This window comes from Pantoea sp. MT58, assembly GCF_014495885.1.
Taxonomy (GTDB): domain Bacteria; phylum Pseudomonadota; class Gammaproteobacteria; order Enterobacterales; family Enterobacteriaceae; genus Pantoea; species Pantoea eucalypti.
The window spans coordinates 1-56791 of record NZ_CP061084.1 but is presented as its reverse complement, the minus strand read 5'-3'; the positions used below and the strand labels follow the sequence as shown (position 1 = coordinate 56791).

At 51.7% G+C, this 56791-nt stretch carries 58 protein-coding genes and 2 pseudogenes (1 of these 60 cut by a window edge); 25 read left to right on the top strand and 35 right to left on the bottom strand.

Going from position 1 to position 56791, the window contains the following annotated elements:
- From IAI47_RS19155 to IAI47_RS19145, 3 genes and pseudogenes are all read right to left on the bottom strand, one after another.
- On the bottom strand, positions 1-136 hold the beginning of the coding sequence (locus tag IAI47_RS19155; protein WP_008924511.1) for an O-methyltransferase. The gene continues 548 nt to the left of window position 1, outside the view; the window shows 136 of its 684 coding nt (coding positions 1-136); its start codon is at positions 134-136; its stop codon lies off the left edge, out of view.
- 24 nt (positions 137-160) lie between these two features.
- Positions 161-901: pseudogene (locus IAI47_RS19150) on the bottom strand (SDR family oxidoreductase).
- Between the two features lie 290 nt (positions 902-1191).
- Positions 1192-1941, bottom strand: a complete 750-nt coding sequence (locus IAI47_RS19145) for an SDR family NAD(P)-dependent oxidoreductase (RefSeq protein WP_008924508.1) — start codon at positions 1939-1941, stop codon at positions 1192-1194.
- A 93-nt stretch (positions 1942-2034) separates the two neighbouring features.
- Between IAI47_RS19145 and IAI47_RS19140 the strand changes: the two genes are divergently transcribed.
- Complete coding sequence (locus tag IAI47_RS19140) at positions 2035-2361, top strand: helix-turn-helix domain-containing protein (RefSeq protein ID WP_003854309.1); 327 nt, start codon at positions 2035-2037, stop codon at positions 2359-2361.
- A gap of 307 nt (positions 2362-2668) precedes the next feature.
- On the opposite strand, the gene IAI47_RS19135 is transcribed toward IAI47_RS19140, so the two are convergent.
- Positions 2669-3610 (bottom strand): DMT family transporter, encoded by a 942-nt coding sequence (locus IAI47_RS19135; RefSeq protein ID WP_187961297.1) that lies wholly within the window; start codon positions 3608-3610, stop codon positions 2669-2671.
- Positions 3611-3684: 74 nt separating this feature from the next.
- On the opposite strand from IAI47_RS19135, the gene IAI47_RS19130 reads away from it, so the two are divergent.
- Positions 3685-4539, top strand: a complete 855-nt coding sequence (locus IAI47_RS19130; protein ID WP_003854313.1) for a LysR family transcriptional regulator — start codon at positions 3685-3687, stop codon at positions 4537-4539.
- Between the two features lie 274 nt (positions 4540-4813).
- On the opposite strand, the gene IAI47_RS19125 is transcribed toward IAI47_RS19130, so the two are convergent.
- Both IAI47_RS19125 and IAI47_RS19120 read right to left on the bottom strand, forming a co-directional pair.
- Positions 4814-5077, bottom strand: a complete 264-nt coding sequence (locus IAI47_RS19125; protein WP_008924505.1) for a hypothetical protein — start codon at positions 5075-5077, stop codon at positions 4814-4816.
- Positions 5077-5601, bottom strand: coding sequence for a GNAT family N-acetyltransferase (locus tag IAI47_RS19120; protein ID WP_008924504.1), 525 nt, complete (start codon positions 5599-5601; stop codon positions 5077-5079). The genes IAI47_RS19125 and IAI47_RS19120 overlap by 1 nt, the downstream gene beginning before the upstream one ends.
- 98 nt (positions 5602-5699) lie before the next feature.
- On the opposite strand from IAI47_RS19120, the gene IAI47_RS19115 reads away from it, so the two are divergent.
- Both IAI47_RS19115 and IAI47_RS19110 read left to right on the top strand, forming a co-directional pair.
- A complete protein-coding gene (locus IAI47_RS19115) occupies positions 5700-6605 on the top strand; it encodes a LysR family transcriptional regulator (protein ID WP_008924503.1) in 906 nt (301 codons plus the stop codon).
- A 401-nt stretch (positions 6606-7006) separates the two neighbouring features.
- The gene (locus tag IAI47_RS19110) at positions 7007-7303 is read left to right on the top strand and encodes a hypothetical protein (protein ID WP_008924502.1); all 297 of its coding nucleotides are present in this window, start codon (positions 7007-7009) and stop codon (positions 7301-7303) included.
- Positions 7304-7512: 209 nt separating this feature from the next.
- Here IAI47_RS19110 and IAI47_RS19105 read toward each other — a convergent pair whose 3' ends face one another.
- Positions 7513-8094 carry a DUF6886 family protein gene (locus IAI47_RS19105; RefSeq protein WP_008924501.1) on the bottom strand — a complete coding sequence of 194 codons (582 nt, stop codon included), beginning with the start codon at positions 8092-8094 and terminating at the stop codon, positions 7513-7515.
- A 371-nt stretch (positions 8095-8465) separates the two neighbouring features.
- Positions 8466-9380 (bottom strand): alpha/beta hydrolase, encoded by a 915-nt coding sequence (locus tag IAI47_RS19100; RefSeq protein ID WP_008924500.1) that lies wholly within the window; start codon positions 9378-9380, stop codon positions 8466-8468.
- Positions 9381-9647: 267 nt separating this feature from the next.
- Between IAI47_RS19100 and IAI47_RS19095 the strand changes: the two genes are divergently transcribed.
- Positions 9648-10136 (top strand): DinB family protein, encoded by a 489-nt coding sequence (locus tag IAI47_RS19095; protein WP_003854327.1) that lies wholly within the window; start codon positions 9648-9650, stop codon positions 10134-10136.
- A gap of 294 nt (positions 10137-10430) precedes the next feature.
- Here the strand turns inward: IAI47_RS19095 and IAI47_RS19090 are convergent, their stop codons facing one another.
- Complete coding sequence (locus tag IAI47_RS19090; RefSeq protein WP_003854328.1) at positions 10431-11339, bottom strand: LysR substrate-binding domain-containing protein; 909 nt, start codon at positions 11337-11339, stop codon at positions 10431-10433.
- A 152-nt stretch (positions 11340-11491) separates the two neighbouring features.
- Between IAI47_RS19090 and IAI47_RS19085 the strand changes: the two genes are divergently transcribed.
- From IAI47_RS19085 to IAI47_RS19075, 3 genes are read left to right on the top strand one after another with little or no spacing between them, the layout of a single operon-like run.
- A complete protein-coding gene (locus tag IAI47_RS19085) occupies positions 11492-12025 on the top strand; it encodes a hypothetical protein (RefSeq protein ID WP_008924499.1) in 534 nt (177 codons plus the stop codon).
- Positions 12026-12029: 4 nt separating this feature from the next.
- Entirely contained in the window at positions 12030-12356 is a 327-nt protein-coding gene (locus tag IAI47_RS19080; protein ID WP_008924498.1) for a hypothetical protein, read from the top strand.
- A gap of 13 nt (positions 12357-12369) precedes the next feature.
- Positions 12370-13197 carry an MBL fold metallo-hydrolase gene (locus IAI47_RS19075; protein ID WP_008924497.1) on the top strand — a complete coding sequence of 276 codons (828 nt, stop codon included), beginning with the start codon at positions 12370-12372 and terminating at the stop codon, positions 13195-13197.
- A gap of 210 nt (positions 13198-13407) precedes the next feature.
- Here the strand turns inward: IAI47_RS19075 and IAI47_RS19070 are convergent, their stop codons facing one another.
- The 4 genes from IAI47_RS19070 to IAI47_RS19055 are packed head-to-tail and all read right to left on the bottom strand — an operon-like array spanning position 13408 to position 16848.
- Positions 13408-14259 (bottom strand): metal ABC transporter permease, encoded by an 852-nt coding sequence (locus IAI47_RS19070; protein WP_008924496.1) that lies wholly within the window; start codon positions 14257-14259, stop codon positions 13408-13410.
- Complete coding sequence (gene sitC / locus IAI47_RS19065) at positions 14259-15119, bottom strand: iron/manganese ABC transporter permease subunit SitC (RefSeq protein ID WP_008924495.1); 861 nt, start codon at positions 15117-15119, stop codon at positions 14259-14261. Before sitC ends, IAI47_RS19070 begins: the two co-directional genes overlap by 1 nt.
- A gap of 2 nt (positions 15120-15121) precedes the next feature.
- Positions 15122-15937, bottom strand: a complete 816-nt coding sequence (locus IAI47_RS19060) for a manganese/iron ABC transporter ATP-binding protein (RefSeq protein WP_008924494.1) — start codon at positions 15935-15937, stop codon at positions 15122-15124.
- Entirely contained in the window at positions 15934-16848 is a 915-nt protein-coding gene (locus IAI47_RS19055) for a metal ABC transporter substrate-binding protein (RefSeq protein ID WP_008924493.1), read from the bottom strand. Before IAI47_RS19055 ends, IAI47_RS19060 begins: the two co-directional genes overlap by 4 nt.
- 399 nt (positions 16849-17247) lie before the next feature.
- Here IAI47_RS19055 and IAI47_RS19050 point away from each other — a divergent pair, with 399 nt between their 5' ends.
- From IAI47_RS19050 to IAI47_RS19035, 4 genes are all read left to right on the top strand, one after another.
- Positions 17248-17586: a hypothetical protein gene (locus IAI47_RS19050; protein WP_223296426.1), complete on the top strand. Its 339-nt coding sequence runs from the start codon at positions 17248-17250 to the stop codon at positions 17584-17586.
- A gap of 246 nt (positions 17587-17832) precedes the next feature.
- Positions 17833-18078, top strand: a complete 246-nt coding sequence (ycgZ, locus tag IAI47_RS19045; protein WP_003848277.1) for a regulatory protein YcgZ — start codon at positions 17833-17835, stop codon at positions 18076-18078.
- Positions 18079-18273: 195 nt separating this feature from the next.
- Positions 18274-18567: a hypothetical protein gene (locus tag IAI47_RS19040; protein ID WP_003848275.1), complete on the top strand. Its 294-nt coding sequence runs from the start codon at positions 18274-18276 to the stop codon at positions 18565-18567.
- A gap of 160 nt (positions 18568-18727) precedes the next feature.
- Positions 18728-18982, top strand: coding sequence for a biofilm/acid-resistance regulator YmgB/AriR (locus IAI47_RS19035; protein WP_003848273.1), 255 nt, complete (start codon positions 18728-18730; stop codon positions 18980-18982).
- A gap of 472 nt (positions 18983-19454) precedes the next feature.
- Here the strand turns inward: IAI47_RS19035 and IAI47_RS19030 are convergent, their stop codons facing one another.
- Entirely contained in the window at positions 19455-19649 is a 195-nt protein-coding gene (locus tag IAI47_RS19030; protein ID WP_003848268.1) for a hypothetical protein, read from the bottom strand.
- Between the two features lie 403 nt (positions 19650-20052).
- Here IAI47_RS19030 and IAI47_RS19025 point away from each other — a divergent pair, with 403 nt between their 5' ends.
- Positions 20053-21069, top strand: coding sequence for a LacI family DNA-binding transcriptional regulator (locus IAI47_RS19025; protein WP_008924491.1), 1017 nt, complete (start codon positions 20053-20055; stop codon positions 21067-21069).
- Positions 21070-21184: 115 nt separating this feature from the next.
- Positions 21185-21583 (top strand): cupin domain-containing protein, encoded by a 399-nt coding sequence (locus IAI47_RS19020; protein ID WP_008924490.1) that lies wholly within the window; start codon positions 21185-21187, stop codon positions 21581-21583.
- Positions 21584-21602: 19 nt separating this feature from the next.
- On the opposite strand, the gene IAI47_RS19015 is transcribed toward IAI47_RS19020, so the two are convergent.
- Entirely contained in the window at positions 21603-22487 is an 885-nt protein-coding gene (locus IAI47_RS19015) for a LysR family transcriptional regulator (protein WP_008924489.1), read from the bottom strand.
- A 99-nt stretch (positions 22488-22586) separates the two neighbouring features.
- Between IAI47_RS19015 and IAI47_RS19010 the strand changes: the two genes are divergently transcribed.
- Positions 22587-23312, top strand: coding sequence for an SDR family oxidoreductase (locus IAI47_RS19010; RefSeq protein WP_008924488.1), 726 nt, complete (start codon positions 22587-22589; stop codon positions 23310-23312).
- 39 nt (positions 23313-23351) lie between these two features.
- Here the strand turns inward: IAI47_RS19010 and IAI47_RS19005 are convergent, their stop codons facing one another.
- The 4 genes from IAI47_RS19005 to IAI47_RS18990 form a co-directional block, all read right to left on the bottom strand.
- Entirely contained in the window at positions 23352-24146 is a 795-nt protein-coding gene (locus IAI47_RS19005; RefSeq protein ID WP_008924487.1) for a YoaK family protein, read from the bottom strand.
- 159 nt (positions 24147-24305) lie between these two features.
- Positions 24306-24635 carry a DHCW motif cupin fold protein gene (locus IAI47_RS19000; protein WP_003848256.1) on the bottom strand — a complete coding sequence of 110 codons (330 nt, stop codon included), beginning with the start codon at positions 24633-24635 and terminating at the stop codon, positions 24306-24308.
- A gap of 33 nt (positions 24636-24668) precedes the next feature.
- Positions 24669-25361, bottom strand: coding sequence for an aspartate/glutamate racemase family protein (locus tag IAI47_RS18995; RefSeq protein ID WP_008924486.1), 693 nt, complete (start codon positions 25359-25361; stop codon positions 24669-24671).
- Positions 25362-25428: 67 nt separating this feature from the next.
- Positions 25429-26583 (bottom strand): MFS transporter, encoded by a 1155-nt coding sequence (locus tag IAI47_RS18990; protein WP_008924485.1) that lies wholly within the window; start codon positions 26581-26583, stop codon positions 25429-25431.
- A 137-nt stretch (positions 26584-26720) separates the two neighbouring features.
- Here IAI47_RS18990 and IAI47_RS18985 point away from each other — a divergent pair, with 137 nt between their 5' ends.
- On the top strand, positions 26721-27236 hold the full coding sequence (locus IAI47_RS18985; RefSeq protein WP_008924484.1) for a MarR family winged helix-turn-helix transcriptional regulator: 516 nt from the start codon (positions 26721-26723) through the stop codon (positions 27234-27236).
- Here the strand turns inward: IAI47_RS18985 and IAI47_RS18980 are convergent.
- Positions 27233-27835: a helix-turn-helix transcriptional regulator gene (locus tag IAI47_RS18980; protein ID WP_008924483.1), complete on the bottom strand. Its 603-nt coding sequence runs from the start codon at positions 27833-27835 to the stop codon at positions 27233-27235. The genes IAI47_RS18985 and IAI47_RS18980 overlap by 4 nt on opposite strands.
- A gap of 43 nt (positions 27836-27878) precedes the next feature.
- Here IAI47_RS18980 and IAI47_RS18975 point away from each other — a divergent pair, with 43 nt between their 5' ends.
- The 3 genes and pseudogenes from IAI47_RS18975 to IAI47_RS18965 all read left to right on the top strand — a co-directional run bounded on the left by IAI47_RS18975 (position 27879) and on the right by IAI47_RS18965 (position 30413).
- Complete coding sequence (locus IAI47_RS18975) at positions 27879-28574, top strand: B3/4 domain-containing protein (RefSeq protein WP_008924482.1); 696 nt, start codon at positions 27879-27881, stop codon at positions 28572-28574.
- Positions 28575-28689: 115 nt separating this feature from the next.
- Positions 28690-29010, top strand: a complete 321-nt coding sequence (locus IAI47_RS18970; protein WP_008924481.1) for a hypothetical protein — start codon at positions 28690-28692, stop codon at positions 29008-29010.
- Positions 29011-29453: 443 nt separating this feature from the next.
- Positions 29454-30413, top strand: a pseudogene (locus IAI47_RS18965) (DUF1173 family protein).
- 58 nt (positions 30414-30471) lie between these two features.
- Here IAI47_RS18965 and IAI47_RS18960 read toward each other — a convergent pair.
- Together IAI47_RS18960 and IAI47_RS22100 are read right to left on the bottom strand one after the other, a co-directional pair.
- Positions 30472-30699, bottom strand: a complete 228-nt coding sequence (locus tag IAI47_RS18960; RefSeq protein WP_008924478.1) for an Imm74 family immunity protein — start codon at positions 30697-30699, stop codon at positions 30472-30474.
- A 1-nt stretch (position 30700) separates the two neighbouring features.
- A complete protein-coding gene (locus IAI47_RS22100) occupies positions 30701-31762 on the bottom strand; it encodes a PAAR domain-containing protein (protein WP_008924477.1) in 1062 nt (353 codons plus the stop codon).
- A gap of 173 nt (positions 31763-31935) precedes the next feature.
- Here IAI47_RS22100 and IAI47_RS18945 point away from each other — a divergent pair, with 173 nt between their 5' ends.
- Positions 31936-32313, top strand: a complete 378-nt coding sequence (locus IAI47_RS18945; protein ID WP_008924475.1) for a RidA family protein — start codon at positions 31936-31938, stop codon at positions 32311-32313.
- Positions 32314-32338: 25 nt separating this feature from the next.
- Here IAI47_RS18945 and IAI47_RS18940 read toward each other — a convergent pair whose 3' ends face one another.
- From IAI47_RS18940 to IAI47_RS18930, 3 genes are read right to left on the bottom strand one after another with little or no spacing between them, the layout of a single operon-like run.
- Positions 32339-32866: a DUF4865 family protein gene (locus IAI47_RS18940; protein WP_008924474.1), complete on the bottom strand. Its 528-nt coding sequence runs from the start codon at positions 32864-32866 to the stop codon at positions 32339-32341.
- Positions 32863-33252 (bottom strand): tautomerase family protein, encoded by a 390-nt coding sequence (locus IAI47_RS18935; protein ID WP_003848242.1) that lies wholly within the window; start codon positions 33250-33252, stop codon positions 32863-32865. Before IAI47_RS18935 ends, IAI47_RS18940 begins: the two co-directional genes overlap by 4 nt.
- Positions 33252-33557, bottom strand: a complete 306-nt coding sequence (locus IAI47_RS18930; protein WP_008924473.1) for a carboxymuconolactone decarboxylase family protein — start codon at positions 33555-33557, stop codon at positions 33252-33254. The genes IAI47_RS18935 and IAI47_RS18930 overlap by 1 nt, the downstream gene beginning before the upstream one ends.
- A gap of 96 nt (positions 33558-33653) precedes the next feature.
- On the opposite strand from IAI47_RS18930, the gene IAI47_RS18925 reads away from it, so the two are divergent.
- Positions 33654-34547: a LysR substrate-binding domain-containing protein gene (locus IAI47_RS18925; RefSeq protein WP_008924472.1), complete on the top strand. Its 894-nt coding sequence runs from the start codon at positions 33654-33656 to the stop codon at positions 34545-34547.
- On the opposite strand, the gene IAI47_RS18920 is transcribed toward IAI47_RS18925, so the two are convergent.
- From IAI47_RS18920 to IAI47_RS18910, 3 genes are all read right to left on the bottom strand, one after another.
- Positions 34501-35088: a TetR/AcrR family transcriptional regulator gene (locus tag IAI47_RS18920; protein WP_008924471.1), complete on the bottom strand. Its 588-nt coding sequence runs from the start codon at positions 35086-35088 to the stop codon at positions 34501-34503. The two genes, IAI47_RS18925 and IAI47_RS18920, sit on opposite strands and share 47 nt — an antisense overlap.
- A gap of 391 nt (positions 35089-35479) precedes the next feature.
- A complete protein-coding gene (locus IAI47_RS18915; protein ID WP_008924469.1) occupies positions 35480-36034 on the bottom strand; it encodes a GNAT family N-acetyltransferase in 555 nt (184 codons plus the stop codon).
- A 203-nt stretch (positions 36035-36237) separates the two neighbouring features.
- Positions 36238-37791 carry a methyl-accepting chemotaxis protein gene (locus tag IAI47_RS18910; protein ID WP_008924468.1) on the bottom strand — a complete coding sequence of 518 codons (1554 nt, stop codon included), beginning with the start codon at positions 37789-37791 and terminating at the stop codon, positions 36238-36240.
- Positions 37792-38036: 245 nt separating this feature from the next.
- Here IAI47_RS18910 and IAI47_RS18905 point away from each other — a divergent pair, with 245 nt between their 5' ends.
- Positions 38037-38654 (top strand): pyridoxamine 5'-phosphate oxidase family protein, encoded by a 618-nt coding sequence (locus IAI47_RS18905; RefSeq protein WP_008924467.1) that lies wholly within the window; start codon positions 38037-38039, stop codon positions 38652-38654.
- Between the two features lie 50 nt (positions 38655-38704).
- Here the strand turns inward: IAI47_RS18905 and IAI47_RS18900 are convergent, their stop codons facing one another.
- Positions 38705-39097 carry a VOC family protein gene (locus IAI47_RS18900; protein ID WP_008924466.1) on the bottom strand — a complete coding sequence of 131 codons (393 nt, stop codon included), beginning with the start codon at positions 39095-39097 and terminating at the stop codon, positions 38705-38707.
- A 288-nt stretch (positions 39098-39385) separates the two neighbouring features.
- On the opposite strand from IAI47_RS18900, the gene IAI47_RS18895 reads away from it, so the two are divergent.
- Positions 39386-40579, top strand: a complete 1194-nt coding sequence (locus IAI47_RS18895; RefSeq protein ID WP_008924465.1) for an MFS transporter — start codon at positions 39386-39388, stop codon at positions 40577-40579.
- A 103-nt stretch (positions 40580-40682) separates the two neighbouring features.
- Positions 40683-45215 carry an ATP-dependent helicase gene (locus IAI47_RS18890; protein WP_033742818.1) on the top strand — a complete coding sequence of 1511 codons (4533 nt, stop codon included), beginning with the start codon at positions 40683-40685 and terminating at the stop codon, positions 45213-45215.
- Here IAI47_RS18890 and IAI47_RS18885 read toward each other — a convergent pair.
- Positions 45167-46126 (bottom strand): LysR family transcriptional regulator, encoded by a 960-nt coding sequence (locus IAI47_RS18885; protein ID WP_008924463.1) that lies wholly within the window; start codon positions 46124-46126, stop codon positions 45167-45169. The genes IAI47_RS18890 and IAI47_RS18885 overlap by 49 nt on opposite strands.
- 95 nt (positions 46127-46221) lie before the next feature.
- Between IAI47_RS18885 and IAI47_RS18880 the strand changes: the two genes are divergently transcribed.
- Positions 46222-47076: an aldo/keto reductase family oxidoreductase gene (locus IAI47_RS18880; RefSeq protein ID WP_008924462.1), complete on the top strand. Its 855-nt coding sequence runs from the start codon at positions 46222-46224 to the stop codon at positions 47074-47076.
- A gap of 39 nt (positions 47077-47115) precedes the next feature.
- On the opposite strand, the gene IAI47_RS18875 is transcribed toward IAI47_RS18880, so the two are convergent.
- The 5 genes from IAI47_RS18875 to IAI47_RS18855 all read right to left on the bottom strand — a co-directional run bounded on the left by IAI47_RS18875 (position 47116) and on the right by IAI47_RS18855 (position 56791).
- Positions 47116-48615, bottom strand: a complete 1500-nt coding sequence (locus IAI47_RS18875; protein ID WP_008924461.1) for a carboxylesterase — start codon at positions 48613-48615, stop codon at positions 47116-47118.
- Between the two features lie 328 nt (positions 48616-48943).
- A complete protein-coding gene (locus IAI47_RS18870; RefSeq protein ID WP_003848221.1) occupies positions 48944-50395 on the bottom strand; it encodes a sugar porter family MFS transporter in 1452 nt (483 codons plus the stop codon).
- A 1672-nt stretch (positions 50396-52067) separates the two neighbouring features.
- Positions 52068-53039 (bottom strand): ParB family protein, encoded by a 972-nt coding sequence (locus IAI47_RS18865; protein WP_003855842.1) that lies wholly within the window; start codon positions 53037-53039, stop codon positions 52068-52070.
- A gap of 7 nt (positions 53040-53046) precedes the next feature.
- On the bottom strand, positions 53047-54246 hold the full coding sequence (locus IAI47_RS18860) for an AAA family ATPase (RefSeq protein WP_003855844.1): 1200 nt from the start codon (positions 54244-54246) through the stop codon (positions 53047-53049).
- Positions 54247-55861: 1615 nt separating this feature from the next.
- The gene (locus IAI47_RS18855; RefSeq protein WP_003855845.1) at positions 55862-56791 is read right to left on the bottom strand and encodes a RepB family plasmid replication initiator protein; all 930 of its coding nucleotides are present in this window, start codon (positions 56789-56791) and stop codon (positions 55862-55864) included.

Genomic DNA, 56791 nt, shown 5'->3' with positions numbered 1-56791 from the left:
TAGGCAAACCTTGATCTGAGTTATTAGCGAGAGTGTATTTTAAATCTGAATCTTCAGGGGCTAGCTTTTCAGAAAACCAGGCATCTACCTGAGCCCATTTATCAGAATCTTGTGAAGGGTAATCCGGAATGCGCATATGAATTTAAGCTCTCAAAAAACTTCAGTAATGAACCAGCCCGCCATCTACAGCATACTGGCTGCCGGTAACATAGGATGCGTCATCGGACAGGAGGAAAAGTGCAACTGCAGCGGCCTCTTCTGCTGTTCCTGCATGGCCTAAAGGAACATGGCTTACCACAAAATCTTCAAACTGCTGACGTGACTGTTCCGGCATGAAGTGCCTGAAGTTGGTTTCAATCGGACCCGGCACCAACGTGTTGACGCGGATACCGCGTTCAGCCAGCGCAGATGCCCAGCTTTTGACCATAGCAATAACGGCACCTTTCGTCGCTGCATACAGGCTTGTCATCGCCGCTCCTTAATATACAGATGAGGATGATGTCACTAGAACGGATGCACCTGAATTAAGTGATTTGGAGAGAGCTGCCAGCTGTAGCATCGGACCGCGCACATTAGCGTTCATCATACGATTGAAAGAATCTGCCGTAACAGATTCCGGAGAGCCTACCTCTGCATAGCCGGCATTAAGCCATAATCCATCAAGTGAACCCCAGCCGCTGATAGCTTCCCCCAGTCCGTTGATGTCAGTTTCGCTTGCAGCATCGCTTTTCAGAATAAGCGATGTCACAGGAAGCAAGCTGCGTGCACATTCCAGCCTTTCGTCATTAAGCCCCGTAATGGCTACGTGGCCACCTTCAGTAACAATACGCTGAGCGCCTGCCAGCCCCATGCCACTGGTGCCGCCCGTGATCAGTATACGTTTACCCTGAAATCTTCCCATGTTTACTTCCGTTACCTGGCTGCAGAATCAGCATTTACCTTACGTAAAAAAAACACTATTCGTCATCTGTTTCATCACGCAACCATGGGAACGACTGGATTGATGCTTGTACGACCGCTTCTGGCACAAAGCGGACTGAGTCAGATGAACGTCTGCTAAGAGCGAAGAACGGACCTTGCTAAAAGAAGGTGTATCAGAAGCTGAGCACCACAGAGGGTCTGATATTCTTTTAGATACAGAAGCCCGGAGAAACCGAACCTCTGTAAAGCCTTATTAAGCGTAGATAATCACTAGATTTGCGCTGAGCCACCGTCAACAAACAGTTCGCTTCCGTTAACGAAACTGCTGTCATCCGATGCCAGGAACAGTGCCGCAGCGGCCACTTCTGCGGGGTCAGCCAGCCGGCCCAGCGGCGTGGTGGATTCAACCGCACGGATCATTTCACTGTTGAATGTCTCGTCAGGTGAAAGACCATGCCAGCCTGGAGTCGAGGTTGCGCCTGGCACCAGAATATTAACCCGAATCTTTTTCGGTGCCAGCTCAAGGATCCATGCCCGTGCAAAATTGCGCACGGCAGCTTTGCTGGCGCTGTAAACGCTAAATGCCGGCACGCCGGTCGTGGCACTGGTAGAACCGGTCAGTATGACTGAAGCTCCCTCTTTCAGTAAAGGCAGCGCTTTCTGTACGGTAAAAAGTGTGCCTTTAACATTGGTGTCAAAAATTCGGTAATAATGCGCTTCAGTAACATCCGCCAAAGCGGCGAAATCTCCGCCGCCAGCGTTGGCGAAAAGTACGTCAATATGCCCGGCCTGCCGCTGAACTTCCTGAAAAAATGCCTCAAGATCCTGCATTTTAGAGATGTCGCTGGGTATCCCCACCGCATTATGGCCCACTTCCAGAACAGCTTGTTCGAGTTCGGCTGCACGACGTCCCGTCATAAAGAGCTGCGCGCCCTCCGCGGCAAAACGCTTCGCCGATGCCAGTCCGATGCCACTGTTAGCGCCAGTAATAACCACAACTTTTCCTGTCAGTTTGCCCATGTTTTTGTCCCAATTGCGAAGTAAAAAAAGATAGTAACGCTATACCTTCTTATGTAACAGTACCTACCTAAAGGTATGTATAAGGAAAAAGTTATGGAGCCGATCTGCGGCCTTGATGTGGCCTTTCGTTATATTGGCGGTAAATGGAAACCCGTTATGTTATTCCATCTTCAGTTTGGTCCGCGTCGTTTTGGAGAACTCAAACGACTCGTTGAAGGTATCAGTGAAAAAGTGCTGATCCAGCAACTCAAAAATTTAACAGAGGACGGCATTCTGGTAAGACATGATTTCCAGGAGGTGCCGCCTAAGGTTGAATACAGCATCACTGAGTTTGGTCGTTCGCTGGCGCAGGCGTTACAACCTCTTTGCGAATGGGGAAACGCTAACCGCTTTCGCCACCAGGCTGAAGAACAGCAGTAAAGGGATGCCTGACAGGCATAGGGTGCGTGTCTGAAACCAGATAATATTCAATGGAGAGAATGGCAATCGATAGGGATGAGGTGATTGCTGATTTTAACAGCAAGATTGACCTGCTCCCCGTTGATAGATATACGCATCTGGCACAAAGCGGACAAGCTAACTGAGCTGAGGTCCGCTATGAGCGAGAATCGGACATTGCAGATATCGCGATGTATAAATCTTTGGAAAGCAGGTCACAGATCCATGTTCTCATGACCCCGCAAAGAGTGACTCCCGGCTAATTAGCAAATCGGATTAAAATGGGTGCTCATGAGGGAGGATTTTTATCTGCTGCCTCACCACGTATGACCATCCAGATCCCGACAGAAGAAACCGCCATACCGAAAGCCATCTGCCAGGAAAGGGGCTCATTGAACATAGCCCATGCCCAGATCATTGTGACAGGTGGACTGAGGTACAGCACGGTGGTAACACGGGTTGCTGAGCTCCGGCGTAGACAAATCCAGTAGAGACCGTAGCCACCAAAAGTTGGCAGAGTCGCCGTCCATAAGACGCTGAGCGTGAATCCCAATGTGGGGATAGGCGCCAGGTCGCCGTTAATGCCTCCAATTACAGCAAAGGCAATTACCGCGACGAAACACTGGAGCCAGAGATTGGGCAAGAGATCCATTGACTGTGAATCATTACTGCGTTTCTGCCAAAGCGTTGCTACTGCAAGCGACAGCATACCCGCTACCGGCAAACCATAAGCCCAGAGTGGGGCGTTGCCAAAAGTGAGCACGTTACGGGTCACCCATATCACGCCGAGCAGTCCCGTGAGAAGCCCAAGCCAGACCCGGGTGGCTAACCGTTCCCCCAAAAATGCTGTCGCCAGCAGCGCCATTCCCAGCGGAAGCAGGTCAGCACACAGGGCTGAGAGTCCCGCCGGGACACCTAATGCAATCCCTTGGGTCACACCGATCATGTATCCGACCATGGCCAGCAGGCCGATTCCGGCATTTATCATTAGTACTCTGGAAGGTGTTTTTAACAGGGGTCGGTACACGAAGGGTAAGAGGAGCAGCGTTAACAAAACATAGCGCCAGAACACGACCAGTAATGCCGGGGCATAATTAATTGAAAAGCGTGCGCCGATAAAACCTGAACTCCAGGAAAACAGTAAGGCAACCTCAAGCAGGGGCAAAGGAATGGTATAAAGCCAGTTAAGGCTTAACGACTTTTTTCTTTGAAATTGATTTATTTTGCTCATTCCAAAAAGGTAATAGATGGGTGTAATCTGGTAAATCAAAATGATATGTACAACTGGTTTAAAGAAGGTAAACATTGACCACAACGCTTTCTATCGAGCTACTTCGCACTTTTCATGCTGTCGTACGAACAGGAAAATTCAGCGCTGCAGCTAAACTCCTCCATAAGAGTCCTGCGGCAGTGAGCATTCACATTCAGCGTCTGGAGGTCGTTGCAGGTGGGCAGTTACTGCAACGCGATAATCAGTCCGTAATGCTGACTGCACTAGGGAAAAAGCTTCTGCGCTCAACAGCAGAGCTCCTGCGCTCGCACGATCAGATACTGGCTGACCTTCATGGGGCGAATCTCACCGGGCGAATCATCCTTGGCATGCCTGATGAGTATGCTGCTCAGGTTATCCGGGAGATACTTCCTCCATTTAGTGCGGCGTGGCCGAACGTTGTAATGGAGTTGAAAATGGGGCCCAGTAACGAGCTTGAAGAGTGGATAGATCGAGGAAAACTGGATGCGGCAGTGGTCGTCCAGCCTAAAGAAAAAACCAGTCCCAATGCGCAGTTGTTAATGTCAACCACGCCCGTCTGGGTAGGTCCTCTGAACAATACTGTGGCGCTTGAAACCCCCTTGCCTCTGGCTGTCTACGCAGCGCCATGTATTTATCGTAAGGCTATTACCGCCTCGCTCAAAGCTTCAGGTCGACGTTCGCGCATCGTGCTGGAGAGCCATTCAAGTAAGGCGGTCCAGGCATGTGTCGAAGCAGGACTGGCCGTAAGTTTAATGGATCGGGGAAAGGTATCAGGCCACATGGTTATTCTTGAGAATATGCCTACTATTCCTGACCATAATATCGTGTTCATACGAAGCGCCCAATCATATGGGGACGAAGCTGTAGATCTGCTTTCAAAAGCGCTTCATCAATCATTCCGGCTTTAAATGGCTAATAACATGATGCAATCAGATGTTCTTATCTCATCATTACTGTGTGAAAGATTTCCTTGTAAAAAGCACTCCTGTTTCTTTTCTCCAGTTATCGATTAGTCTTTGGCAAATATCGCTGATATGTCCCTGTAACATAAAAATGCTCTGTTATGTTGGATTTTATACATAAGTAATGTCCGCTCCTGAAATAAGGCTTCAGTTGCAGCCCTCGCAAGTCAGACTTTAATTGACGCAGATACCTCCAGAACATCAATTTCCGCAGGCTGCATCAGAAACTTTCAGCAACGGTCCCTGCCATCATCATTAATCGTCCGCCGGTCCGAGCCATGACATAACCTGTCAGCGGCGAAACCAGCCCCATGACCAGCATGGCAACGGTAAGGCCAGAGAAAGTCACCACCGGAGACCAGCCCGTCTCTGCCATGATGGCGGTTCCGAAAACGCCGGGCATGTAGAACGTAATTCCCCAGTTGATAAGCTGTGCCATACCAACGCAGAAAATATTGCGCCCGGTCAGATGTCCGTCTGTCATCAATTGCTCTCCGCAGGCGTGGCGTCGCCCTGTCCGAGCGTGCGCTGCAGAATGACCGTATCGAGCCAGCGCCCATGCTTAAATCCTACCGACCGGAGTGTGCCGGTGATGCTGAAGCCTGCAGCACTATGCAGAGCAAGAGAGCCCCTGTTTTCGCTATTTCCCACCACGGCTACGAGCTGGCGAAAGCCACGGGCTTCTGCCCAGGCTATCGCATGGGATAACAACATTTTACCGGTGCCTCGTCCCTGATAATTGACATCCATATAGACGGAGTCTTCCAGGGTAAAACGGTAGGCGCGACGTTCCCTGTAAAAGGAGAGGTAGCAATACCCCCGGACCTGTCCGTCCTCAACCGCCACAAACCAGGGCAGTCCTGCTGAACGCACCTTTTCCAGTCGGGCTGCTATTTCAGCTGCATCCGGCGGTTCGGTTTCAAAAGTAGCGGTGCCCTGTAATACGTGGTAAGCATAAATCTGCTGGATAGCAGGAATATGTCTTTTATCTGCTTCTGTTATTTCCATCGGTAAGGCTCTTTTTCTTCTGAGAAACAAAGACTAACCCGGGTAAATAATTTCAGTCAGACTGCGGGACTTATCAGCGGTATAAGGAAAACTTTGACATGGCAAACCTGAACCTGGATCACCTTGCGACTTTCAGGATGGTCATCAGCCGGGGCAGTTTCTCCGGCGCAGCAGACGCTCTCGGACTCTCACAACCTGCTGTCAGCCTGCAGATAAGACAGCTGGAGCAGACACTCCAGGTCCGCCTGATTGAGCGAACCAGCCGGGGAATAAGACCCACTCCAGCGGGGCTGACTTTTTCTGAGCACTGTATAAAAATTGATTCAGTAATCAATACAGCCATTGAGTCAGTGTCTCTGCACTCAGACGACATAACCGGCACCGTTACTGTCGGCATGGGGGCAACGGCCTGTATTCATCTTCTGCCTCCCGTACTGCAGCAGCTGCGACAGGCACATCCTCTGCTAAAAGTAGACGTCCGCACGGGCAATACTTCCGATATTGTCCGGAGCGTGGAGGAGAATCGTATAGATATTGGGCTTGTAACACTTCCAGCTAACGGCAAATGCCTGAGAGTAAGCCCGCTGGGCACTGATGAGTTTGTTGTGATCATGGAAAAGGATGCACCAGATCAGAGCGTGAAACCGCTGTCTCCCGATGCCCTTTTGTCACTGCCGCTGATTGTTTTTGAACCTGGGAGCGGGACACGCGCCTTGATCGACGAATGGTTTCATAATGCCGGGCTAACTGTCAGCCCCATGATGGAGCTTGGCAGTATTGAGGCCATTAAAAAGATGGTACGTTCCGGTCTGGGCTACAGCATCGTTCCCCGTATGTCTGTTGCAAATATTGATGAAAGGCAGGGTCTGAGTCTTTACTCTGTGACGCCCTCGCTTCATCGAACTCTGGGGACAGTAATGCGAGAGGATCGGATTGTCAGCAGGGGCATGAGTGTCATACTGAAAAGACTACAGGCTGGTTTTGCAAAAGATGAAATCAGCTAAGTATTTCCGGATAAAGTTGTCTGGCAGCGGCGGCTGGTTTGCTCCAGACAATATCCCTGCAGCTTAAGCCACCGGTGGCCTCTTCCGGCACACCGCGGCGGTCAGAATAGATCTCCCGCCACCTTAAGCTCTCCGGCATACCGGGACGTTGGCCTGATTACGCTAACTGGCAGACAGCTTAACTTCGCCGAACCGCCAGAAGCGGCGTTTCGGGTCTTATGGCCTGGGTCTGTTAGAAAGTAAGTAGTGACATTCGATATGTAACGAAGAATGGCGTTTGCATCACGTGCGGGAACAATGTCGGTTAAGGGCTAAATGCAGTCTTTTGCTAATTACTCAGTAACAGAGTTGGTATGCTTTGGCTTTCCTCTAAATGAAACTCTCACAGCGGGACGGATATCATGAAGCAGGTCAGAATCTATACACTCAAAGACAGACAGTCAGCAGAAATTTATTTTCACAGACACTGGCCCCGACACATGGTCTCTCTTCCGGCCTTTGGTATATATGTCAATCATGTTTATCTGGGGAAAGAATGTCAGGTCATTGCAACAGTGACGTATCAGGAAGGGGCCGAAATAGAAGCCTTAAATCAGAAATATATGACCAGCAAGGAGTTCATGTCTGACATGGACGGCTTTGATATGTCTTCAATCCTTCGCGTGGACGAAATCAGCATTAAAGAATCGCTTTTCTGACTTCGTAACGTTCTGAAGCAGCACGAGTGTTCCGGTCTCAGTCATTTAAATTAATACGCAGCCACCAACCAGCCCTTAAGGCGTGGCTCAGATACAAAGCATTTTACCGGTCCGCTTACGGTATCAAGCGGACTGACGTCAGGCTAACGTCTGCTATTAACGATGATCAGGCATTACCGATGTAAGGGCCTTACCTGTCGGTAACACGTTTATACAAAAATCTGGCGACCCGGCCTGGAATGCGTCCAGCCAGGCTTGCCCCAGTCTTGTGCGTTTCTCAATCTTATCCCACTGGCGTGAAGTGATGTCAGCCATACGCTTTTGAGTGGCGTTAGCCTTTCCATTACCCGAAGCGTTATATTGCGCAATGCAAGTTCAGTATCAAGGTTGGAAAACGCTTTCAAGTCAGTTGGGATAACATTATTTTGAGATACCCACATACCGACCTCTCCTGTTGGTTCAAAGCCATCTACTGGCAATTCATATCTGTAAATTTTCCCGCTTTGAAAACGTGATAGCCATGCATGTTCAATACAAGCAATCGCCGTGGCCTGGGAGTCACTGCCCATCCATTTTTCAATGTCCACTCTGTTTGTGTCAGGTCGTGGCCAGTAAATGATAAGTGGGCACTCACGAGGGAAAAGATAAAGTAATTCATGCGCTTCATCCGTAGCCCATATCAGTGAGCCGTTTAACCACTCCTGCCCGGCAGGTCGATCAACATGAACCCTTAACTGGCGAGGTTTAAATATAGTAATATCAGAATTATCACTGAAATGAAAAAGACGCATTAAGACTCCGTTTAAAATGAATCGAGCACGCCAAACTACTAATATTGAATAAATAAAGTTTCGTCTTTATGAATGATTTCTTAAATTAATTTTTCAGGCATGCAGATATTGATCATCTTTGAAACTGGATGTGTGAAGCGTCCATTTCTGGCACATAACTGCTGATGCATAATGAGGTTTGTAATAAAAATGCCCCTCTGTACATAAAGTCACCCTGGATGGGGGCTGGTCAGATGAGAATGAGAAGCACGTCAGGAGATTGTCATGTAAAAATTTCAAGGAGTCAGGAGAGACGATTATAGTTATCCGAGACGAGGAAAAACATGAGTTAGCCTCATGACGATCAGGCAATTCTGCCCTTTAAAAGATAACTACTCATGTTTGTAATCCGTCATTGAAGACAGCCGTCTGAAGTGTTCTCTCAGGATATCTGTTAACTCAAAAATACACTCGAGATGTGTGCTGCCCTCAACAATTCGCCTGGTTAAATGCGGATTGCCGCAGCTCCTGAAAAACTCATCCATTCTGCTTACATCAAACAGTTCGTCATGCTCAGCAAGCATGATTGTTAGTGGAATCGAAATCGCTTTGAGTTGCCTTGCTGGATTACGAGGGGTAAGGGCATTAGCCATATTAACGCTATAAGTCTGAACGAAGTCCGGCCTCGAATTGATCACCTCACAGGGAAATTTAAGCCTTACTCCCGTAGAATGACCACAAAGAAAACCCCCACTCATTGCATTGATTATGAAGCTCCAACGGTTTATCGATGCAAAGGGAATGGAAGAATCCCGGTTCAGATTCGGGGGTAAAAAAGGGCCTAACGCTGGGGCTAGCAAAATCAGGCTTTCAACTTTCCGCGATAGAGAATATTGCGTAAAGTAGTTGATCAGCATGCCACCGCCACTGGAATGACCAAGCAAATGAACCCTGGCATCGCTAAAAGAAGCGCGAGCATAATCGATGACTTTATCAACATCCTGCCAGATTTGCTCAGGGCTTGAAGCATCCCCTCGGATTCCCGTTGAGCGACCGTGCCCACGGATATCAATGAGATAAACACAGACGGGTAGAGCGGAGCTCAACTGTCTTGAAAGAATGTCGTAACCAGCATCAGAGTTAACACCACCACCGTGATATACGATGAGAACCTCATCCACGATCGTTTTTGGCTCATATCTCCTTATATACAACCCATTGAGTTGTCTTTCGATGACTTTAGCAGGAGGAAGTAACTGAGCATTGAGCTGTTCAAAGCGCTCGATAAAACGGGTGAAATCAATCACGTTTGAATTCCTTATTAACAAGATTCACTGCCTGTGAAGTTCTAACATCAAGCATGCACATTGTACTGTATGTGAGGGAAAGCTTTTATCATAAGCGTTCTTTGACGCTCCCCTACTGAGACTCATGGAGCATTTCTGCGGACTGACGTCAGGCTGACGTCTGCGAGGAGCGAGCATTGTTTATACGTATGCCTTAGAATCAGAGGCTCGGCTACATTACGTGCATAATTGATATGCTATCGGAACAGGAAAATCACGGAAAAACTCATGGACAACACTTCGCTGGTTACACTCTTAAAATTTAAACGCTGGATTGATGCTGAAACGCTAAAGGTGATTAAAGGCATCAGTGAATCTGCCTATGCAGAAAAGCGTCATCTGATGCTTAGACTGATGAACCATATTTATGTGGTTGATATGATCTTTAGAGCAAATATTTCGGGGCATAAGCATGGCTACACTGCCCTCAACACCCCTGAAACACCCTCAGCAGATGAACTTGAAGTTAAAATGAACGACTGTATAAACTGGTATATCCAGCGCGTAAGTTCGATGTCTCCTGCCGATTTAAAAGAAACAATTAAGTTCAGCTTTGTCGATGGTAGTGAAGGAGAAATGACTGCTGCAGATATGATAAATCACATGCTCTTTCATGGTTCTTACCATCGCGGGGCGGTGGGCTGGTTAATTTCTGAGTGCAAGGGTACTCCGCCAAAAGATGTGCTGACAGTTTTCCTGAGAGATCATAATCACTGACAGATATTTTCTTCAGCTCTTTAACGATCTGGCGATTTCGATGGCCGCTTTGGCAGGAAGCCAGCCTTAATAACAATAATTTTTGGGTAAAGACGTTAGAAACAATGCTTAGAGTTTTCTCAACATTATGGCGGAATTGCCAGCATACAATCTGTTCAACAGCACAGACTTTATACCCACACTGCCTGTGCGAATCGCCGTCCCACAGCAAATGTTGATTATTAGATCGTTGATCTGGTACTCACATAACGTCTTCGCTGAGACCGGAGATCCAAACTGAGCGGGAAGCGGACATCACCAAATTTTTGTGTTACTTGTGTGCGTATTCATTTCAGCCAGCAACCAGCGCTCAAAACTGTTTAGAGCTGGCTCACTTATATGCGTGTCCGTGGGTTTTATTAAACAGAATCTTTTGCTCAGGCTATCTGATGCAGGCCACGGTGAAACAAGTGTGCCGCAACTTAATTCATTCTCAATATACATACGAGGAACTAATGCGACTCCCTGCCCCGCCATTACGGCCGCGATGGCCATTTCATGCAGATCGTACCGCGCCCCCTGCGCCGGGTTATCAAGCTCTATTCCACTCTCCTGCGCATAGCGATGCCATGCATCAGGATTCTGCCGCCGATGAATGCGCGGAAGTTTATTTAATTGCTGATTGACGTCATCATCAGTTAACAAAGCAGGATGGCAGACAGGCAGCAGATTTTCCTGAAACAGAAATTGCACACGCATACCTGCCCACGCGGAATGCTCAAAATGAATCACCGCATCATAACCACTGCCAGGCAAAATAAAAGGATCCGTTCTGGCGGCAATATTTAACGTTATTGCCGGAAACAATGCGTTGAAGCTGTTCAAACGGGGAATAAGCCAGCGGCTGGCAAAGGTCGGCAGGACGGCGATATCAAGGCTTTGACTGCCTTGTGGCAGGCCCAATATGTATTGCGTATCTCTTTCAAGGCGCTCAAGGATTTCACGCACGTGATGCGCGTAGCGCGCGCCGACCGGATTAAGTTTTACCCGGCTTCCCACACGGTCAAACAGTTTACAGTTCAGCAACGCTTCCAGGCGCGCAATCTGACGGCTAATCGCCCCTTCTGTTAAGGATAACTCTTCTGACGCCCGGGCAAAGTTTCCGTGTCGCGCTGCAGCATCAAAAGCCTGAAGCGACGCACTACTGGGTATTTTTCTGCGCATATAAAAGCTCTTTGCTCTTGCCTTTAGTGACTAAATATCACTGACACATGACATATTATCGATTTTAAGCGATTAAACCAGCTTGTAGCATGATGAAAAATCATTGAGCAAACCTGTTTGCTTGCGTTGATAACTCATGTGGAGATGGGCTGATGTTCTATACCGTAGAGTGTTCATATAACGATGCTGAAAGCGAGGCTGACTGGAATGCGTTTTACAGCCAACAAAAGTTACCCGCATTAATCTCTGTTACTGGCTTTACTACCTCTCAACGTTTTCGTGCTCTCAAATCTGGCTGCCCTGCTTATCTTGCTATTCACACCGTCAATGATGCGGAGGTGCTCAGCAGTGAGGAGTACCGTTTAAAAGGAGGCGGTAATTTCTCCCGCTGGCAGGCCTTCATTACTGACTGGCATCGTAACCTGTATGCCGGCGAAGGCCTGATCCCAGGGCTCTCTGCCGATGAGATTCTGCTTATCAGCACTAAGACAATTGACGTCCTGGAGACCGAACTGGGCTATCACGGACTTGAAATGGATGCGGTGGCGCTGGATAAATCACCTGTACATCGCGTTATCTATGCCCTGCCTTATGAAATTGCTTCGCCCTTCATGGATATGCCCGGAGTGTACCTCTACGAGTCCCTTATTCCGCAATTACAGAGCACTGAAAAAGGGATGCGATAACATCATGCCTAATCTGACTTTTTATTTTTCTGAAAACCACGCTGACCGGTTCAAAAATCTCTGCGATTTTACCGACGCATGCAGCGCCCTCTGCTGTGACATCCTCGGCGCAGACCGCGAAAATGTGCATATCATTTTTATTGATGTAAAACCGGGCTGTGGGCAGCCGGTATACGCCGAGCTCTTTTATCGGCTGACAACATTGAGAACCCCTGAAGTGATGGAGAATTTTATGCGAGAACTGGATGTTGTCACCCAACACACCTCTGGTCTGACGGCCCGAATACGCTGCTTTGGCTCACAAGCAGAACACCTTTTCGCCCGCAACTGACCCCGAGGTCGTGATGATCAATCCTTTTCCGTTCCGCCAGGTTGGCGATTTTCACATAACCGCGCTAAGTGACGGCACGATAAATGCCAGTCTGGAGCTGCTATCAGGTATTGAAAACGCTGATGCGGGCGCTATTCAGTACCGTGCCGGAATCGATAAACCCGGTGATATCCATATTAACTGTTACCTTATTCGCGGCCGTGGACGGGTGATGCTGGTTGATGCTGGCCCCGGCGCGCCGGGACACCTTATGGCAAATCTTGCTGCATTGGGCGTCCGCCCTGATGACGTGGATACCGTTTTATTAACGCACTGCCATCCGGATCATATTGGAGGCCTGCTCGATGCTGAAAAAGAGCCGGTTTTTAAATGCGCTGAAATTATTCTGCACCCTCTCGAAGCGCAGTACTGGCGGGATGATAAAAAACGCGAAATGGCGAATGAGCGCGGGCAGCGTAATTTTTTGCTGGTGCGGCAAACCTTAAATGTTTATGCCCCAAACATCCGCTTTTTCAACGGTGGGAAAATAGCTGAAGAGATTCTTCCAGTATTTTTACCAGGCCACACGCCTGGGCATACCGGTTTTCGCATCGATTCCGGGAATGAGAGATTATTAATATGGGGTGATATTGTCCACTACCCGCATATTCAGTCAGCACAACCGGCTGTTTCAATTTTATTCGACGTCGATCCTGCTCAGGCCGGGGAGACACGTAAAAAAATAATGGAACAAGCGGTCAGCGAGAAACTGCTCATTGCAGGCATGCATTTAAATCAGGCAGGATTTGCCCGTGTTCACAGGAATGGGAGTACATACCGCATCTTCTATTCCGATGAATAAGCAGATATGCCTGAGGAGCACACCCATATTTAAGACCGTTCAATATCATCAATGTCCGCTTCTGGCACAGGGTAGGTCGCCCCCAAAAGTTTCTCCAAAATAAAAAGTGACCTTATTCACATAAAGTCACTTCAGATAGATTTTAGCCTGATGAGAACGGGAAGCCTGCATTCAAATCAGTGCCTTACTCCTTTCTTCGTGGTCAGCATCTTACCCAGCCCGGCCGCCTTCGCGAAATGTAAGACGTGCCAGCTGCCGGGATTTTCGCCCCGCTACCACCATCGCCACAACAAACACCAGCGCAAACAACACAACGATGGTTGGCGCTGGGGCGCTGTCGATAAAGAACGAGAGGTAAACCCCACTCAGCGACACCAACACCGAAACCACGACCGCCACCAGTAACGCATGCGAAAAACGACGGGTGAGAAGCACCGCAATAGCGCCAGGTGCTATCAGCAGAGAAATTGACAGGATAATCCCCACCGCTTTCAGCGTCGCCACAATGGTCAATGAAACCATGCAGAGCAGCCCGTAATGCAGCCAGCGCGCCGGTAAGCCAGAGACCTGAGCCTGCTGCGGATCGAAGCTGAACAACATGAAGTCACGCCACTTCACCGCAATCACCATTACGATGACCGCTGCGATAACAAATGTCTGAAAAATATCTGCGCCAGTAATGCCCAGCATGTCACCAAACAGAATGTGATCGAGATGCACTTCAGGTTTCACGGCGATATACAGGATCAGCCCCACGGCGAACATGCCAGAAAAGACGATGCCCAGCACCGTATCCTGTTTGATGCGGCTGTTGTCCTGCAAAAAACCACTGGCAACAGCGCAGAAGAGACCCGCGACGAACGCGCCCACCCCCAGCGGCAGCCCCACCATCCAGGCGAGCACAATGCCGGGAAACACCGCATGGCTCATGGCATCGCCCATCAACGCCCAGCCTTTCAGCACCAGAAATACTGACAGCAACGAACAGGGGATGGCTACCACCAGCGCGATGAGTAACGCACTGTTCATAAAAGCGAACTGGAAAGGTTCTAAAATCCACATCAGCCAGGCTCCTCATCAGGTTGCTGGCAGCTGCGACGCCGGTTAGCCAGCAAGCCATGTTTCGGCGCAAACACAAACGCCAGCAGGAACAGCAACGTCTGCGCCACCACAATGATGCCGCCCGTTGCGCCATCTAAGTAGTAACTCACCCAGGCACCGAGGAAACTGGTGATGCTGCCAATCGCGACGGCAATCATCAGCAGACGCGGAAAGCGATCGGTGAGCAGCCACGCCGTTGCGCCCGGTGTTACCACCAGACAGATCACCAGGAACGCGCCGACCGTTTGCAGCGCCGCCACGGTTGAGACTGCCAGCAGCGTAAAAAACAGAACTTTCAGGCGTTCAGGCCGTAATCCGATGGCGCGTGCGTGATTTTCATCAAAAAAGGTGACCATCAGGTCTTTCCACTTAAACAGCAGTATGATGATCGACAGTCCGCCAATCAGCGCCAGCTGAAGGATATCCGCGGGCGCAATCGCCAGAATATTGCCCAGCACAATTGTCTGAATGTTCACGGCAGTCGGATTGAGCGACACCATAAACAGCCCGAGACCAAAGAATGAAGAGAAGATGAGACCGATGATCGCATCTTCTTTTAATCGGGTGCGCTGATTAAGCAGCAGCATGCTGCCCGCCGCCAGACCACCTGAGAGAAATGCCCCCAGCGCAAACGGCAGCCCCAGCATGTAAGCGCCTGCAACACCCGGCACGATAGAGTGAGAAAGGGCATCACCAATCAGCGACCAGCCTTTCAGCATGAGGTAGCAGGAGAGAAATGCGCAGAGTCCGCCAACCATAGCGGAGACCCACATCGCGTTGAGCATGTAGTGATAACCAAAAGGCTCCAGTAGCAGTTCCATGGTCAGTTCCCATCTTCACGTGTCGTGCGAGGCGCAATAAAAGGCCGTTCGTCATCAGTGATGATCTGATCGTCCAGCCCTTTCACCATGACATGACGCAGTACGCCGCTGAATGCGCGCTCAAGGTTTGCGGCAGTAAAGGTGGTCCGGGTCGGGCCGCTGGCCAGAACAGTGCCTTTAACCATGACGGTGTAATCGCAGAACTCGGTAACGGACCCCAGATTATGTGTGGAAACCAGCATGGTCTTGCCTTCATCGCGCAACTCACCCAGCAGACTGATGATTCTGGCCTCAGTCTGAACGTCCACGCCGGTAAACGGCTCATCCAGCAGGATAACGCTGCCCTGCTGGGCAATGGCGCGTGCCAGGAATACCCTTTTCTTTTGCCCGCCAGAAAGCTCACCGATCTGACGATGGCGGTAGTCAAGCATATCGACCCGCGCCAGCGCCTCGCTGACAATCTGCTGGTCGTGCGGTTTAGGCCGGCGTAGCAGGCCCATATGACCGTAGCGCCCCATCATGACGACATCCTCAACCAGCACCGGAAAAGACCAATCCACGTCTTCCGACTGTGGCACATAGGCTACAAGACTTTTGCGCAGTGCCTGGCGCGTCGGCATACCCAGCACCGAGATGCTGCCGCTGGCAAGCCGGACAAAACCCATCAGCGCTTTAAACAACGTTGACTTACCTGAGCCATTCACGCCTACCAATGCCGCAATCGATCCGCCGGGTACGCGGAAACTGGCGCCATGCAATGCGGTGTGACCGTTACGATAGGTCACGGTGACATCAGAAACCACGATGGTATCGGTCATTTTGCTCTCTCCCCCGCTTTAATGCCCTTGACCAGTGTCTCTGTGGTGACGCTAAGCAGATCAAGATAAGTCGGCACCGGTCCCTGAGCGGTGCTCAGTGAGTCAACGTAGAGCACGCCACCGTAATACGCACCGGTTTCCCTGGCGACCTGTCGGGCGGGCTTATCCGATACCGTGCTTTCGCTGAACACCGCCGGAATCGCATTTTTTTTCACCTGATCAATGACGTTTCTTACCTGTTGCGGCGTGCCTTGCTGGTCAGCATTAACAGGCCAGAGATAGAGTTCTTTCATACCCAGATCACGTGCCAGATAGGAAAAAGCGCCTTCGCTGGTGACCATCCAACGCTTATCCGCTGGAATCCCGGCAATCTGTTGCCGTAATGGATCCAGCGCTGCGGTGATTTTTTGCTTATAGGCTGCTGCGTTCTGACGATAGATATCCCCATTAGCGGGGTCATATTTCATCAGTGCGTCGCGAATGTTATCGACATAGATCAGTGCATTGTCCGGGGACATCCACGCGTGAGGATTTGGTTTTCCGTTGTAGGGCCCCTCGCTAATTCCCATTGGTTTTACACCAGCAGAGACCACGACTTCCGGAACACCATCCAGATGCTGGTAGAAGCGCTGAAACCAGCGTTCGAGATTCAGCCCATTTGCCATGATGAGCTGCGCACCCTGGGCACGCTTAATATCGCCGGGCGTAGGCTGATATTCATGTATCTCAGCACCCGGTTTAGTAATGGAAGTGACTTCAGCAGCCTCGCCCGCCACGTTTTTCGCCATGTCAGCAATGACCGTAAACGTTGTCACAACCTTAAATTTTTCTGCTGCATTACAACTGGCAGCCGTCACCAGAGTCAGCAAAGCACTCAGTAACAAGGTGGCTATTGGTTTTATTGTCGTCATCAGAGCGGTCTCCAGAGTTGATTAAGAAAAGAGCATAATTAGCATAGGCTATTCTTTATAGCACAGGCTATACCGTTGATGTAGCGCGTGGATGTGAAGTTTCTTCAGTTGTGAAGCCTGAATGTCAATTTCTGTAAGAAGTTGCTTTATTTTATTGATATACAATAATTTTTTTATTTCATGAACGCGTGCACAGCGAATTTATCTGGCGACTCTCTGCTTTTTCACGCCAGCAAAAATAAATGCAGAAGCGATTAACGTGTCAGGATAAAAGCAATCACCCTGCGCATTTAACAGAGGCAGGTGTATTAGCGAATTGCACAGGCATGACACATGCAACCCTCAACGATTAAAATAATATTATTGATAGGTAGAATTGATTAAGTTTCGTGAATTTTTTTGCTACAGTTAATGTTACTTACCGCAATCACACAGGAGGATATTTTGTATTTTTCCAGCGACGAAAAAGCGAATGTCATCATTGGCGAAGCTGCAATGAACCTGTTTAATGCCGGTCAGGAAGTGAACGTTGAGCTTTTGATTAATGAGCTAAAAGTGATGGCTGGATCTGAAGTGAATGATAATCGTCTTGAGCAGATACAGTATGCGCGTCAATGGCTGATGGGGTTCAAAACTATCGGTTCCCGCAGCACCAGCCCCGCGAACTGGTTATCAACAACATTTGGTAAAGAACCTGCTGACCCTCTCTCCGCGGATGACATTTTCCTGAAGCATTAACCTTACCCACGCCTGTTTACCGACCTGCCTGTACAGGTCGGAGCACTTTAGCAGTGAAAACCGTACAGGTATTTGGTACAATTTTCCCCTCACCACACACTCTCTTAACTAATTGATTTAATTCAATAAGCACTTTTTGCACAAAAAAACTCACCTCAAAAACCCAAAATTCTGTACAAGAATTCTAAAGATGTATAATTTGCACAACCTGTGTGCGATACATTTTAACCACCTGAGGACACCCACATGCGCCAGAACGGACAAGCCCCTGAAGCAATTAGCGATATTGCCCATTACTTCAATCAGGCTAACTCCCCTTCGCAACAGGAGACACTGGGCTCAGTTGTTGTGGAAATTCTGCGTGCAGGGCATAGCCTGAGTCGTAAAGCGATTTGCAGTAAACTGTTGCGACGCCTTGAACTTGCCGCAACACCTGAAGAAGAGCGTCATCTGCACGAGCTCATTGCATTGCTTTTCCGTCGTGAAAGCTAATGCAAACACGGATTGATAGTCGCCAGTGATAGTCATTACAGTTTTTCAGGATGCCCGATTTAGTCACGCCGCCAGGATGGTTTACCCTAGTTAAAAAGCCCAGTACTGCTTTCCCGTATCAGGTGCATCTCTTCGCACCTGCAGAGAGATACGGACCCGCAGCATGGCCATTGATTCGCAATCAGAGAAGCCAGTATGTACAGAAGTGAAGATGAGAAACTGACAGATGTCATGATAGGTGAAGCCGTCCTGACATTACTCAAGTCAGACAAATCGGTATCCAGTAATGCCCTGATAGAACAGCTTGAACTCATGGCTGCGGATGCTGATGACAATGAAAAAGTAACCGTTATTCGCAAAGCCATCACTGAAGTCCGTAATGGCATGGTTGCTGCGCGCAAACGCGTTAAGGGTGACAGCGCCGAGCGTGATAATAAGTCACATCGCATGAACAGCGATGGCCCGCCCGATGGTTCGAAAAAACACTGATTGAAGGGTTAGATACCTGAATTACGCGGCTAGTTTAACCGAAGCGGCAGCCTGAAAAAGAAATGTTTTACGGCTGGTTGGGCAAAACGAAAACAGCGTCTACACTCGTTTTGACTATTCACATTGCTTCTGACTAATTTTCTTCAGAGAATGAAAAATCATGCAACACTCTTCATCAGATTCAACCATCATTGATTATTTTCGTAGCGAAGGCGATTTACTTGCTCCCGAAACAGAACTGCTGGGCGGTGTCATTCGTGACATTGTGGCCGACCAGGGGCGCGTAACGAATAAAGCGATTATCCTTTATTTGATTGCTGAACTTGAATGCACCTCCGATGTGGTCAGAATGGATGTGCTGCGTAAAACGCTGGAAATCGTTGTTGGCCGAACACCTGACGATACCGGCTTCTGATTCACTGACCTGCGGTAACGCAGGTCAGGTTAACTGCTTGTCGAACCGCTAATTCTCATTCATTTCCCTGCGTCATTCTCCTTCTCCCTTCTCACGATTTTATTTCCCATAATCGACCTGTAAAAAGAGTGCGTCCAGTGATGTTGCAGGAACTTCATATTAATGATTACCGTTAAACCTATTTCCTGACGAAAATAAGCTTTCCGAAAATAATAACGATAACAGAGCAGATTACCGCTTCAGTGATTAAACCCTTGCCATTTTCTCTGGCCAGCAATCTCAATAGCCTTTTTGATTTATATTTTTCAGAAGGTGAGAAAGCGTTTTATATGATCCTGAAGATCAAAACCAGGGGCAGCCATAATCATCAGAAAACGGATTTCGGGCACCTTATTCTCGCTGAAGTGAATCGATGCCGGTGAATGAACAGGACAGGCGTCAGGGATGGCGCCAAAAACCGGCGCCATCAACCTCAATGCATCTTGCGGGTGAAAAAGGCTATCGCTTCCTGACACAGTGATTTAAGCCTGCTGTCACGGGTTTCTTCGCTCAGTCTGAACAGAGCGTCCGTAATATCGTGAAAATGAACTGGCTCTCCCGCCTTGATCAAATCACTAACTACCGCGCCAACCAGCGCACGGATTTCATTATCGTTGTCGTACTTCACACGACCTCCCGACAGTGTATGCATATACAGTCTATCACTAGCAGGAGGTAAAAAACAAAAAAGTGGTTTTTGTAAAAATATAAGCGAAGCGGCAAAGAGGTTACTATTTATACACTCACGGGATATTATCTTGCTTTATATTTGCCCGCTGTAACCCTTAACTTATAAATTGCTAAAATGGGGTTATCATCGCCGTAATCTAATTTCACTGTGACTGACCTTAACCAAAGCGCCCTATCCCTAAAACAGAAGCCCGGCAGAATCTGATTATAAAAAATGTTCTCTCGAATCGCCGCAGGCTTGAGGGTCTGGAATATCCTGAACTGCGATTGTCAAATCACCATCCGAAAACAGCCCGCAGTGTGATAAAACTACTTTCATTCGCCGGCATCCCGAGTAGCACATGGCTAAATTTACCCTGAAACAGATTGCTGCCCAGTCGGGACTTAGCCTCGCAACCCTTGACCGTGCTCTCCATCAGCGCGGTAACGTTCATGCCCGAACGCTGCACCGAATTCAACAGGCAATAGCGGACCTGGAGTTGATGCAAAAGGCGGGGCTGGCAAAAGGCAGAACACTCTTTTTCGACGTGATCATGCATACGCCTGATCGCTTTCAGCCATTGATACGAGAAGCGCTCAGCAGTCAGATCGCCAGCTTTGCTGCCTTTAAAATTCAGCTGCGCTTCCACTTTGGTGCGAATCTTACGGCACAAGCGATTAACGCGCTGCTAAATAAAAAAGCGCTTTACAGCCACGGTGTCATTCTGAAAGCGGCCTGCTCTGGCGAGCTTAATCCCACTATTGAATTGATGCTGAAGCAGCGTATTCCGGTAGTCACCATGATGAGTGACTTACCCGACAGCGCGCGTCTGCGTTACATCGGCATGGACAACTTTGATGCTGGCAAGGTGGCAGCTTTTCTGATGTCAAAATGGTTGCGAGTCAGTCGCTCGCATATCGTGGCAGTGACCGGTAGTCACGATTTCATTGGTGAACAGGAAAGAATTCTGGGTTTTCAGCGAGCGATGCAACAGTTTGCGCCTCAGCATCAGGTGAGCGTGCTGGCTGGCGGGTATGGTATTGATGACAGGATGCATCAGTCAGTAACGGCGTTTTTGCGGAGCCATGCGGACGCGGATGCCGTTTACACCGTGGGCGGCGGCAATCCCGGCATACTGCGCGCGTTTGAAGAACAGAAGCGCCCTGTAAATGCGTTTATCGGTCACGATCTCGATCAGGAAAATTGCGACCTGCTTCAGGCAGGTAAAATTGATGCGCTGATTGAGCATAATTTACAGCTCGATGCGCTGCACGCCTTCCGAACCCTGCTGGCCTTTCATGGCTTTATACCCGAAACCGAACCGCCTGCACCCTACTCAAAAATCAATATTATCACCCGATATAACATGACAACCTGACATCTGCTCTGGCTATTAATAACGTCTGCTTATAGCCACATACGTGCTGAACAGGGTAATCAGGCACCGGCCAGGCGGTTACACTTAAGCTTTCCCTTAATAGCAGGAGTCAGTTATGAAAATTATTGCCAACGGATCGCAGCCTTCACGGAAAGGACCTGCAGAATATTTTACCGGCAGCGTTCGTATTGATGCCCCTTTCCAGGCAACCGAACCGGCCCGTGTGGGCGGTGCGACGGTGACCTTTGAGCCGGGCGCCCGCACTGCATGGCATACTCATCCACTGGGGCAGACCCTGATTATCACGCATGGACAAGGCTGGATTCAGTGTGAAGGTGAAGATATTCAGGTGATGAACGCCGGAGATATCGTCTGGATCCCGGAAAATGTGAAGCACTGGCATGGCGCAACGCCGGTCAATGCCATGACGCATATTGCTATCGCCGAGTCACTGAATGGCTCGCCGGTTGACTGGCTGGAGCAGGTCAGCGACCAGCAATACCAGCGCGACTAAACATAGCCGCTCACCCTGTTCAGAGCCTGACGTGATCGATTAGCGCCCTCATCTTGGGGGCCAGATTTTTGCGGCTGGGGAAATAAAGATAGAACCCGGCAAAACCGGGCAACCATTCATCCAGGATAGTAATGAGTTCGCCACGCGCGATGTAAGGCTGGAAAGTCTCTTCCATGCCAAAGCTGATGCCGCCTCCGGCGCAGGCGGTGCGAATCATCACCCCCATGTCGTTGGTGGTGAGCTGCGGATTGACGGCAACATCAAAATTACACCCCTGCTCAGCGAACTCCCAACGATAAGGGGCTAATCCTGGGCCTTTTCGCCAGCCTATGCAGCGATGATTGACCAGTTCCTCGGGGTGTTGTGGTGTGCCTTCACGCGCGAGATAAGTGGGTGATGCCACCGCAACCTGACGTTGTGCGGTGGAGACAGGCACGGCAATCATATCCTGAGCAATCACCTCCCCCAGCCGTACACCCGCGTCATAGCCCTGCCCGACAATATCGAACTCCTCATCAGTAACGGTGATATCCAGCTCAACCTGCGGGTAAGCGGTGATAAAGCTCGCCAGCAGCTCTCCTCCCAGCATCCGCTCCGCAATTGATGAGATCGCCAGCCGAAGCTGACCGCGCGGCTCCGTGGCCAGTTCGGTGAGATCAGTGACGGCACGGTTAAGCTGGTTGATCGCCGGAGCCACCTCGGCATAGAGCCGTTGGCCAGCTTCGGTCAGCTGAACCGAACGCGTGGTGCGTTGCATCAGCGTAATATTAAGCCTGTCTTCCAGCCGTCGCAGACTCTGACTGATTGCCGGACGCGTGACGCCAAGCTTTTCTGCTGCGAGTCGAAAATTTCGGGTCTGCGCCACAATCACAAAGACTTCGAGAGCATTTTTATCGGCATTCATAGGTTAGATTGCGTTACCAGAGTGTGAAGTGTTTGGTGGATTATCTTTATAATCCAGCCACCGTATGATCGCCAGTGACAACCTTACTGGAGAAATACGATGACTCAGAAAGTGATTTTAATTACCGGCGCTTCAAGCGGTATCGGTGCCGGCATCGCACGAGAACTGGCGAAAACGAATGCGATTCTGTTGCTGGGTGCACGACGAGAAAACCGTCTGGCCGCGCTGGCTGAAGAGCTAAGGTTCAATGGTGCTGAGGTGGCGATCAAAGCGCTTGATGTGACACGCCGTGAAGACGTTACGCAGTTTGTTGATTATGCACTGGAGAAATGGGGCCGCGTTGATGTGATGATCAATAACGCCGGTATTATGCCTCTCTCACCGATTGCATCGCTGAAGGTGGAAGAGTGGGATCAGATGATCGATGTGAACATCAAAGGGGTGCTGTATGGCATCGCGGCGGTGCTGCCGACCATGTTGACCCAACAGCGGGGTCACATCATCAATATTGCTTCAATTGGTGCTCTGGCGGTGTCACCCACTGCGGCGGTCTACTGCGCCACTAAGTTTGCGGTACGGGCGATTTCCGATGGTTTACGGCAGGAGAACAGCCAGCTGCGGGTGACCTGTGTTCATCCCGGCGTGGTCGAGAGTGAGCTGGCATCAACGATTACCGATCCAGAAGCCGCTGAGGCGATGCGACACTATCGCGCTATCGCGTTGCAGCCGGACGCCATTGGTCGCGCCGTGCGCTATGCCATTGAGCAGCCTGAAGAGGTAGATGTGAATGAAATTGTGGTGCGGCCAACCCGAACCCAGCATTAAGCCATTGGCCCGATGCGCAGAGTGCATCGGGCCGTATTATCAGTAAAGGCTTCGACGGGTACGCTGGACAGTAACGGCGATCGCCGTTAAGGCCACCAGCATCAGAAAGATCCCCAGACCCACCATTGCATTAAAGCCATAAGCTTTGAACAGCAGCAGACCGGCGATACAACCGCTCAGGAAGGAGAACACCGTCGTCAGATGGGTATGCAGCACCTTCTGGAAGAATCGACGGTCGTCGGTTTCGAGATGCACCGCATGTGACGTATGAGCAAAAATCCAGGAACCCAGTGCAATACCGGCATCAGTCAGCGTGCCGGTAATGTGAGTCGATCTGACGCGGCCATTGGAAAGCTGCGTCGAGGTGGCATTATGAATCCCCATTAAAAAGCCCAGCATCACCAGCACTTCCCCGTTAAAACTTGGCCGGTAGAACACGATCTCAAAGAACGATGCCGCTGTCAGTGCTGCCCCTTCCGCCAGAATAATCAAACAGAAAATGGTGCGTAACTTATGTCTGATACCTACCACCACTGCCAGCCGGGCGACGGTACAGCCCAGCACAAAGGCCACAATCAGTGCCATTAAAAATAGCATGGTGTGCAGGTCGCTGGTCGTTACCTCCTGGGAGATCTGCGAGGTGTTGCCAGTCATATGTGACGGGAAAAATCCAAAGGCGCCCAGCGCCATGGCATTAAGGATACCGGCAGTGGTGGCCAGCACCAGCGCCAGTAAGCGGTCTTCGGTATGCGAACGAACTTTCTTCTTTTTTATCAGCACAGGCTTCCCCACATCAGGTGAATGCAAAAAACGTTCTAATACGGTTTCAAGCATACAACCTGATAAAAATTATTCCCGTCAGAACCAGATAACTCTGAAGAAATAAGCCATTAATTTTGCTGATTTTTATAAAGCAGATTCAGTTTACTTTTAAAAGTGTCAACGACGCGATGATTCACCAGTTGATGACCACAAAAGAGGCAGATAGCAAACTCAGTCAACGATAAAGAGCTTCGCGCCGGTGGAGGTAAACGAACGATGCGGTTCAGCATCGTCTGCTACCTGATAACTGACGCCCGGTGACAGTACGAAACGGCGTCCATCGGACAGTTCTGTGTGAAGCTCGCCCGCCATACAGAGTAAAATATGGCCCTTGGTGCACCAGTGATCGGCCACATAGCCCGGCGAATAATCGACCATGCGAACCCGGATATCGTTAAACGTCACAGTTCGCCATCTCGCCTCTCCCTGGTCGCCGGGATGAACCGTCTCTTCAACCTGATCCCATTCCGTCAGCCCAAACGGCAAATTATCTATTTTCATGCGATGTCCCTGAGACTGCGTTGAAGATGAGCGTTAAGAGAGAGCCTGGAAAACGGCCTCTTCAGCATGGATGAGCGTAGTATCAAATAGCGGCACGCTGGCGTCGGTAGCGTCAACCAGCAAGGTAATTTCGGTGCAGCCCAGAATAATGGCCTCGGCCCCTTGTGCCACCAGCCGCTGCATGATCTCCCTGTAACGACGACGCGAGGCGGGATTGATTTCACCCAGGCAAAGCTCCTGGTAAATCACCTCGTGCACAAACAGGCGATCCGCTTCATCAGGCGTGATCACTTCAAGACCGAACTGCTCATGCAGTCGTCCGCGATAGAAATCCTGTTCCATGGTGAATCGCGTTGCCAGTAACCCGACCTTATGCACGCCAGCCTGCTGAATACGCCGTCCGGTGGCGTCAGCAATATGCAGTAGCGGGATGTCTGTGGCGGCGCTGATTTGCGCGGCCACTTTATGCATGGTGTTGGTACAGAGTACGATGAATTGCGCACCCGCCCTTTCCAGATTACGTGCTGCATCAGCCAGTATCTCGCCCGCCTGCTGCCACTCGCCCGCAGCCTGAAGTTGCTCGATATGCTGGAAATCAACACTATAAAGTACCAGCTCCGCCGAGTGCAGACCGCCCAGCCGCTGTTTAACCTGCTGATTGAGTATTCGGTAATAGAGTGCAGTTGACTCCCATGACATACCGCCTAACAAACCAATAACTTTCATGCTGCACTCCTGATTCAACGTTTTACTCTCAGCATGCCAGATTGCCATTGTTCGGCAACGGATTTAATCAGGCTGAGCTGTTCTGCGGCCTGAATCGCCGGGCAATCAGCATTAACACCATCACGCCAGCACTCATGATCACCCAGGCCTGCGTCAGTGATGCACCACTGTCGCGCACCCAGCCGGCCACCAGCGGCATCAGTGCTGCAATCAGGTATCCGCCACCCTGAACGCGTGACAGCAGAATGCCTGCCTCTCTGGCGTTGCGCGCATGATCCAGTGTGACAATCAGTGACAGCGGAAAGAGTGCGCCGATTCCTGTACCCAGCAGCAACACAGAGAGTACCGGCATCGTGTTCGGGTAGAACACCAGACTCAGCAGCCCCGCCAGTAACAATGTCAGCACGCCAAGCAGCAAAGGACGGCGGTCGGAAAAGCGATGTAACGTCGCTGAGACAATAAATCCTGCCACCACTTCGGTTAAGGTCAGCGCGGCGAGCAGATATCCGCTATGACGCGCACTCCAGCCCAGCTGTATATAGAATGGCGGCAGCCAGGCCAGTACCAGCGTGTAGGCCCCGGTGCCAATGCCAAAAAAGAGCATCAGTAGCAGTGTGCGCCGCACAGGCAGTATCGCTTCATCAACCGCTACACTCACCGGCGACGACCGCCTGACCGAGGACAGCCAGATTAGCAGCGTCACCAGCGCTAATCCTCCGGAGAGTGCCAGCGCGGGTTGCAGGCCCAGCAGGGTAAAAAGCGGCTCAGCACTCGCCGCAGTCAGTGCCGCACCCGCCATAATGCCTGTGCTGAACAGCGCCATCAGCGTCGCCGCGGCTGCTGTAAAGCGTTGCCGAATCAGGGCAGGCATCAGCGCCTGAATGACACCAATTCCTGCGCCACCCGCCAGCGCAGTGAGCATCAGCTGAGCAGAGGTCAGGTTAACCCCGCGCCACAGACAGGCCGCCGTCAGAAGAAGCAAACCCGAGGCGATGCCCATCACCGGCCCAATACGGACGATCAGCCACGGCCCGGAAAGTGCCGCCAGACCCATCATCGCCACCGGCAACGTGGTCAGAAGACTGAACGAGGTAGCTGACAGTCCAGCCTGCTGTTGCAACACCGGAAACAGCGGGCCGATAATAGCCAGCATCGGACGCAGGTTTAGCCCGATAAGAAAGACGATCACAGCAAACAGAATGGGGAAGAGATTATTTTTCATCGTTGACACTCTGACAGAGGATTGACGATGACAGCATTGGGCTGCCACCATTTATCTTAACGTTAAGATAAATATCCCGCCTTGTTAAGAGGTGCAGCACAACCCGACAACATAACCCCAGCATTTACAGGTGATTTATGCATGACCATATTGATTTCGTTGTCAGCCAATGGGACAACGCGATGCCTGATCTTGATGCTTCTTCCATGCGCATCTTCGGCAGAGTGTTGCGTCTGATGAAACATCTGGCGAAAGCGCGCAGTCAGGCACTGGAGCCGTTTAGTTTTCAGGAGGGGGAGTTTGATGTACTGGCAACGCTGCGGCGGGCGGGCTCGCCTTATCGCTTGTCGCCCACGCAACTTTATCAGGCGCTGCTGGTAACCTCCGGCGCGATGACAAATCGGCTGAACCGGCTGGAACAGCAGCATCTGATTGAACGTGTGGCTGCACCGGATGATAAGCGCAGCATGCTGGTTGGGCTGACCCCGCACGGGCAGCAGCAGATTGAGGATGCACTTCGTGTCCACACCGCCACGCAGGCGGCGGTGCTGGCGCCGCTGGACGCATCAGAGCGTGCCGAACTGGAGAGGCTGCTGAAAACGCTGCTGCTGGCGTTTCCCGGCGAAGCTATCACTGCAGACGAGCGTTTTTAGCGCTGCAGTTCGGCCACCGTCATGGTGAAAATAACCGGCTGGTGATCGGCACTGGCATAAGAATGCGGCATATCTGTACGCGCCACCGCCGCACACCCCTGCTGCACGACCATTGTCTGCTCACCCACGGTTAATGCCAGTGTGCCCTGATCGACGTGCAGCAGTTCAAGCGTGCCCAACGAGTGACCCGTGGAGCTGAAAACCTCGCCCGTAAACATTTTCCAGCGCCATAACTCAATCATATCGGGTCCGCGTGTCCCCGCCAGCAGCTGCGCAGTTCCGCCCTGCTCACCCTGCCACAGCACGGGCATTTCGCTGTTCTCAATCAGCCAGGCGTCAGGTGCATGCGAGACATTGACGATATCCGCCACCGAGACACCCAGTGCGGCAGCCACTTTGCAGAGGATGGCAATGCTGGGATTGGCGGCGCCTTTTTCAATTTCAACCAGCATCCCTTTACTGATCCCTGCACGATGGGATAACGCATCCAGTGAGAGTTTCTGGCTTTTACGCCATCTTTTGATGCTCTCTGAGACAGCCTGATTAACACTGGCAACATCAGCGCCCGCATCGGTCGTTATATTGACTTTTTTGGTCATCGGTCATTACTATGGAATAAATTAGTCAATGAGAGAGTATCCGATGTTATCTGTTCATCCGTCAATCGATCCCGCGGTTCTCGCGCTCGCCCCCGGCTTTCGTGCCATGAGCATTGTGGTAGACGCTACGCCGATAACACGACCTGAGGTCGCCAGCGAAGCATTGAAGAGTGCCTGCCAGCAGGTGTTGCAGGAGGATGTGGCCTGGGCAGATGCGCATCTGGCAGCCTGGGCCGAGGTTTTCAAAGCCTTTGGTGCTAAAGCGAAACGCACACCCTGTTCTGCTGAAGCATTGCGCAAGCGCGTGCTGCGGGATGGCGCATTGCCTGCTATCGATCCGGTTGTCGATCTCTACAATGCCATCAGCATTCGCTACGCCCTGCCAGTTGGAGGCGAAAATATTGCGGCTTATATTGGTGCGCCACGTCTGGTGATTGCTGACGGCAGTGAACGGTTCGATACCGTCAAAGAGGGCGAGGTGGTTGATGAGTCACCAGAACCCGGCGAAGTGATCTGGCGAGACGATCAGGGCGTAACCTGCCGCCGCTGGAACTGGCGTCAGGGTGTGCGGACCAGACTGGATGCCAGTGCACGCCAGATGTGGTTTATCCTGGAAAGTCTTCCGGCTATGCCGCTCATTGCGCTGCAACAGGCCAGTGACGATCTGATCTCGGGATTAGAGCAGATGATGCCAGGGGCACAGATCAGTGCAACGCTGATCGACGCGCCAGCCATCTGAACATTGCCCCAACACCGGTGATGCAGGGTTAACGTTGGCCAGAATCTGTGGCAGGATACGCGCCCTGCGTCTGGCCATACCCGGCTGACTGAACTGCATACAACCGGTGACTATAATGGCTAAAGTAAAATATATTCTCCCGCTGCTGCTGATCCTGGCTCTGGCTGGCTGGTGGTTGATCCCGCACGACAGTGAGGAGGATAAAGCGTATTACGTCGCGGTGTTCTGCGCGATTGATCATCACAGTGCACAGCCGCTCGATACGCAGATGCGCAACGTGATAGAAGGCGGCAATTCTGACTATGCGCTGCAAAAAGTGACTTATAAGCCCTCGCTGGGAAATCGTGTGATTGGCCGCTGGCAGCAACTGACGACGGATGATCAACAGCGCGCCGCCCAGGATAATGCAGCGTGCCAGCAACTGCTGACGCGCTGATTTCCGGCGGAGGTGTTTATCTGATGAGGCAAATTATTTCGCGCGGGCCATTATTATGGCCGCGCCCGTCCTGGCATATCCTTCAACACCAGAGATCACCGCAGATCTTTTATCTACGGTTGTTGGCAGGATTACATTAAAAAATTGTGTTAAACGATATCGATGGCGCTGAAAACCGTATCAATATGGCGGCATACAGTTTCACCCATAAACCGGTTGTGGCCGCGCTAGTAGGCGCGAAAAATCGCGGTGTAACTAAGCGGGTAATTGTCATTCTACGACTGAGTAGCCTTAACGCCATCGTGCACAATAAATTCATGGGGGTTGACGATAACACTGTCCAGACGAGTTCTTTTCACTACACCTCTTCAGCAAAAAAACTAATGCCGGAGTGCGCTGATTATCAGAGGTAACTTATTCATGAATAAGCAATATGAGAATGAATTTGCACGATTGTCGTCAGACTGCCCACGGGCCTCCAGAAAAAGGCCCCTTCTGAAGTAAAACCGGCTGAAAACGTTTCAGGTAATGAGCCTGTAAAACGCACACGGCGGCCATCGATGAGCCTGCTGGGGCTTCTGCACCTGTTGTGGGAACAGTCTGGTATCAATGTCTGGCACCCTGCTTTCGATAAAAAGAAACGCACTCCTGGCTGGGTGAGCTGGCGCCTGCAGCAGACGGCTGCCCGTATTCGTATTGGTCGCGTGCCACTGGATGAATCCCTGCTGCTCATGGCCATGAAAGATACGCCTCAGGTTAGCGTTAACCGGGAACACCTGAGGGAAGCTGAAAAGAACATAAGGTGACTAATCGTCATTTCTGTGCTGGCTGGCTGGAGTGAAGCCGGTGAAGCACGGCTGAAGACTATGCTGCCGCTGGGGCTGTTTTCTGGCTTTCCTGATCTGGTTCTGCCTGAAGCCGTTCGTCACCGCCTGGAGCGGAGCTTCAGCCGCGAGCTGGGTGACTGGCGCCGGGGAATGAAAGTCGTGGTTATCGCTGAAACGGAGCCGCCTGAAACGTCGTTCAGAAAAGTAGACGGGCGTAACCGGCCGTCAAGCTGCAGTACCGTGCTCGATGTGGCGCTGATGACGGTCAGTCCACGCTTCATTCCGCTCGATTCAGGCTATGAGGCGGCTGTCGAAGACAAACTGTGGAAGGAAAAACGTGCCTTCATCAAGCCTCTGCGCTACGACGGAGAGGAAGACGTCTTCCCGGACTTCGTTCTGAAGGACGTGAAAGGCGTGGATGCGCTGCCGATGGAAGTGTTCGGCATGAACACACCCGAATACCTGCAACGTAAACAGGAAAAAACTGCCCATTATGATGTGGAATACGGTCAGAGCCGTTGGTGGTACTGGGAGGCAGCAGGCAGAAAGGAAATGCCACCATTCCCGGATGTCTGAAAGTCCTGGCGGGAGTGAGACGAGAAGGTGATTAGCAGGTCACCTTCACTGTGAAGATTTAAACAAACTTCAGGACCATATGAGATCCCTGAGTTTTTTTGACTGCTTCGTCAATATAGTGCTGACGAACAGCATCAGTTACGGGTTCACTTTCGTAGGGGGGTTCAAATTGTTTCATTGTACTTGTTTCAGCCACGAAACCACCCACGACCATTTCACCTTCTGCCCTGATTTTCTTTCCGTCTATATCGAGCATCACATATGAACTGGTGCCTGTAATTTTCATATCAGTTATCCCTTACAAAAATGACTTTTTCCGTCTGCGATACCGGATCGATTGTAGTGATTTTCGTGACGTTATCATTGCCCATCAGGCGCGGTAACTCAACGTTTTCCCATATATTACCTTCACGCAGCGACTGTCCCACGACGGCCCTGACTTCTCCTGATACCTGTTTAGCATAGGACGCGGAGACGTCCTCCCAGGCCTTGATGCTCTGGGGGTTATCGAAATCCCATTCAGGCATTTTAATGTTTTTATCCTTGATTGTGGATTCGAGCGTGACTCCGCCCCGGGACTTGGCTATGCCCTCTGCGACATCAGGGCCACCGACACCTTCAGTCCGTCCTGACCAGAAAAAGGCACTGTCCGGATCGGTCGCCAGCTGAGGTTCTATTTCTTTCAGGTTGATGAGGCTCTTAGGCGTGTTTCGCCACGTATTGAAGGCTGCGCCTCCTTTTGCGCCGGCAAGGCCGCCTGCAAACGCACCGCCCAGCGCAAGCCACTTCTGACCGTCAGAGCCCTCTCCCCATAATTTCCCGCCTATATAAGCACCACCATAGCCTCCACCCAGTCCTCCCGCAAAACCAAGCAGGGCTATCGCCGGCCCAGCCAGGACAGCTGTGGCAGCAAGGCCTACGCCAAGTAGTACTCTGTCAACCCAGTCCGGAATTTCCGGACTGATTGCGTCAGTCTGCTCTTTACTGCCACCAATAAAGACGTTGGGTGAGCCGTCACTGATCACACCGCTGCATGCCAGGCGATCTCCCGTCCGTGCAGCAGGCAGTCCGTTGATGTAGACGCGTGAAGACCCTTCTGCCACGCGTTGCAGGGCCGGACCGTGTTCGTCACAGTCACCCACGGACATATGCGACATCACCGCCGGCCTTCCATTAATAAACACATTTGATGAACCTGTGACCAGATGGCCGGTTTCGTGGTGGGGTGCCCATGACATGCTGCCAAGAACTTCTCCCAGCCCGCCACCACCTGCAGCACCGGCGACCGTTGCCGCCAGGACGATAGTTATAAGCCTGACGGCAGAGCTTATCGTTTTTCGCGCCACCACTGCGTGGTCCCCGCAGATAAAAAAACATTGCCGGACTGAAGCTGACCTAAACAATCACCCAGAGAAAAGATGAAAGGGGTTATTATTCGATTGTCGACCCTGCTAGCAATTGCTGACGCACTGAGCAATAGCGGGCGTTATTATCTGTTTGTGAAAATAGTGAAGGAGGAAATATGACCCAGCCAGAACGCAAAAATTACGCAGAACTGGGCGAAGTAAAAGCACCTTATGTGCATGCCGTTAAGCATGGCAACACGCTTTATGTTTCAGGGCTGACTGCGGCTGGCACACCCGCTCAGCAGGGCGATATGGCTGAACAGGCAGAAGCTATTTTTGATCAGCTCAGGCATATTACCGCCGCAGAGCATACCTCGCTTGCCGCATTGCTCAAGGTCACAATATTTATCACTTCTTTCACTGAGATCACCGCGCTGAGGGAAGTACTTTATCGTAATTATGGTGGACATCTGCCTGCCAGTTCGCTGGTCCAGGTCAACGGCCTTTTCTCCGCTGACCTGCGCATTGAGATCGAGGCCATTTTTGCCCTCTGAGTAACAGGCATCAGGCACCCGAGTTTTACAGCTGAAGATCAGCAGCAGCGGAACCCCGCGCCAGATAACCGATGCGGTAGACCTCCTGTTGTTCTGCGGAACGCTGCTGTGACGCGTCAATGCTTAATCCCTGCCAGCGGGTCACATCCCAGGCACTTAATCCTGCCGTCAGTGGCACTGTAGTCAGGTCCGAATGCCGGGGGATCGTCCAGCGATTCAGCGTCATAAACCGGGCGTCGGCCAGATTCGGAAGATGGTTCTGTCCTTCCAGTGCCAGCCAGCTTTCGATGATCGGCCAGCCAAAATCTCTGACCAGCGTCGCGAAGCCAGGACTTTGCAGGAAACGCTGCATACCACTCGCCTCCCGCCAGAAATAGATGGGTGCATAACAGTTTTCATTCAGTCCGCCATCATCACGGCAGGCCCAGAGATACGCCTTCGCCACCAGCCCCGGAAAGCCATCCAGCCGGGCACCGTTTAGCCTGATGCGCTGTTCAATGATGCCCATATCGTAGTCCGCAGGCAGGGTAAAACGGTAGTGCATGATGATCATAACGCCTCCTGTGCCAGCATCCGGCCACCGCTGAAGCTCCACTCTTCGGTGCTGTTGAACTGAATAATGATCATGACATCATCGGGATCGATCGCCATTTCCACCTGCAGCGCCGCACAAAGGGCATGATAAAACCGTTGCTTCTGATCCCGGGATCGCGGTCGGCCTGCTGTCACTTGAAACAGCACGAAATTGTCGCTGCGCCCGCCACTGAGATAGTGAATATCAAATACCCGCTGACAGGCTGGCAACATCTCAATCACCTGAAAGCAATCATGCTCAGGCACGTCAAACTCCGTCACCAGTGCTTTCTGGAGTAATGTTGAAATCGTATTCAGTGCCGCATCGCTGTAGCCCTGACGCAACGTGATTCGGGTGAATGGCATCAGCAGTTATCCTCCAGATAGCCCAGCGCGGTGACGGCGGCGGGCCAGCCAGCGTAAAACGCCAGATGTGTAAAGCTCTCCACCAGCTCATCCTGTGTCAGCCCGTTCTGACGGGCAAAATCGATATGCCACGGCAGCTGCTGAACGCGCCCCATCGCGGTTAACGTTGCCAGCGTCAGCAGGCTGCGCTCACGTGGTGACAACAGATGACGTTGCCAGATATCACCAAACAGCAGCTGCTGTGCCAGTTCGGCCAGTTTTGGCGCGCGTTGCGCCAGTGTTTCCCGATCCAGTGAATTTTTCATTGCACACTCCTCAGTGGTCAGAGAGAGTGTTATTCATAGTCTCAATCCTGAAAATCAAATTAATTAGCATTCACCATCCGCGTTTACAGGACGATAATGAATAAACTACCAAAGTCACTGGATATGGATGCGCTGCGCAGTTTCGTTGCTGGAATCGATGCTGGCAGCTTCGCGCTGGCAGCACAGCATCTCTGTCGATCAACGTCGGCTGTCAGTGCGCAGCTCAAGAAACTGGAGCAGCAATGCGGCACGGCACTGGTGCTGAAAAAAGGGCGGCATCTCCAACTGACACGAAGTGGTGAACAGCTTATGAGTTACGCCAGACGGCTGCTGTCACTGAACGATGAGGCATTGCGGGCGGTGAAGGGCGAGGCGTTACAGGGTGAAATACGTATTGGCATGCAGGAGGATTTTGGCGAGGCGTTGATGCCTGCCATTCTCGGCGCATTTAATCGCCAGCATCCGGAAGTGAGGCTGACCGCTCGCGTCGACAGAAATCAGCCGCTACACACGGCGCTGGCGCGTCATGAGCTGGATTTGGCGCTGCTCTGGCAGGCGGAGCAGCAGACTGGCACACAGTTGATTGGTCAATGTCCGTTAGCCTGGATTCAGCATCCGGCATTTGATCTGGCAGGGTTTCTGTGGCGCGGCGAAGCGCTGCCGCTGGTGGCATTTGATGCGCCCTGTGTGATGCGAACGCGCGCCACCCAGGCACTGGATAAGGCAGGCATTCCTTGGCGGATCGTGTTCACCAGTCACAGTCTTAGCGGGATATGGGCGGCAGTTCAGGCCGGGCTGGGTATAACCCTGCGCACCCGCGCAGGTATGCCAGAAAAGCTGGTGACGGAGTCACACCGGTTGCCACAACCCGGCTATCTGGGAATCGCGCTGGCCCGCTCAGATCAGGGCAACGATCCGGCGCGTATGCTGCTGGAACATCTCATCACGGAAGCTGCCCTGCCCTTTGTTCAGCGCCAGAGGCCTGACTAAATGCCTGCTGAATCAGCGAAGAACAGTAGGCGGATGAAATATCGCGATCACCGAACAGAATGTGGAACATAACGGGAGCCACGGCCACATCAACCATGCGATCAACATCAAAGCCGGGTTCGCCACGTTCACGTGCGCGGATGTTCAAAGTTTCCAGATGCTGATAGGTGAATCCACAGCACTTCTGGCTGGCTTCTTCAGCATGACTGCCGATCACATCGGCTAGCAGTTCACGACCGACTTTAGACGACATCTCTTCAGCGTATTGCTGGAGGAACAAAGTAAGGTCGCTGATCATCGATCCTGTATCTTCCGGTTCGGCGATTGGCCGCATCCGCGCTACTGCGACATCTGCCAGCAACTGGGCCAGATCACCCCAGCGTCGATAAATTGTAGAGGGCGTTACGCCTGCCTGTTCGGCGATCATCGGAACGGTAATAGCCGAACGGTCAACGGTTTCCAGTAATCGATTGACGGTGTTATGCACCTCTGCCTGAATACGTGCGCTGCGCCCACCCTGACGAATCATTTCCCGTGCCATCTTTCTCCCGCTTTTGTCAGTGATAACGTCACAGTTAAAGCAACAAAATTGCGTTAACGGAATTTGACAGTGTACCGCATCTCAGGCTGAACAGGCGTTAAAGTGTGCTATCAGGCGAGGTCTTATCAGGGCTGAATTTTACTCAGGACTGAACTGACCGGTTCTGTATTGAGATGGGACGATGAATTATCCGATGCTCCTATCCATAAAAGACCGACTGCCATTACCGCTGAAATAAAAATTGTTCGAATATCCATAAATCCTCCCCGGAATAAGGTGAATAAAATAATTCATGCTGCGGAGAGTCAATCGCGGGATTAGCGGTGCTTTAAAGACGCCAGATACGAAAAGATGGCGCAGATTTGACCACGCCCGGTGATATAAAGAAGAATCAGACAGGTTTGGCGACAGTGTTGCCCGCCGCAATCCAGTCGGATCGGCTGAGGGTATACATCAGGCTGGCAGGCAAGCCCTCTGCATCCTCGACTCTTTTCAAAAAGGTTAAGCCCGCTTTCTCCAACACCCGCTGTGAAGCCAGGTGGTTTTCGCGCGTTACACCGGTGATAATGCTGAGTCCGGCTTCCTCGAAGCCATAACGAATAGCTCTGCGGGAAAGCTCTGTGGCATACCCTTTTCCCCAGGCCGCGGGCTCAAACCGGTATCCGAGATTATTGGTCTGACGGCCATCGAACTGGCTTCGGAATACCCCACCAAAACCAATGATTTTTTCCGGATGCGCTTTTTCGAATATCGTCCAGTCGCCAAAACCCTGGTCCCGATAACTCTCCTGTATACGCTCCATAGTCTGCACAGCATATTCCCTGTCAGGCCAGGGACCTCGTGGATTAAACCTATGCGTCTCAGGGTCACCATAGATTCTGAAGAGGTCGTCAAGATCCTCACGTAGGGTAAATCTGTAAAGTAATCGCTCTGATTCCCAGACCATCCTGCGCTCCTTTTAGGTACTGATCAGATACCCTTTTATAGCAGCAGCCCTTTCTGAGACCAACTTTTACGACGCTTCTGTGCCCGATAAACACGCTGAGTTGTGGCCCGACTGAGGCGAGCACGCTGGATCGAGGCCGTTAATCTGCAATAAAAAAAGGACGCGCCTGTTGCTCGCGTCCGTTTATTTGTTACGCCTGACAATTAAGCTGCACTGTGAACACGAAACGAATCGACCATGCCACGCAGCGCATGGGCCTGTTCAGAGAGCGATTGAGACGCTGACGAAGACTCTTCCACCAGCGCGGCGTTATTTTGCGTCACGCCATCCATCTGACTCACGGCGATGCTGACCTGAGAAATGCCCTGCATTTGCTCAGATGAGGAGAGGGAAATATTATCCATCGCTTCAGCCAGTTCACTTACCATGCCGACAATCTTCAGAATGCTCTGGCCGGTTCCGGCTGCCACCGAGACGCCCTGCTCTACCTGACCAACAGTCTGCTCAATCAGTGATTTGATATCCCGTGCTGCGGTCGCGCTTCGCTGCGCAAGGGAACGGACTTCACCCGCCACAACCGCAAATCCACGTCCATCTTCTCCCGCCCTTGCGGCTTCAACGGCCGCGTTCAGTGCCAGGATGTTAGTCTGGAAAGCGATACCTTCGATTACGCTGGTGATATCGCGAATTTTTGCAGCACTGAGTGAGATACCATTCATGGTCTCGGACATCTGATGAACATCATTTTCACCGCTGCGTGCCAGTGATGCGGTTTCACGGGCCGAGCCTGCTGTCTGCTGTGCACCCAGCGTATTACTCTTCACCGTGGCGGTAAGCTGCTCCATGCTGGCAGCCGTTTCCTGCAATGCCGCCGCCTGCTCTTCAGTGCGCGAAGACAACTCGCTGTTGCCACGGGAAATCTCATCCGCCGCCAGCGCAACAGAGCCTGCAGATTCTTTGATGCGGGAGACCAGTTCACGCAGATTGGTCTGCATACTATCCAGTGAAGCCAGCAGGCTTTGGGTATCACCGCGACGCAATGCCACCGTCGTCGTAAGATCGCCAGAGGCGATAGCGGCAGCAAGCACCTGAGCCTGAGCGGGTTCACCGCCCAGTTGACGCATGAGCGTGCGGACAGTGAACAGACAGGTCGCCAGAGCCAGCAGGATGGAAATGCCCGCCAGAATCATCAGCGTGAAGCCGGTACGCGCCGAGGAGTCGCTGCTCATTACCACCGCTTTCTGCCCCTCCTCACTCTGGATCGTTGAAAGGGTATTAAGTGCATCAAGCAGAGTACGCTGTGCGGGGCGTGTCACCGTCAGAAGATAGGCAGTAGCTTCCTGCGACTTATTCTCCAGCCCCAACCGGCCAGCCTGCTCAAGTGAGTCGAGTGTCGCTTTTTCGGCAGAGAGACTTTTATCGAAAGCCTGGCGCGCAGCGGGAGTCGCATCATCCATCATGCGGGCCAGTTTCTCACGGTTAGTGATATAAATTTCCTTTTGGGCCAGTAACCGTTTCCATTCCGGCTCCATTGCTTTGGTATCGTTCAGTAGCGCCATGTTGCGCACCGCAATGCCCATGTCACGCAAGCTGCCGCGCATGTCGAGTACCATCTGATAGCGTTTCATCTTTACATTGACCACATCATTCATGCCATTACGGGCACTGCTGAGGGCATGTAACGCAATTCCGCTGCAAAGAATAAACAGCAAAATGAGCAGGCCAAAGCCGGTATACAGTCGAGTTGAAATTTTCACTGGCGAGTCTCATGAACGGTTGTAATAAGGTTGTAATGTATTCCTGGTATCGGCAGAGAAGGGAAAACATGTAGACACGACCGGTATTAAATTATTTCGTCGCTGACACTACGGCACGTATCGGTTTATTATTCCTCGGCGATAACCGGACTCTGTGACGCGTTTCAGACGTTAGCTTCATGCTTAAGATCTGTGTCGTATCGTCGTGAGTATTCTGGAAATTTATCAATGAAAGGACGATGAAAATGGCTGAGCAGCACAACATCATCACTGAACTGACTGAACTTGAGCATCTTTATGGGTCGGTTGCCAGGCCCTCAATTGCTAAGGTGACCGATCATATTCACCCCGCCTATCGGCCTTTTATTGCTGCCTCGCCTTTTGTCGCGCTGGCAACGTCCGGGCCGGAGGGTCTGGATGTTTCTCCCCGCGGCGATCCGGCAGGATTTATTGAAATCGACGATGAAAAAACCCTGCTGTTACCCGACAGGCGCGGCAACAACCGCATCGACAGCCTGCGTAATATTCTGCATGACAATCGGGTCGCGTTGCTTTTTCTGATTCCTGGTATTGGTGAGACATTACGTATTAACGGCACGGCGGTGATCAGCACCGATCCGGCGCTATTTGAGCGCTTCGCCGTCAACAACCAGCGCCCCAAAACGGTGTTACGCATTAGCGTGGAGAGTGTTTTCTTTCAGTGCAGCCGGGCGATTATCCGCTCCGGATTATGGGATGCCGAAACGCAAATATCCCGCCAGTCACTGCCCAGCACCGGCTCAATCCTTAAACAGATTGCAGAAATTGATGGCGATGCCTACGACAAAGCACTGCCTGAACGCCTGAAGAACACACTTTATTGAATGCTGTTCAGGATCAGTAGATCCTGTCAGTAAGCCAGGCAGCGATGGCGTCATACCAGGTCCTCAAGGATCTGCTTTGCATCAACGTAGTCGTATGAGGTGATTTCAATTTTATTATCACTGGGATCGCGAAAATAGACGGACATCGACACAGCGTGGTCACTGACGGTGAATGGGATCTTATTGTCTCTGAGAACAGGGATGAGTTCGCTAAATGAGGATGCTGCCACGCCAAAGGCCACGGTGTGACCGGGTAGCTGAGTGCTTCTGAGAAAAAGAGAGAGTGATGCCCGGTTATTCCTTATAACCAGCGGTCCACCCTGTTCGAACCAGAAATAAAGTGCATTGTCGCGGGAAAAGCCCAGGATCTTGTTATACCACGTCTCTGCCTGCTCAATATTTTCAACGTAAAGATGAATATGGTCGATCTCAGCTATTTTCATTACTCTGACTCCCTGATTATTATTCGCAGAAAGACTCGACTAAATGTTGTTGTAAAACAACTCGCAAAACTAAAAATGACTCATTGATGAGCGTCATGAAACTGGATTTTTCGACGCTATATTGCTGCTGGCAATACAATGTGCGCTCTCAACACGTCCTGATCCTCAAAAGCACACAGGCACACCCTGGTAACGATCGCAGGAATCGTTAAAGCAAAGATATTGCATTAAGACGCGGGTAGTCGTATACCTTAGCAAAAGCTAATATTTTGCATTAAGGTTATTTTTATGAATCCTGCATTGACACCTCAGGCCGCAACCCGGACCACGCTTTTTAGTTTTACCGGTGCGGCATTGATTTCAGCCACCAGCAGTGCGCCCACGCCACTTTACCCGCTTTATCGCAGCCTGTTTGACCTCACGCCGACCATGCTGACGCTGATATTTGGCGCTTATGCTTTCGCGTTGCTGGCAGCGCTACTGACGGTGGGTAAAGTGTCAGACTTTACCGGCCGCCGTCCGCTAATGCTGATGGCGCTGGGGATCAATGCGGTTGCGCTAGTGATCTTCATGACTGCCAGCTCTGCCACAACCTTAATTGCTGCCCGGCTGGTGCAGGGCTTTGCTACCGGTATCGCCTTGCCGACCTTTGGAGCCAGCCTGATTGACGCCAGTAAAACCCGCGGTCCACTTCTGAACTCAATTACCGCCTTTCTGGGAATGACGCTGGGCACGCTGGCAGGGGGAATCCTGGTCACTTTTGCGCCCTATCCTACCGTGACGCTCTATGCGCTGCTGCTATTACTGATGCTGGCCGCAATTGCACTGTTACCGCTGATACCTGAAACGATTGCACCCCAGCCTGGCGTCCTGGCCGCACTGCGCCCTCAGGTCTGCATTCCGCGACGCGCGCTGGGGCCTTTGCTAAAAGTGACGCCGGTTAACATTGCGACCTGGATGCTGGGCGGATTTTATCTGTCACTGATGCCCACGATGGTCGCGAACGCAACAGGCCTGACATCGCCGTTTATTGGTGGCTCGATTGTGGCGACATTGATGCTGAGCGCGACGGCTGCGGTGTTCATTTTTCGTCTTTTACCCGCCGCACGAGCTTTAGTCATTGGTACAGTGATGCTGATGGCGGGTGTCAGCGTAACCCTGACGGGCCTTTCTCTGCATAGCGTGGTCTGGCTTTATGCGGGCACCGCCATTGCGGGTCAGGGTTTTGGATCGATTTTCGCCAGTGTGCTGAAGATCATTATGCCGTTAGCCGAAAGCCATGAGCGTGCCGGGCTGTTCGCCGCCTTTTTAATAAAAAGCTATCTTGCCTTTGCCCTGCCTGCTATTGCCGCAGGCATTGCTGCACCCCATATCGGCTTGAATCAGACCGCATGGTGCTATGGCATGACGATTATTGTGCTGGCGCTGGTGTCGCTGCTGGCTGTCAGAGGTCGCGATCCGGCCGGCGCGGCCAGTTCCTGACGCCCGCGGCGGTAAGATGTCTGCCTTGTCGTCCTGAAACCGTGATTTTCACTTACACTCAACGGATAAATTTCAGGCGCAGTGGTTGCGTAATACCGTGAGTATGATGTCGAAATCCCAATCAGATACCGTTTTAGCCAGGTTTTCTCCCGCCACCCGACGCTGGTTTTCAGGAGCGTTTGCTGCGCCGACACCGGTACAGCAGGCGGCCTGGCAGGCGATTGCCCGTGGTGAACATGCACTGGTCATCGCGCCTACCGGCTCAGGAAAAACACTGGCGGCTTTCCTCACCGCCATCGACACGCTGTTTCAGGTCAGAACCAGCCAGCCAGCACCCACGCGTGAAACCACTACCCGCATACTCTATATCTCTCCGGTTAAAGCGCTGGCCGCCGACGTGCAGCGCAATCTGAATCTGCCGCTGGCAGGCGTTTACGCCGAGCGGCAGGCACTGAATGAGCCCGAAATCACACTGAATATTGGCATGCGGTCGGGCGATACGCCAAGCACTGAGCGCGCCAGATTATTGCGTCGCCCGCCTGATATCCTGATCACCACACCTGAATCACTGTTTCTGATGCTGACGTCAAAAGCGCGCACGACACTGAAGGGCGTGACCACGGTGATAGTCGATGAGGTACATGCAGTCGCGGGATCAAAGCGCGGTTCTCAGCTGGCACTGAGCCTGGAACGGCTGGATGCGCTGTTGCCGAAGCCCGCCCAGCGCATTGGCCTGTCCGCCACCGTGCGGCCGGTGGAACGGGTCGCGGCCTTCCTGGGCGGCTGTCAGCCAGTGCAGGTGGTGAACCCAGCGGCCAATCGCACGCTGCATCTGACGATTGAGGTGCCGGTTGAGGATATGACTGACATTGCCAGCGCTGATAACCTGACAGATGACGTCACCTCTGCCAGCGGATCGATCTGGCCGCACATTGAAGCGCGCATTCTGCAGCAGGTCATGGCCCATCGCGCTACGCTGGTATTCGTGAATTCGCGAGGGCTGGCAGAGAAACTGACTGCACGGCTCAATGCGCGCTATCTGGCGCAGCAGGCAACGGCTGAGGTTCAGGATGCAGAGCGCACAAATGACGACGATCTAATTGCCCGCTCGCACCATGGTTCTGTCTCCAAAGAACAGCGAGGCGAGATTGAAGCCGCGCTGAAACAGGGCAGACTGCGCTGCGTGGTGGCGACGTCTAGCCTGGAACTTGGCATCGATATGGGGCCGGTGGATCTGGTAGTCCAGGTGGGCGCACCTTTGTCAGTGGCCAGTGCACTGCAGCGTGTGGGTCGCGCCGGACATCAGGTAGGCGGCGTATCAACCGGCATTCTGTTTCCGCGCACACGACGCGATCTGCTGGATTCCGCCGTCATAATAGAGTCGATGCGGGCGGGTCAGCTTGATGCGCTGGCGCCGCCGCGTAACCCGCTCGATATCCTGGCGCAGCAGACGCTGGCCGCTGTCGCTATGGATCCCCTGCAGGCCGACGAATGGTATGCGCAGGTCTGCCGTGCTGATCCGTTCCGCACGCTGTCACGACGTCTCTTTGATGCCACTCTCGATATGCTGGCGGGCAAATTTCCATCAGATGCCTTTGCTCAGCTGCGCCCGCAACTGGTATGGGATCGCCTGAGTGGAATGCTCACGGCACGACCTGGCGCGCAGCATCTGGCCGTAACCAGCGGCGGCACCATTCCCGATCGCGGGATGTTCAGCGTCATTCTGCCAGAAGGTGAAGAACAGGCGGGATCCCGCCGGGTTGGCGAACTGGATGAAGAGATGGTTTATGAGTCGCGGGTCAACGACATCATTACCCTGGGCGCGACGTCATGGCGAATCCAGAAGATTACCCATGATCAGGTGCAGGTAGTGCCCGCACCTGGTCGTCCCGCTCGTCTGCCCTTCTGGAGAGGAGAAGGCGTGGGTCGCTCGGCGGATTCGGGGGCAAGTCTGGGAATGTTTTTGCGTCAGCTAAACGCGGCATCACCGGACGATGCACAGCAACAGCTTCACGCGCTGGGACTCGATGCCCGTGCAGTAACGAATCTGCTGACTTTGCTGGCTGAACAGCGCGCGGCTACCGGTGTCGTGCCGGATGATCGCACGTTGCTGATAGAACGCTGCCGTGATGAAATCGTCGACTGGCGGGTCATCCTGCATTCGCCGTGGGGAAAACGGGTTAATGCGCCCTGGGCGCTGGCGATTGCTGCTCGTATCCAGCAACGTATGGGTATCGATGCCTCTGTTGCGGCCAGCGATGACGGCATTGTAGCCCGCTTTCCTGCCAGTGAGGGGCATTTACCCGCCGCTGACCTGTTCCGGTTCGATGCCGACTCGCTTACTCAGGAGGTCACCCAGAGTGTCGGCCAGTCGGCGCTGTTTGCCGCCCGCTTCCGGGAATGTGCCTCACGCGCGCTGTTGCTGCCGAGGCGTAATCCGGGCAAGCGTTCGCCGCTCTGGCAGCAGCGGTTGCGTGCAGGTCAGTTGCTGGAAGTCGCCCGTCAGTTTGACGACTTCCCGATCCTGATCGAAACCGCCCGCGAATGCCTGCAGGATGTCTACGATCTGCCTGCATTGCACCAGCTCATGGAAAAGCTGGCTCTGGACCAGATAAAAATGGTAGAGGTGACGACCGAACACCCCTCCCCTTTCGCTGCGCCACTGCTTTTCGGCTATGTCGCCGAGTTTATCTATGCCAGCGATGCACCCCAGGCAGAACGGCGCGCGTCATTGCTGGCGCTCGACAGTAATCTACTGGGTGAACTGCTTGGCCAGACCAGCAAGCGTGATTTACTGGCACCAGACGTTGTTGAACAGGTTGAAAAGGAATTGCAGCGTTTTGACACCCGCTATCACGCACAGCATGCCGAAAGCCTCATCGACCTGCTCCGCGACCTCGGTCCTCTCTCCCTTGCTGATATCGCGGCACGTTTTAGCGGCAACGATACGCAGATCAAAGAAGCACTGGCGCAGTTTTCTGCGGCCCGGCGAATCATTCCGGTTATCCTCGCGGGTGAACTGCGCTGGGCGGTGATTGAAGATGCGGCTCGCCTGCGTGATGCGCTTTCCGTGGTATTGCCTGATGACCTGCCCGCGACATTTCTGGTGCCACAAGCTGCTCCACTACCCGATCTGATTAACCGCTACGCACGGACCCATACGCTCTTTAACGCTCAACAGCTGGCTACACATTTTGGACTGGGAGTGGCCGTAGTGAATGAGGTGCTGTTTACCCTGCTTCAGCAGGGCAGCCTGCTGAATATGGGCACAGTAGCGGACAAATCGGAAACAGAGTGGGTCTCCTCAGACATCTTCAAACGGCTGCGCTTACGTTCACTGCAGTCAGCACGCGAAGCAACCCGACCTGTTTCACCCACCGCCTGGGGCAGTCTGCTGCTGGAGCGTCACGGCTTGCTTAGCGCGCAGCGTGAAGAGCTATCGGGCACCAACGGGCTATTACGGGTGATCGAGCAACTGGCGGGTGTGCCGTTGCCTGCCTCGTTGTGGGAGTCACAAATTTTGCGCGCCCGGATAGTCGACTATCAGCCTGCGATGCTCGACGAACTGTTAGCCAATGGCGAAGTAATCTGGTGCGGACATAAAGCGCTGGGCCAGAGTGATGGTCTGATCTCGTTTCACCTGACTGAATTTGCTGATGAAACGCTGCCGGTCATTGACACAACCCAGCCCCTTACATCGATACAACAAGCAACTATCGACGCATTAAGCCGCGGTGGCTCGTGGTTTGTTCATGAGATCATGGCGCAGATGGAAAATGAGGAGACCCATCCCACTGAAATCAATGATGCCCTGTGGCAGCTGGTGTGGCAGGGCTACGTCAGTTCCGACAGCTGGATTGCGGTACGTGGATTACTGACCACACCAGTCATGACCCGTTCGCGCCCAACGCGTTCTCTGCGCACCCGATTTGGACAGCGCTTATCTCCAGGCGCGCTTCCCGCCCGCCGGCCTGCGGTTAATATGCTGGCGGGTCGCTGGTCGCGGATTCGCAGACAGGAAATTACGCCTGCCCGGCTTGGCCTGTCACTGGCAGAAAACCTGCTCGACCGTTACGGGGTGATCACCCGTGGCTGCGCGGTATCGGAACAGATCCCCGGGGGATTTCCGGCTTTGCAGCCGGTTTTACGTGGCATGGAAGATGCCGGTCGGCTGCTGCGCGGTCAGTTTGTCGCCGGGGCAGGCGGTGCGCAGTTTGCCGACCAACCGACCATTGAGCGGCTTCGGGTGCTGGCAGATAACCCGGAAACGCTGACAGAGGCTGTAGCACTCAGCGCACTCGACCCGGCTAATCCGTTTGGGGCAATGCTGAGCTGGCCGGTCCATGCCAGCGGTATTCGCCCGACCCGTCGTCAGGGTGGCCGGGTTGTGATCGCAGGCGGTGCGCTGATACTTTATCTGACCCCAGCAGGTAAAGAGTTACTGACGTTCAGTGAAGAGCCCGCGCGGCTTCAGACGGCGGTGGCGGTGCTGGGCATGGCGCTGAAACGGGATAAGTCGGCGAGTTTTACCCTGGAAACGGTAGATGGGGAACCGGTGACGCAGTCATCGCTGCTTAACGCACTGCGTCACGCCGGATTTTCACGCGTGCCGCAAGGCTTCAGCTGGTATAGCTGAGTTTTTTCGCGCTCGTTTGTTTCGCGTACAAAGTCGATGAAAGCCTTAAGCGGCGCCGGAATCAGACGCCGATCGCTGTAGTAGAGCCACGGGCCGGAAAAGGTCAGCCACCAGGACTGCAGCAGCGGTTCCAGTTTGCCGCTGTCCAGGGCTGGACGGAGCCACTCATCAAACAGATAAATTATGCCGCTTCCGGCAATGGCCGCGTCTACTGCCAGATCCATAGCACCCCCGACGGTGACCACCAGCGGCCCGCTGGTTTCAACACTGATTTCCTCACCCTCGCGGCTGAAGGTCCACTCCGCCATGATGCCGCTGGCGTAGCGACCCCGCAGACAGCGATGATGGATAAGATCGCGTGGATGTTCCGGGCGGCCATATTCAGCAAGATAGGCCGGTGAGGCTGCCAGCGCGAAACGCTGCAGACGCGGGCCTATAGGTATCACCACCGTATCCTGCTCCAGCCGCTCATCGTAGCGAATCCCGGCGTCACAGCCGTCACGAAAAACATCCTGTACATTGCTTTCCGCAACGATTTCCAGCCGGATATCAGGATAACGCTGCAGAAATTCCGGTACCAGCGCGGGCAGTATCAGCCGGGTGGCACTAACCGGGACATTCAGACGCAGCGTCCCACCAGGCGTATTACGGTAGCAATTGACCGCATCCAGTGCAGCATTAACTTCGTTCATCGCAGGCAGCAGACGTTCCATCAGCGCCCTGCCCGCTTCGGTTAACACGACGGTGCGGGTGGTGCGGTGAAACAGTCGGATACCCAGTTGCTGTTCTGCCCGGCGCACCGCATCGCTGAGCCGTGAGGCATTGCTTCCGGTCACGCGCGCCGCTTCCCGAAATCCTCCTGCTTTTGCTACCGCGACTACAGCATCAAGCAGCGCCATATCGATCGCCATTGTGCACCACCCCGTACAGTCCGTCCTGATTTCACCCGATAGTTGCACAGCTAAATCACCGTTACAATTGATCTACATTCACGCAGGAGGTTTTCATGTCAAATACCACCATGACTTATCCGTTAGGCGATCGTGAAGTCAACCGTCTTGGTTACGGCGCGATGCAATTAGCCGGGCCAGGTGTCTTCGGCCCAGTGAAAGATGAAGCCAGGGCAATACAGGTTCTGCGCGACGCTATCGCGGCTGGTGTCAATCATATCGACACCAGCGACTTTTACGGGCCGCATGAAACCAATCAGTTAATCAAAAAGGCGCTCTATCCTTATCCTCAGGATCTCTGCATTGTCACCAAAGTAGGCGCCCGTCGCGATGCGAAAGGTGGCTGGCAGGCGGCGATGGAACCCGAGGCGCTGACGCAGGCAGTGGAAGATAACCTGCGCAACCTTGGGCTGGACGTGATTGAGGTCGTGAACCTGCGCAGTATGTTGCATCCGGCTAAACCTAAAGAGGGCTCCCTGATGCCACAGCTGGAGGCGTTGCTGGCGTTACAGGCTCGGGGACTGATTCGGCACATTGGCCTGAGCAACGTCACTGCCACACAAATTGCAGAAGCGCAGGCCATCACACCGATTGTCTGCGTGCAGAATATGTATAACCTCGCGCATCGACAGGATGATGAACTGGTGGATCAGCTGGCGCAACAGGGCATCGCTTACGTGCCGTTTTTTCCACTGGGCGGTTTCTCCCCGCTGCAATCGGATCGGCTTAATGAGGTCGCAGTATCCCTGAAGGCTACGCCGATGCAGGTCGCACTCGCGTGGCTACTGCGGCGCTCGCCCAATATTCTGCTGATTCCGGGTACGTCATCGCCGGAACACCTTAAAGAAAACCTCGCCAGTGCCAGTCTGCAACTGTCAGATGAGGTGATGGAAAAGCTGAACGCGATATAACATCTGGCCCGCAATTTGCGGGCCTGATTCTCTGGTGGTTCAGAAATGGCTCAGGCAGGCTGCCAGTGGCGGCTTGTCGCTGCAACTGATTTGGTGATCAATTTGTTCAATCATGTAAGGGTAAAACGGGTTGGAGGTAGCACGCATGATCGAGTCCAGCCCGACAATCAGCACGGCACTCTCTCCGCGTAGTGACAGCGTCCCAAAACTAATACCAAACTCATTCTTCTTAGCGGGTGCACTGCCATATAAACCATCCTCAGCAGGAAATGGAATGGCAACATGTGACAGCGAGTAGAGACCTGCCGGATAATCAATTGCCAGCGGTTTAATCTGTTCCTGAATCTCACCGGCAGGCACGCTTTTCGTTACCATTTCCAGCGACGTCGCTGAGGCATTAGTGATAACCGTTGAGGCATAACGGCGACGGGCAGCGGGCAAAAGCTGATTTACCGCGGTGTATGAGGAGTGACGAAATAGCGGACTGACGCTGACCGCCTGATTGATATCGAATAGCACCAGCTCACTGCCATTCTCCGGCAGGAAATTGTACAACGAGCGGATCACCGAGGATGTGCTGACAGTAGAATCCATAACCGACTGGAAAGTGAGTACCGGCGGGAAGGCAGACAGCTGTTTATTCCGTGCGTAAAGCTGGATCTCTTTCTGCAGCGCCTGCGTCAGCAAATAGGTCTGACGGGCAGCGTGAACCGGGAAAGAGTTATATTTAAAGGGATTAAACTCCGGCACGATGTTCAGCCACGCGGTTTTTGAAAACGCCGGAAATACAGCGGGCAGCCCGGCAATACCGGCAAAGCGGGCAAAACGCGTTACACCAATCATCGGCGATAACAGTATGAGCTGTTGCGGACGACGCAGTGTGTGATCATCCAGGCTGTCGAGCGCGTATTTTACCGCCAGCGCCCCACCGTTAGAGAAACCGACCAGATGCAGCGGCGTCTGCGTGCCTGCCAGACGGGTCGCTTCTCTCACTGCGAGACGTGTGGCGGCCATCCAGTCCTGCCAGTCTACATCCGTCAAACCGGCAGGCACCGTACCGTGACCCGGTAACCTTATCGCGACGACCGCATAACCCTGTTGATAATAAACGTCTGCCACATGACGCAGGCTATAGGGACTGTCGGTCAGACCATGTAACAGGACAACGGCACCGCGCGGGGTGCCTGTTGGTCGCAGGATATAAGAACGATTCCAGTCCTGCACGAAACGGCCAGGATAGATCATGCTGCCGGCGTAATATCGATTAAGTGGCGTTTTGTCTTCAGCTTCAAGTTTGTTGCTGACCTGCTGCTTCATCTCATTAAAAAGATGGTCTTCGGCATTGAGATAATCAGCATAAGTTGCGTTATCCAGCTGGCTCGCGGTCAGCTCATGGGGAATCCAGGTGTGCCAGCGCTTTAACTCCGGTCCGCGCTCGGCTTCATAAATGCGGATAATCAGAAGTAGCAGTAATACCAGCCCCGTCACTATCCCCAGCCGCCAGAGTCTGCGTTTAGCCGTTTTCCACTTCCGGTTCATACGTCCTTTCCTGAAAAATTAAAACACATAATGACACCACGCGAATAAAAAGCTGCGATTATAGCGGAGAGTGGGATGCGATCATTGTCAGTAGTCATGCTAGCTTAATCCGGATTTACAGAAAGACTTAGCGGAAAAATGCAGAGAGAGACGCTGGCGATTTCAGCCTGAAATCGCCAGCGCTGTATAAAAATAGAACAGAATATTTGCTGATTACAGTGAATGCTTTGGCGGCCTGGAGATGAAGGGAAGCGATTAGGGATGAATTAGCGGGGAATGGTAACGGCGTAAAACCGGATCCGACCGTCAGGCCGAATCCGTTGAGGGCTTATAACGCTTCAGCCTCTCTGCGCTTTTCACCGAACTTCTCTTTCATGTGGGACTCAATCTCTTCAAGGCTCTTGCCGCGCGTCTCGGGAACCATCGCCATCACAAAGAATAGCGACCCGACATTAATTGCAGCAAAGATAAAGAAGGTTGTGCTGCCTGCATATTCCATAACAGGTGGGAAACCAAATGCCACCACAGCATTAAATATCCACTGTAGTGAGACGGCACCACCGGTTAATACGCCACGCAGTTGCATCGGGAACAGCTCCGACATCATCAGCCAGTAAACCGGCGAGATGCACATCTGCATACAGAACAGGAACATCAGAATGCATGCCAGGGCGAGATAGCTCTGCATCACACTGGAGCTCATAAAGGTCAGCACGCTGCCCAGCATGATCTGTGCCGTGATGACCAGACATAAACCCGTAATCAGCATGGTGCGACGCGGGAAGCGACTAATGGCCCAGATACCGACAAACGTGGCCAGAACAGAAACCACGCCATTACCGATGGTGGCGGCGATTGAGGCACTGGTCCCCAGACCAGTCGACTTCAGAATGATCGGTGTGTAGTACATGAAGCCGTTGACGCCAGTAAACTGCGCGACAAAGCCCAGTCCTACACCAATAATCATCAGACGGATAACCCACTTCTCACGGATCAGTGTTTTCGCATCCGGCCCGCGTTCTGCCGCCCTCGCCTGCTTCTTCATCTGCGCCATCTCATGACGCACTTCGCGCGGCGTTTCACGCAGATACTTCAGAATCTTTTTCGCCTCTTTTAAGCGCCCTTCCGCCACCAGCCAGTGTGGGGACGCAGGAACGAAGAACGTGCCGATGAACAGCAGGAATCCCGGTACCATCGCAATCGCCAGCATGTAACGCCACAGATGTTCATCATGCAGCAGATAACTCAGAAGCGTACTGGCGACATAGGCAATAAGCTGTCCGGTCACGATCATCAGCTCATTGCGGCTTACCAGAGGTGCACGCAGGCGCGGTCCGGCAATCTCGGCAATAAACACCGGTACAGTTGAAGAGCCACCGCCGACAGCAATCCCCAGCAGGAAGCGCATCGCCACCATAATATTCACCGAGGGCGCCAGCGCCGTTCCCAGTGAACCCAGAACAAAAATGACTGCAAGGCTGCGTAACGTAATACGGCGGCCAAAACGATCAGAAAAGAAACCACTCAGGAAAGAACCGATGGCCGCGCCGAACACCAGCGAAGAAGCTACCAGGCCTTCAGTGAATGAATTCAGTCCCAGGCCGCCCTGACCGGGTGGTGAACTCATATAAGGTAACGCACCCGAAATAATCCCGGTGTCATAGCCAAAAGCCAGCGCGCCCATAGTGGCAACCAGCACCACGAGAAAAATGCGTTGGCGTACCGTATCCGCAGGCGCGTGATCGCCTGCTTCACCAGAGTCTGGTGTATTCGTACTCATAATATTCCTGCCATTAATAAGTTAAACATCCGTTTGATTACATTTCATACGGAATAGAAATGGAACATATTTACCGATTGGGCAACGAAGTGTAGACGGTATTTGAAAGTTAGCTTTAGCAATACGCCTTTCAGGGGGAGATAAATAATTAAAGAAAGAGACTGGAGTAACCGTGACCACCTGAACGTCTTTTCTGACTTCGAATCCCTGACGTACCGACTGGAATGCGCCACAGACTCGCCATGCTGTGAAGCAGTACAGGTCTGTGTTCACAGCTCTATTGAATGTGCTGACCATACCGTTTCTTGTTTGCTGAGTGCCGCTGCGCAGCTCATTCTCAGCTAACCATCCACTACTGAAGACGTGACGGTTGCCTGGTTCGCCGCTTAATCAGTGGTGAAGTCCTTAGCAACGAGCGAATCAAATCAACAATCCTGATTACTGATTACTGCTTGCTGACTGGGATAAGGTCGCGAGGTGAGCTCAAAGCAGGTAAAGGAATAGACATATTGGTGGGATATAGAAGTCAGATGTTTTTGAGATGCTGAGCATTAAAATCTATTCGCCACTTTAAAGCCTGCTTTATGAAATATCACAGGATGATAAAAAGTGCTGTGGTGCAACGCTGCACAACACTCTGTTTACTGATTGCAGTGGTCAGCGGGTTTATCTGCCGCCTGATTCTGATAGTGCGGGTAAACTGGCACTGATAAAGGGGATGGTTACGTTGAGAACGGCGTAATGCCAGATTCACTGTAAACAGCGATTGTTTATAGTTTTTGTTTTCATGCTGCTTAATGACATCTGCATAGGGTTTAGCTGGCGACGCTCAGTTAGTCTACACAACATAGTGAATCTGATGCTTACCGGGTTTCAGGTTGTGATTCAACACTGACGCGTTCAGTGCTCTAATCCATTCCTGATACCTTTACGCTGAGATCCATACCGTGAACATGCTATTGCTCAGAAAATAAGTTTGTTACGAGAAAAAAGTTATCCACTTTTTCTGTGGATAAGTGAGGGATATTTTATGAGTATCTTTTTTCATGCACTCTCCATGACCTCTCTGACCGTAATGTGAGATTCATAGAGGCGCTCATTTTTCCAGGCATGTGCAGTTTCAACAAAGAATAGCCATTAACCAAGTGGCGATTTCAGGCTGAAATTAACTGCAATTTACATTTAAAAACAATGATTTAATAGAACATTATACTGGCGGAGGCTTTTGCAGACAAAAGTTTCGCAGCGGGACCTACGCATTATCCTCAGGGAGCGAGTTATGGAGAAGTTAAATCTCAGGTTACTGGTTACTAATGAACCAGCAGAAAAATACGTGCTTGCATTAACACTATTTTTTCAGTGAAGGCTGACATCGATGCAAGTTGATTATTGTTATATCAGATTAAATTCGCTTTTGTTATTCATTGTCTTCCGGTCGGCTAACTCATAATTTTCAGCTCTGACTACATGACAACATAATATGGCGATTTCAGGCGCCAGCAAAACTGGGAAAACTCTATAAAACCAATAATAATCATAAGCTTAGACAAGAACCACCTTGCTCCGGGCTGGCGATTTCAGCCTGAAATTCATGATTCTGCATCCCTTTAATTGCTCTCAGTCCCAATAAAAAAGCCAGCGTTAAGCGCTGGCTGATTGGTGTGAGGTTGATTCAACGGTTAAGGTATTTCTTGAGCGTTTCAGCGATGACTTTATCAAGCTCTTCCTGCAACTCTTTTGATTGCCGGTTAAATTCATAACTGAACATACGACCGCGTACCTTTTTACGGGCAAAGCGATCTTTATCAGCAAATGACCATAGCGCAGTGGCCTGCGTTTTGTCTTTTTCCGGTTCTTTCATCAGCGTCTGACTTCCCTGTCGAATCAAACGCAGAATGTGATTTTTAAGCTCATCCTCAGCCAGCCCGTCACGGGCGCAGACGACATCAATTTCTCGCGAGATCGATTTAATCAGGGCTTCTGTGCTTTGTCCGGACTCACTCAATTTGTCAGCAGCCTGAAGCAGTGCTTTGTAGTCGGGATAGGTAAGCTCAGCCTGATTAGGAAAGAGTGCAATTAAATCTGACGGCACACTGGCGGCCTGAAGCGCACGTGTGACTTTCGCTTGCGATAAGCCCTGGTTTTCTGCGATTTCTTTCTGCGACAGACCGCCATCTTTAAGCGTTAACAGTCGCATTCCCACTTCACGCAAATTGTGTTCGCGAGCAGTCTGAATATCCTGTGCCAGTCTGCGTGCTTCATCCGGTGTAATTGCAGCATCAGTAACCAGCACGTCCAGCCCGGTTTTACAGATAAGCGCGGCTGCACGTCTGCGAGAGCCATCCAGGATTTCTATGCGCTCATCACGCATTACGCCAATAGCCGGGAAAAACTGCTGCAGCTTGATGGTACGAATAATGTCGCGCAGTGAGTCAGGTGTCAGTCCTGTTTGATCGCGGCCATTCGTTTCCATCGTGACGAATGTCTTACTTTCAACATCACTTGCCGCAATACGTTCAAAACGAAACTGGGCGCGCTTGCCCGTTGCCAGTACAAATGTCTGGTTATGCTGGCTGTCATTCGTGTCATTTTCCAGTGGAGTCTGGCTGAAGGTTCTGCCAATCGTAATTCTTTTTGCGCTCATACAAACCTCAGTTCAGGCGAATAAATTCGATACGGTCGAAGACGGCTTTTGCAAAATCCTCTGCCGCGGAACGTGCATTCTTCAACGCTTCGCTGCTACCGACATAGGTTGACGGATTGGCTGAGATAACCGTATCAAACGATTCACCGCAACGTTCGAACCCATCCAGGCGGGGTAGGGCGGCATCGAGCATATCCCCGCCAAAAATCTCTTTTGCCAGGCTATGGCAGAGTTTGTGGTCAGCTTTATTAGAGAGCTTTGACATAAAGCCAATGTTGCCCTGCAGGCGACAGGTGGCGCCGGAGTCTTCGATAATCGCAATCAGTTCCGGCAAACGTGTCAGGTATTTTAATGTTGAATGGAAGTCAACCTGAGCGGGTGGCACCGGCGTCATCAGGAGATCTGAAGCGGCAATCGCATTTTTCAGGAAAGCATCAAGATGTGGGCCGCTGTCGATAAAGATGAAGTCATAATCTTTTTTAAGTTTTGCAATCACATTGTCGTACAGCACGGCATGGACGTTCTGTTCTGGCAGATGCTCAGCACAAAGCTGGTCCCAGCTTGAGGCGATGAAAGCATCATCAATTGACGCGGGCAGCACATCCACGCCAGGGATGATCGACGGAACAATAAATTCATTAACCAGTTCATCACGGGAGACGTTTTGCAACATCGCCTGTGCGGCAGTGGCTTCTACCAGCCCAACGGAACGCTCGTGATTCAAAAACATGGTTGCCGATGACTGCGGGTCGAGGTCAATAACCAGAATGCGTAAATCTTCATATAAGAGATGAGGATGGGCACGAAGCGCATGGGCCAGTGAAACCGTAGAGACGGTTTTGGAAACGCCGCCCTTGAGATTACCCACAAAAATAGTGAAAGCATCACTATGACGATCCCGGTATTTCGGCACGCCACGATGATGGTAGATATCGATAATATTCTGAATCGACATGGCATATTTAACAGAAGAACCGGCAGCCCGTTTATCAAACTGATAACCGCTCTCTTCCATTTCATTCACCGCGTAATCGACGCTGGCACGGGTCAGTTTGGGCAACTTTGCTAACGCCGCTTTGGCATAGACCTGATAGTACGTATTTTCATGCAGTTCCTGCTTCTGCGCCTGAATCTGGTCGGTAAGGCTAAGAAGCATGCGTTCTGAACGCTGTGCAACTTTCATCACCTGTTTGTCATCGTTAGCCATGGTTGCTCCAAACATGTAGGATTTATGACTTTATACAGAAATCCTGCACGTGAGGCAATAAATTATCATCTCAACATGATATGCGTTTTTATGTGAGTACACGGATTTTGGTGAGCTTCATCACATTATTGATTCTGTATGAATAGCCTTTGCAGATAAAATTTGCAGAGCATTCACTGTAATCAGCAGATCATTCACTGTAGTGAGCAGATAAACAGGGAGTGGAATACGAAAACCTGATGCAAAACGAGAGCAGACGAGTTCAGGGTATCTCTCAATACTCACTAAGCGTTCACTGTAATCAGCAAATCCACGTCATATCAGATGATTTGTGAGTCAGTCATGAGCTGTATTTTAAAGAGATTAGTGGGTACGTAGCCAGTTGCGCCACCCACTATGCTGAGTTTTAACGTTGTCTGTATAAACGTTCACTGTAATCAGTAGCATTGCCCCGGTGTGAGTCTTACCAAAGAAAACGTTCACTGTAATCAGTAGGTGCGTCTGTCAGGTGTCAGCGTGAAAGAGTAGGGCGACATAAACGTTCACTGTAGTCAGCAATATCCGGCTATTTAAATGTGAGTGGGTCATAAAGCATTGGGACCAAATGAAAGGCCAGACATCGCCAAATTCCAGGCCAGAGTAGGTCGGTGGTGAAGAGGATAAGGGTTCGTCTGCGTTCACTGTAATCAGTAAATCCTGACTGAAGCGAACGACATTCACTATAGTCAGTAGACACAGGAAGGACTTCACAAACATTCACTGTAGTCAGTCGAGAGTGCACGTTCTTACAGCGCCAACCGGTGCCCAGCCGTGACAAACAAACTATGACTTTCAACGTGTACGCTATGACTGACAAGCCTGGAGCAGGCGGTCCTCTGCTTTTGTACATCAATAAGGGCATGACTCTTGTGACGTAACATTCACTGTTATCAGTAGCCGACGCAACAACTCGTCTATTCTCTCAACAAAGATTCACTGTATTCAGTAGACCGTTCACTGTAATCAGCAGGACGTCGCTGCTCAATCATAGCAACCTGGACTGCCCTGAATGGGGCTTCAGGTATAAACGTTCACTGTAATCAGTAGACCAGATGGCAAACGGGATGGCAGCAATGCGCAGGAAAGAGGACGATGTCAGCCTGCATACATTCACTGTAATCAGTAACAGTGTCACGTTGATCAACAGCCTGGCCTGTCCGTCATCACTGACTGGGAGGCACGATCCCGCGATGAGCCTGAGTGGCACAACAGAGTACTAACATTCACTGTAATCAGTAGCGTTCACTGTAATCGGTAAAAGAGAGACGTGCCCTTAACCTGAATCCATACATTCACTGTAATCAGTAAACAGGGCAAAGACAGATACTCGCAAAGAAGTATGTAAGTACACACTCACTCTAAAAGCCTTATAAATAAACGAGTAGAGAGTTGCAGGCTAACATCGGGGCGCGGGTCATCACATAGCCTTTACTGATTACAGTGAACAATACTGATTACAGTGAATGCCTGAGGAGTACTGATTACAGTGAAGGGTGAAGTGATGGAAGCAATGTCATCCTGCTCAGAGGAAGTGACACTGCCACGCAGGAATGCTGATTACAGTAAACGTCAGGCGTTAATCTTCAAACTCGATCTCATCCAGCGAATCAATGCTCTCCAGATTACCGATACCATCAAGCTTAGGCGTGCGACTGTGAATAATGAAAAACACAGAGCGGCCGCGCTTCACTTCTGAATAATCCAGATAACCGATCTCTTTTAGCTGCTCCATCGCGCGCCTTACCACGTGGTTCTGCGTAGTGGTCTTTGAACCGAGGTTAAGACGCATGCGCAAACGTGCAAGGGAGATGGGTGCCGGATTGGTCGGCAGACTCTCCAGGAAGGTGTAGAGCGCCTGCGCAGACTCTTTACGCTTGAGGCGGGAGATGGCCCGGAGCTGAAGCAGTACTTTGTGGTCGAAATTATAAAGTTCGAACAGCTTAGGATCAGCCTGAATGCGGACGATATCTTTTTCACGGTCGTAATAAGCAGACTGCACCAGGTGGGTATGATACGCCTTGCCATTGCCTTCAAAGGAGAGGGTATTGGTCGCAATACGTCGTAGCGAGGCATCAAGGCGTTTTCGTAGCGCAGCAGAAGAGTTAGCAGAGGGAATGCCGCACATCTTCACAAAATCAATAAACGGCAGGGTGACCGTGTCGCCTTTGGTCGGATAACGCGAGAATGACTGAATAATACCTGCCCAGGTTTTGAAATCGTTATCCATATCCAGCCGCGCGCCGGTAATGGTAATCTTTTCGTAACCCTCCGCTTTCACCAGCGTCAGGTTCTTTAGCTCTTTCGTCGCATCTGTTGAGGCCATCGCCCCGGATTTCCCGCGAGCGGTCGATTTCAGCGTTGGCACAAAGAGCCCGAGACGCATTAATGCGACGGGCTGAACGGTATTATTCTTGTTGGGATGAAGCTGGATAACTTCACCACTGTTTTTTGTCACAGACAGAAAAGGTTCTAGTAACGCTTTGTTTTCGTTGTCTTTATCTGCCAT

Bases quoted from the DNA above. Each gene is read 5' to 3' on its own strand.
- IAI47_RS19145 (WP_008924508.1), bottom strand. From the start codon at position 1,941: ATGGGCAAACTGACAGGAAAAGTTGTGGTTATTACTGGCGCTAACAGT.
- IAI47_RS19140 (WP_003854309.1), top strand. From the start codon at position 2,035: ATGGAGCCGATCTGCGGCCTTGATGTGGCCTTTCGTTATATTGGCGGT.
- IAI47_RS19135 (WP_187961297.1), bottom strand. From the start codon at position 3,610: ATGAGCAAAATAAATCAATTTCAAAGAAAAAAGTCGTTAAGCCTTAAC.
- IAI47_RS19125 (WP_008924505.1), bottom strand. From the start codon at position 5,077: ATGACAGACGGACATCTGACCGGGCGCAATATTTTCTGCGTTGGTATG.
- IAI47_RS19120 (WP_008924504.1), bottom strand. From the start codon at position 5,601: ATGGAAATAACAGAAGCAGATAAAAGACATATTCCTGCTATCCAGCAG.
- IAI47_RS19115 (WP_008924503.1), top strand. From the start codon at position 5,700: ATGGCAAACCTGAACCTGGATCACCTTGCGACTTTCAGGATGGTCATC.
- IAI47_RS19110 (WP_008924502.1), top strand. From the start codon at position 7,007: ATGAAGCAGGTCAGAATCTATACACTCAAAGACAGACAGTCAGCAGAA.
- IAI47_RS19105 (WP_008924501.1), bottom strand. From the start codon at position 8,094: ATGCGTCTTTTTCATTTCAGTGATAATTCTGATATTACTATATTTAAA.
- IAI47_RS19095 (WP_003854327.1), top strand. From the start codon at position 9,648: ATGGACAACACTTCGCTGGTTACACTCTTAAAATTTAAACGCTGGATT.
- IAI47_RS19090 (WP_003854328.1), bottom strand. From the start codon at position 11,339: ATGCGCAGAAAAATACCCAGTAGTGCGTCGCTTCAGGCTTTTGATGCT.
- IAI47_RS19085 (WP_008924499.1), top strand. From the start codon at position 11,492: ATGTTCTATACCGTAGAGTGTTCATATAACGATGCTGAAAGCGAGGCT.
- IAI47_RS19080 (WP_008924498.1), top strand. From the start codon at position 12,030: ATGCCTAATCTGACTTTTTATTTTTCTGAAAACCACGCTGACCGGTTC.
- IAI47_RS19075 (WP_008924497.1), top strand. From the start codon at position 12,370: ATGATCAATCCTTTTCCGTTCCGCCAGGTTGGCGATTTTCACATAACC.
- IAI47_RS19070 (WP_008924496.1), bottom strand. From the start codon at position 14,259: ATGTGGATTTTAGAACCTTTCCAGTTCGCTTTTATGAACAGTGCGTTA.
- sitC (WP_008924495.1), bottom strand. From the start codon at position 15,119: ATGGAACTGCTACTGGAGCCTTTTGGTTATCACTACATGCTCAACGCG.
- IAI47_RS19060 (WP_008924494.1), bottom strand. From the start codon at position 15,937: ATGACCGATACCATCGTGGTTTCTGATGTCACCGTGACCTATCGTAAC.
- IAI47_RS19055 (WP_008924493.1), bottom strand. From the start codon at position 16,848: ATGACGACAATAAAACCAATAGCCACCTTGTTACTGAGTGCTTTGCTG.
- ycgZ (WP_003848277.1), top strand. From the start codon at position 17,833: ATGCGCCAGAACGGACAAGCCCCTGAAGCAATTAGCGATATTGCCCAT.
- IAI47_RS19040 (WP_003848275.1), top strand. From the start codon at position 18,274: ATGTACAGAAGTGAAGATGAGAAACTGACAGATGTCATGATAGGTGAA.
- IAI47_RS19035 (WP_003848273.1), top strand. From the start codon at position 18,728: ATGCAACACTCTTCATCAGATTCAACCATCATTGATTATTTTCGTAGC.
- IAI47_RS19025 (WP_008924491.1), top strand. From the start codon at position 20,053: ATGGCTAAATTTACCCTGAAACAGATTGCTGCCCAGTCGGGACTTAGC.
- IAI47_RS19020 (WP_008924490.1), top strand. From the start codon at position 21,185: ATGAAAATTATTGCCAACGGATCGCAGCCTTCACGGAAAGGACCTGCA.
- IAI47_RS19015 (WP_008924489.1), bottom strand. From the start codon at position 22,487: ATGAATGCCGATAAAAATGCTCTCGAAGTCTTTGTGATTGTGGCGCAG.
- IAI47_RS19010 (WP_008924488.1), top strand. From the start codon at position 22,587: ATGACTCAGAAAGTGATTTTAATTACCGGCGCTTCAAGCGGTATCGGT.
- IAI47_RS19005 (WP_008924487.1), bottom strand. From the start codon at position 24,146: ATGCTTGAAACCGTATTAGAACGTTTTTTGCATTCACCTGATGTGGGG.
- IAI47_RS19000 (WP_003848256.1), bottom strand. From the start codon at position 24,635: ATGAAAATAGATAATTTGCCGTTTGGGCTGACGGAATGGGATCAGGTT.
- IAI47_RS18995 (WP_008924486.1), bottom strand. From the start codon at position 25,361: ATGAAAGTTATTGGTTTGTTAGGCGGTATGTCATGGGAGTCAACTGCA.
- IAI47_RS18990 (WP_008924485.1), bottom strand. From the start codon at position 26,583: ATGAAAAATAATCTCTTCCCCATTCTGTTTGCTGTGATCGTCTTTCTT.
- IAI47_RS18985 (WP_008924484.1), top strand. From the start codon at position 26,721: ATGCATGACCATATTGATTTCGTTGTCAGCCAATGGGACAACGCGATG.
- IAI47_RS18980 (WP_008924483.1), bottom strand. From the start codon at position 27,835: ATGACCAAAAAAGTCAATATAACGACCGATGCGGGCGCTGATGTTGCC.
- IAI47_RS18975 (WP_008924482.1), top strand. From the start codon at position 27,879: ATGTTATCTGTTCATCCGTCAATCGATCCCGCGGTTCTCGCGCTCGCC.
- IAI47_RS18970 (WP_008924481.1), top strand. From the start codon at position 28,690: ATGGCTAAAGTAAAATATATTCTCCCGCTGCTGCTGATCCTGGCTCTG.
- IAI47_RS18960 (WP_008924478.1), bottom strand. From the start codon at position 30,699: ATGAAAATTACAGGCACCAGTTCATATGTGATGCTCGATATAGACGGA.
- IAI47_RS18945 (WP_008924475.1), top strand. From the start codon at position 31,936: ATGACCCAGCCAGAACGCAAAAATTACGCAGAACTGGGCGAAGTAAAA.
- IAI47_RS18940 (WP_008924474.1), bottom strand. From the start codon at position 32,866: ATGATCATCATGCACTACCGTTTTACCCTGCCTGCGGACTACGATATG.
- IAI47_RS18935 (WP_003848242.1), bottom strand. From the start codon at position 33,252: ATGCCATTCACCCGAATCACGTTGCGTCAGGGCTACAGCGATGCGGCA.
- IAI47_RS18930 (WP_008924473.1), bottom strand. From the start codon at position 33,557: ATGAAAAATTCACTGGATCGGGAAACACTGGCGCAACGCGCGCCAAAA.
- IAI47_RS18925 (WP_008924472.1), top strand. From the start codon at position 33,654: ATGAATAAACTACCAAAGTCACTGGATATGGATGCGCTGCGCAGTTTC.
- IAI47_RS18920 (WP_008924471.1), bottom strand. From the start codon at position 35,088: ATGGCACGGGAAATGATTCGTCAGGGTGGGCGCAGCGCACGTATTCAG.
- IAI47_RS18915 (WP_008924469.1), bottom strand. From the start codon at position 36,034: ATGGTCTGGGAATCAGAGCGATTACTTTACAGATTTACCCTACGTGAG.
- IAI47_RS18905 (WP_008924467.1), top strand. From the start codon at position 38,037: ATGGCTGAGCAGCACAACATCATCACTGAACTGACTGAACTTGAGCAT.
- IAI47_RS18900 (WP_008924466.1), bottom strand. From the start codon at position 39,097: ATGAAAATAGCTGAGATCGACCATATTCATCTTTACGTTGAAAATATT.
- IAI47_RS18895 (WP_008924465.1), top strand. From the start codon at position 39,386: ATGAATCCTGCATTGACACCTCAGGCCGCAACCCGGACCACGCTTTTT.
- IAI47_RS18890 (WP_033742818.1), top strand. From the start codon at position 40,683: ATGATGTCGAAATCCCAATCAGATACCGTTTTAGCCAGGTTTTCTCCC.
- IAI47_RS18885 (WP_008924463.1), bottom strand. From the start codon at position 46,126: ATGGCGATCGATATGGCGCTGCTTGATGCTGTAGTCGCGGTAGCAAAA.
- IAI47_RS18880 (WP_008924462.1), top strand. From the start codon at position 46,222: ATGTCAAATACCACCATGACTTATCCGTTAGGCGATCGTGAAGTCAAC.
- IAI47_RS18875 (WP_008924461.1), bottom strand. From the start codon at position 48,615: ATGAACCGGAAGTGGAAAACGGCTAAACGCAGACTCTGGCGGCTGGGG.
- IAI47_RS18870 (WP_003848221.1), bottom strand. From the start codon at position 50,395: ATGAGTACGAATACACCAGACTCTGGTGAAGCAGGCGATCACGCGCCT.
- IAI47_RS18865 (WP_003855842.1), bottom strand. From the start codon at position 53,039: ATGAGCGCAAAAAGAATTACGATTGGCAGAACCTTCAGCCAGACTCCA.
- IAI47_RS18860 (WP_003855844.1), bottom strand. From the start codon at position 54,246: ATGGCTAACGATGACAAACAGGTGATGAAAGTTGCACAGCGTTCAGAA.
- IAI47_RS18855 (WP_003855845.1), bottom strand. From the start codon at position 56,791: ATGGCAGATAAAGACAACGAAAACAAAGCGTTACTAGAACCTTTTCTG.